The organism is Desulfobacter latus (genome assembly GCF_013389365.1).
Taxonomy (GTDB): domain Bacteria; phylum Desulfobacterota; class Desulfobacteria; order Desulfobacterales; family Desulfobacteraceae; genus Desulfobacter; species Desulfobacter latus.
The window spans coordinates 1-57,671 of sequence record NZ_JACADJ010000017.1 but is presented as its reverse complement, the minus strand read 5'-3'; the positions used below and the strand labels follow the sequence as shown (position 1 = coordinate 57,671).

General features: G+C 47.2%; 45 protein-coding genes and 1 pseudogene (1 of these 46 running past the window's edge). 37 read left to right on the top strand and 9 right to left on the bottom strand.

All coding sequences use genetic code 11. The features are described 5' to 3' along the window. Positions 1–215, bottom strand: the start of a protein-coding gene (gene iscB / locus HXW94_RS07250; protein ID WP_178366226.1) for an RNA-guided endonuclease IscB. The gene continues 1,078 nt to the left of window position 1, outside the view; only the first 215 of its 1,293 coding nucleotides appear in the window; the start codon lies at positions 213–215; the stop codon falls past the left edge of the window. Positions 216–1,020: 805 nt separating this feature from the next. On the opposite strand from iscB (HXW94_RS07250), the gene HXW94_RS19225 reads away from it, so the two are divergent. The 27 genes and pseudogenes from HXW94_RS19225 (at position 1,021) to HXW94_RS07120 (ending at position 31,911) form a co-directional block, all read left to right on the top strand. Continuing rightward, positions 1,021–1,422, top strand: a complete 402-nt coding sequence (locus HXW94_RS19225) for a hypothetical protein (protein ID WP_218576610.1) — start codon at positions 1,021–1,023, stop codon at positions 1,420–1,422. Next, positions 1,419–1,859, top strand: coding sequence for a hypothetical protein (locus HXW94_RS19220; RefSeq protein WP_218576609.1), 441 nt, complete (start codon positions 1,419–1,421; stop codon positions 1,857–1,859). The genes HXW94_RS19225 and HXW94_RS19220 overlap by 4 nt, the downstream gene beginning before the upstream one ends. 299 nt (positions 1,860–2,158) lie before the next feature. Then, complete coding sequence (locus HXW94_RS07240) at positions 2,159–2,899, top strand: PEP-CTERM/exosortase system-associated acyltransferase (RefSeq protein ID WP_178366225.1); 741 nt, start codon at positions 2,159–2,161, stop codon at positions 2,897–2,899. Between the two features lie 389 nt (positions 2,900–3,288). Beyond that, positions 3,289–4,104, top strand: coding sequence for a YdcF family protein (locus tag HXW94_RS07230; RefSeq protein ID WP_178366224.1), 816 nt, complete (start codon positions 3,289–3,291; stop codon positions 4,102–4,104). Between the two features lie 158 nt (positions 4,105–4,262). Then, the gene (locus HXW94_RS07225) at positions 4,263–4,838 is read left to right on the top strand and encodes a hypothetical protein (protein WP_178366223.1); all 576 of its coding nucleotides are present in this window, start codon (positions 4,263–4,265) and stop codon (positions 4,836–4,838) included. A gap of 54 nt (positions 4,839–4,892) precedes the next feature. Then, a pseudogene (locus HXW94_RS20320) lies at positions 4,893–5,273 on the top strand (ATP-binding cassette domain-containing protein); the annotation flags it as partial. A 15-nt stretch (positions 5,274–5,288) separates the two neighbouring features. Beyond that, entirely contained in the window at positions 5,289–5,792 is a 504-nt protein-coding gene (locus tag HXW94_RS20315) for an AAA family ATPase (protein WP_425484215.1), read from the top strand. A 3-nt stretch (positions 5,793–5,795) separates the two neighbouring features. Beyond that, positions 5,796–6,500 (top strand): ABC-2 transporter permease, encoded by a 705-nt coding sequence (locus HXW94_RS07215; protein ID WP_178366221.1) that lies wholly within the window; start codon positions 5,796–5,798, stop codon positions 6,498–6,500. Positions 6,501–6,509: 9 nt separating this feature from the next. Further along, positions 6,510–8,693, top strand: a complete 2,184-nt coding sequence (locus HXW94_RS07210; protein ID WP_178366220.1) for a Gldg family protein — start codon at positions 6,510–6,512, stop codon at positions 8,691–8,693. A 20-nt stretch (positions 8,694–8,713) separates the two neighbouring features. Then, positions 8,714–9,715 carry a DUF4340 domain-containing protein gene (locus HXW94_RS07205; protein WP_178366219.1) on the top strand — a complete coding sequence of 334 codons (1,002 nt, stop codon included), beginning with the start codon at positions 8,714–8,716 and terminating at the stop codon, positions 9,713–9,715. After that, entirely contained in the window at positions 9,712–10,431 is a 720-nt protein-coding gene (locus HXW94_RS07200; protein ID WP_178366218.1) for a 1-acylglycerol-3-phosphate O-acyltransferase, read from the top strand. Before HXW94_RS07205 ends, HXW94_RS07200 begins: the two co-directional genes overlap by 4 nt. A gap of 402 nt (positions 10,432–10,833) precedes the next feature. Next, on the top strand, positions 10,834–11,061 hold the full coding sequence (locus HXW94_RS07195) for a division/cell wall cluster transcriptional repressor MraZ (protein WP_246293781.1): 228 nt from the start codon (positions 10,834–10,836) through the stop codon (positions 11,059–11,061). 12 nt (positions 11,062–11,073) lie between these two features. Continuing rightward, on the top strand, positions 11,074–12,012 hold the full coding sequence (gene rsmH / locus HXW94_RS07190) for a 16S rRNA (cytosine(1402)-N(4))-methyltransferase RsmH (protein WP_178366217.1): 939 nt from the start codon (positions 11,074–11,076) through the stop codon (positions 12,010–12,012). A 42-nt stretch (positions 12,013–12,054) separates the two neighbouring features. Beyond that, positions 12,055–12,357, top strand: coding sequence for an FtsB/FtsL family cell division protein (locus tag HXW94_RS07185; protein WP_178366216.1), 303 nt, complete (start codon positions 12,055–12,057; stop codon positions 12,355–12,357). Between the two features lie 2 nt (positions 12,358–12,359). Next, the gene (locus HXW94_RS07180; RefSeq protein ID WP_178366215.1) at positions 12,360–14,096 is read left to right on the top strand and encodes a peptidoglycan D,D-transpeptidase FtsI family protein; all 1,737 of its coding nucleotides are present in this window, start codon (positions 12,360–12,362) and stop codon (positions 14,094–14,096) included. Continuing rightward, complete coding sequence (locus HXW94_RS07175) at positions 14,083–17,085, top strand: UDP-N-acetylmuramoyl-L-alanyl-D-glutamate--2,6-diaminopimelate ligase (protein ID WP_178366214.1); 3,003 nt, start codon at positions 14,083–14,085, stop codon at positions 17,083–17,085. The genes HXW94_RS07180 and HXW94_RS07175 overlap by 14 nt, the downstream gene beginning before the upstream one ends. A 4-nt stretch (positions 17,086–17,089) precedes the next feature. Then, entirely contained in the window at positions 17,090–18,169 is a 1,080-nt protein-coding gene (mraY, locus tag HXW94_RS07170; RefSeq protein ID WP_178366213.1) for a phospho-N-acetylmuramoyl-pentapeptide-transferase, read from the top strand. Between the two features lie 6 nt (positions 18,170–18,175). After that, positions 18,176–19,546, top strand: a complete 1,371-nt coding sequence (gene murD, locus HXW94_RS07165; RefSeq protein ID WP_178366212.1) for a UDP-N-acetylmuramoyl-L-alanine--D-glutamate ligase — start codon at positions 18,176–18,178, stop codon at positions 19,544–19,546. Continuing rightward, complete coding sequence (gene ftsW / locus HXW94_RS07160) at positions 19,539–20,690, top strand: putative lipid II flippase FtsW (RefSeq protein WP_178366211.1); 1,152 nt, start codon at positions 19,539–19,541, stop codon at positions 20,688–20,690. Before murD ends, ftsW begins: the two co-directional genes overlap by 8 nt. After that, a complete protein-coding gene (murG, locus tag HXW94_RS07155) occupies positions 20,677–21,813 on the top strand; it encodes an undecaprenyldiphospho-muramoylpentapeptide beta-N-acetylglucosaminyltransferase (protein ID WP_178366210.1) in 1,137 nt (378 codons plus the stop codon). The genes ftsW and murG overlap by 14 nt, the downstream gene beginning before the upstream one ends. Continuing rightward, positions 21,800–23,167 (top strand): UDP-N-acetylmuramate--L-alanine ligase, encoded by a 1,368-nt coding sequence (gene murC, locus HXW94_RS07150; protein ID WP_178366209.1) that lies wholly within the window; start codon positions 21,800–21,802, stop codon positions 23,165–23,167. Before murG ends, murC begins: the two co-directional genes overlap by 14 nt. 3 nt (positions 23,168–23,170) lie before the next feature. Then, complete coding sequence (gene murB / locus HXW94_RS07145) at positions 23,171–24,109, top strand: UDP-N-acetylmuramate dehydrogenase (protein WP_178366208.1); 939 nt, start codon at positions 23,171–23,173, stop codon at positions 24,107–24,109. Next, positions 24,102–25,016 carry a cell division protein FtsQ/DivIB gene (locus HXW94_RS07140; protein WP_343054560.1) on the top strand — a complete coding sequence of 305 codons (915 nt, stop codon included), beginning with the start codon at positions 24,102–24,104 and terminating at the stop codon, positions 25,014–25,016. The genes murB and HXW94_RS07140 overlap by 8 nt, the downstream gene beginning before the upstream one ends. Before the next feature lies 1 nt (position 25,017). After that, on the top strand, positions 25,018–26,244 hold the full coding sequence (ftsA, locus tag HXW94_RS07135; RefSeq protein WP_178366206.1) for a cell division protein FtsA: 1,227 nt from the start codon (positions 25,018–25,020) through the stop codon (positions 26,242–26,244). A gap of 19 nt (positions 26,245–26,263) precedes the next feature. Next, entirely contained in the window at positions 26,264–27,574 is a 1,311-nt protein-coding gene (gene ftsZ / locus HXW94_RS07130) for a cell division protein FtsZ (protein WP_178366205.1), read from the top strand. A gap of 409 nt (positions 27,575–27,983) precedes the next feature. Then, the gene (locus HXW94_RS07125; RefSeq protein ID WP_178366204.1) at positions 27,984–29,975 is read left to right on the top strand and encodes a methyl-accepting chemotaxis protein; all 1,992 of its coding nucleotides are present in this window, start codon (positions 27,984–27,986) and stop codon (positions 29,973–29,975) included. A 232-nt stretch (positions 29,976–30,207) separates the two neighbouring features. After that, positions 30,208–31,911, top strand: coding sequence for a DEAD/DEAH box helicase (locus HXW94_RS07120; protein ID WP_178366203.1), 1,704 nt, complete (start codon positions 30,208–30,210; stop codon positions 31,909–31,911). A gap of 27 nt (positions 31,912–31,938) precedes the next feature. On the opposite strand, the gene HXW94_RS07115 is transcribed toward HXW94_RS07120, so the two are convergent. Then, on the bottom strand, positions 31,939–32,142 hold the full coding sequence (locus HXW94_RS07115; protein ID WP_343054561.1) for a P-loop NTPase: 204 nt from the start codon (positions 32,140–32,142) through the stop codon (positions 31,939–31,941). A 122-nt stretch (positions 32,143–32,264) separates the two neighbouring features. On the opposite strand from HXW94_RS07115, the gene HXW94_RS07110 reads away from it, so the two are divergent. Beyond that, complete coding sequence (locus HXW94_RS07110; protein WP_178366202.1) at positions 32,265–34,991, top strand: cache domain-containing protein; 2,727 nt, start codon at positions 32,265–32,267, stop codon at positions 34,989–34,991. Positions 34,992–35,045: 54 nt separating this feature from the next. Here HXW94_RS07110 and HXW94_RS07105 read toward each other — a convergent pair whose 3' ends face one another. Genes HXW94_RS07105 through HXW94_RS07090 form a run of 4 tightly spaced genes read right to left on the bottom strand, consistent with a single transcriptional unit; the run spans position 35,046 to position 38,716 of the window. Further along, on the bottom strand, positions 35,046–36,197 hold the full coding sequence (locus HXW94_RS07105) for an alpha-hydroxy-acid oxidizing protein (protein WP_178366201.1): 1,152 nt from the start codon (positions 36,195–36,197) through the stop codon (positions 35,046–35,048). A gap of 54 nt (positions 36,198–36,251) precedes the next feature. Continuing rightward, positions 36,252–36,998 (bottom strand): AAA family ATPase, encoded by a 747-nt coding sequence (locus tag HXW94_RS07100; protein WP_178366200.1) that lies wholly within the window; start codon positions 36,996–36,998, stop codon positions 36,252–36,254. A gap of 15 nt (positions 36,999–37,013) precedes the next feature. Continuing rightward, positions 37,014–38,558 (bottom strand): CHAD domain-containing protein, encoded by a 1,545-nt coding sequence (locus HXW94_RS07095; RefSeq protein ID WP_178366199.1) that lies wholly within the window; start codon positions 38,556–38,558, stop codon positions 37,014–37,016. Next, the gene (locus tag HXW94_RS07090; protein ID WP_178366198.1) at positions 38,555–38,716 is read right to left on the bottom strand and encodes a CopG family transcriptional regulator; all 162 of its coding nucleotides are present in this window, start codon (positions 38,714–38,716) and stop codon (positions 38,555–38,557) included. The genes HXW94_RS07095 and HXW94_RS07090 overlap by 4 nt, the downstream gene beginning before the upstream one ends. A gap of 79 nt (positions 38,717–38,795) precedes the next feature. Between HXW94_RS07090 and HXW94_RS07085 the strand changes: the two genes are divergently transcribed. After that, entirely contained in the window at positions 38,796–39,767 is a 972-nt protein-coding gene (locus HXW94_RS07085; protein WP_246293780.1) for a Ppx/GppA phosphatase family protein, read from the top strand. 198 nt (positions 39,768–39,965) lie between these two features. Here HXW94_RS07085 and HXW94_RS07080 read toward each other — a convergent pair whose 3' ends face one another. Next, positions 39,966–40,277 (bottom strand): IscA/HesB family protein, encoded by a 312-nt coding sequence (locus HXW94_RS07080; RefSeq protein WP_178366197.1) that lies wholly within the window; start codon positions 40,275–40,277, stop codon positions 39,966–39,968. A 114-nt stretch (positions 40,278–40,391) separates the two neighbouring features. Continuing rightward, the gene (locus HXW94_RS07075) at positions 40,392–40,532 is read right to left on the bottom strand and encodes a type II toxin-antitoxin system Phd/YefM family antitoxin (RefSeq protein ID WP_425484214.1); all 141 of its coding nucleotides are present in this window, start codon (positions 40,530–40,532) and stop codon (positions 40,392–40,394) included. A 302-nt stretch (positions 40,533–40,834) separates the two neighbouring features. Here HXW94_RS07075 and HXW94_RS07070 point away from each other — a divergent pair, with 302 nt between their 5' ends. The 3 genes from HXW94_RS07070 (at position 40,835) to iscB (HXW94_RS07060) (ending at position 44,835) form a co-directional block, all read left to right on the top strand. Next, positions 40,835–42,598, top strand: coding sequence for an aldehyde ferredoxin oxidoreductase family protein (locus HXW94_RS07070; RefSeq protein WP_178366196.1), 1,764 nt, complete (start codon positions 40,835–40,837; stop codon positions 42,596–42,598). A 216-nt stretch (positions 42,599–42,814) separates the two neighbouring features. Continuing rightward, positions 42,815–43,267, top strand: coding sequence for an RRXRR domain-containing protein (locus HXW94_RS07065; protein WP_218576607.1), 453 nt, complete (start codon positions 42,815–42,817; stop codon positions 43,265–43,267). A 275-nt stretch (positions 43,268–43,542) separates the two neighbouring features. Continuing rightward, a complete protein-coding gene (gene iscB / locus HXW94_RS07060; RefSeq protein ID WP_178366195.1) occupies positions 43,543–44,835 on the top strand; it encodes an RNA-guided endonuclease IscB in 1,293 nt (430 codons plus the stop codon). 228 nt (positions 44,836–45,063) lie between these two features. Here the strand turns inward: iscB (HXW94_RS07060) and HXW94_RS07055 are convergent, their stop codons facing one another. Further along, positions 45,064–45,984 (bottom strand): phosphorothioated DNA-binding restriction endonuclease, encoded by a 921-nt coding sequence (locus HXW94_RS07055; protein ID WP_178366194.1) that lies wholly within the window; start codon positions 45,982–45,984, stop codon positions 45,064–45,066. Between the two features lie 167 nt (positions 45,985–46,151). On the opposite strand from HXW94_RS07055, the gene HXW94_RS07050 reads away from it, so the two are divergent. The 5 genes from HXW94_RS07050 to HXW94_RS07030 all read left to right on the top strand — a co-directional run bounded on the left by HXW94_RS07050 (position 46,152) and on the right by HXW94_RS07030 (position 57,511). Next, positions 46,152–46,322: a hypothetical protein gene (locus HXW94_RS07050; protein ID WP_178366193.1), complete on the top strand. Its 171-nt coding sequence runs from the start codon at positions 46,152–46,154 to the stop codon at positions 46,320–46,322. Between the two features lie 77 nt (positions 46,323–46,399). Continuing rightward, the gene (locus tag HXW94_RS07045; RefSeq protein ID WP_178366192.1) at positions 46,400–50,575 is read left to right on the top strand and encodes an ATP-binding protein; all 4,176 of its coding nucleotides are present in this window, start codon (positions 46,400–46,402) and stop codon (positions 50,573–50,575) included. Beyond that, positions 50,568–51,413: a DUF4007 family protein gene (locus tag HXW94_RS07040; RefSeq protein WP_178366191.1), complete on the top strand. Its 846-nt coding sequence runs from the start codon at positions 50,568–50,570 to the stop codon at positions 51,411–51,413. Before HXW94_RS07045 ends, HXW94_RS07040 begins: the two co-directional genes overlap by 8 nt. A gap of 66 nt (positions 51,414–51,479) precedes the next feature. After that, positions 51,480–55,778, top strand: a complete 4,299-nt coding sequence (locus HXW94_RS07035; RefSeq protein ID WP_178366190.1) for a rhoptry family protein — start codon at positions 51,480–51,482, stop codon at positions 55,776–55,778. A gap of 2 nt (positions 55,779–55,780) precedes the next feature. Next, entirely contained in the window at positions 55,781–57,511 is a 1,731-nt protein-coding gene (locus HXW94_RS07030; protein WP_178366189.1) for a DNA phosphorothioation-associated putative methyltransferase, read from the top strand. Positions 57,512–57,671: the final 160 nt, after the last annotated feature.

Genomic DNA, 57,671 nt, shown 5'->3' with positions numbered 1-57,671 from the left:
TCTTTAATCACGGCAATTCCGGTCTCTCTACTGCCCGGATCAATCTTGATCCGCAATGGGTTTGATGCCACGTCCAAAACGGTCTCTTTCAAAATGATTGTGAAGGGGAACTGTCTGAAAACTGCGGCTTTCCCTTCTTTTAAAAGCAGTCTTGCTTTTGCCGGATGTACCGGATTCTGAGGCTTTTTGTTTGTATCCAGAACAAATACACTCAATTTTAAAATCCTCTTGTTTCCAAGGTAATGTTTGCCGCGTCAATGTTATGACCGGGTTTGTCGCAAGCAGCACCGGCTTAACCCCTTAAACCTGTTTAACCACTTACCGTAGAACCTGGAGCTGGCGAGCACCCCAGGGTACCTGTTTCCGATCTAACGTAGTGCTCGAAGCACTTAGACTGGTCAACTTTGGGGCTTTTTCAAGCCCCTCGGTCTTTAGCCGAGGGGTAGTTGACTATATCCTCAGGGAAAAGCGCTTGACAAATAATGCTAAAAATTACACGATAGCCCAGTAATTTTCGACAGAATTATCATAAAAAAAAAGAATAATACAGGTTAAACTGGATATTTGCCATAAGAAATTGGATACCACATATAGTATTTTTGTGTACCATCTATCCACAACATACAGGCACTTTAGATGTAAAAAGTGCTTATATCAAATATCCAGAGGTTAAACAGTGCTGACGCATGACTTTTTATGTCGATTATTGAAATATCATTAAATATCAATAGCTTATGATCTTTAAGGCCGGTATAAAGCAGTCCTTGTTCAACATGACAGACCCCTGGAGTCATTTAAGAAGACATTCAGGCTGAACGGCTTTGCTATGCAACTTCCGGAAAACATATCCCTTGAGCCGATCAACCAGACCGGATATAATTTCACAATGACAGACAGGCAAACCCGTTGAGACAAATAAGTATTTTTCATAAAAAAATCATAATATAATCAAAATTCATAGACCATAACCGTTTCTCATGGCAATATGGATTCAGTTGCAAACATAAGAATTCATAATTTATGACTATTTACAATCAAAATTCACAAAATATAACTATTTTTCATGATTTGCCTTCCAAAGGGAATAGTTTTTCCGGATATTCTGCGCTGATTTCAGCACATGATCTGAAAGTGACTGCTCCAGATCGTCTTTGTGCCATAGGTGTAAAGCATAAAAAAATTGATATAGGACGCTGGCGTATTTTTACGCCGCGCCATAAGCCGGAGGATACACTTTTTGGCCATTTAATCTTTGCTTTGAAGTATGAAGGGATTGATCTGGCAATCCTCAATGCCTTATTTCAAGCGGTTGAGGCCGAAGAAATTCAAAAAATGATTTGTTCGGAACCAACGGGGAGCTACAGCCGTCGATTGTGGTTCTTGTGGGAGTGGTTACGTGAGGAACAACTGGATAAGGATTGATCTTTCCAGTATCAGCAGTTATTTTGGAGAAGCTCGAAGAATATAAAAAAATATTGGAGCATTTTTCAAAACCGAGGCTTGATTTGATCGAATGGAGACCTACTGAAAAGAATAATGTTGAGGTGCTGAACGAAACCATAGATTTGTATCGCTATTTTGATGCAACAAAACAGGCTGAATTTTTCTTTGAATGCGTTGAGGAAACAGTGAATAAAACATTGCCTGAGGAGGTTGAATATATAAAAAAATACGACCTTCTCAACAATTTCATCAAAAACTATATCGATATGCCGGATAAACTTGTGGATTTGCTTATACGTTTTCTTGTCCAAAATGGTGGCGCGCTTTCAAAACGTTCACGGAACAAAGAATTTGAAAAATTGACTGACCTTGAAATTCGGGCAATCGAACATAAATATGCCGAAATTTTTACCTGAATCCGGTCCGGGCAAAAATGGTTGAACATCCCGGAGACTGGTTATGGAGCGGCTATTGTGCAACAGCATTTGGAAATCAGCCGCCTGACTGGTTGACAACGGATTGGAGACTGGGGCAGTTTTCAACAAAAAGGCCGGTTGCACAAGAAAGTGATGCTGTTTTGCCGCCACCGAGTGATTATATTCTAGACCCTCAGGGAAAAGCGCTTGACAAACAATACTAAAAATTACACGATACTTCAGTCATTTTCGATAGCACTATCATATCATAAAAAAATAATACAGGTTAAAATAAACTGATGATCCGTAAAAGTTTGACCTACGACAGATTCCGGTTCGGCCAGGTCATAGATGATGATGTATTAAAAGATACGTTCCGGATGAGGTATGAAGTCTATGTGGATGAGTTCGGGTTTGAAGATGAAGCTGACCACCCGAACGGACTGGAAACAGATGCGTATGAAGAGGACTCCATTCATTTTGCCTGCCTGAACGAAACCGATTCCGTGGTCGGCACCATACGGCTGGTGCTTCATTCAGACAAAGGGTTTCCCATTGAACATGCCACAACATTAAATTTTCCAGGAGAAAAACCTGAGCCGGATAAAACCGGCGAGATTTCCAGACTTACGGTGGCCAAAGACCTCAGGCGCCGTAAAGAGGACGGCATGTATGGCGTGGAGTCTTATTTAAAGAAAAAAGAAGGCGGCATATTACCTGACGATGGGACCATTCCAAAAGAAATGCAGGGCAGGAAAAATCCGATCATTGTTCTAGGGCTTTATCAGGTCATGTTCCATGAAAGTTTACGGCAGGGGCTGACCCATTGGTACATGATCACTGAAAAAAAAATATTCTATACCTTGAGAAAATATGGATTTTTATTCCACCAAATCGGGGAACCTGTACAATATCATGGTGAACGGATTCCCTATTTTGCAGATATTCATGCGCTGCTGGTCAATCTGAAGCAGACCGATGCAGGCATGTATGACCTTATGCTTACCGGGCTGGAAGAAGCGTATCGGCCGGATATTTGATGTAATTTATGGCGGGTAATAAACAGGTAAACCACGGAAGGACACGGATTTGTTACAACAAAATCATATTAGAGTTAAAAGCGGTTAAGGAACGGGACCGAAATAATTTAACCTGGGAGCGCGGGCGTCTCGCCTGCATCATTACTGCGGGCGGGACGCCCGCGCTCCCGGGTATAGCAAAATGGGTAAGTTATTTAAGACCCATTCCTAAGAGTATCGCGCCCGACCATAAAGCACAGGTTATCAACGACCTGAAAGCAACAAACAACAAACTTAAAATTAGGGTTATTGATCAACTTTGGCAGTCACCCAAAAATACAGATTGAGCGCCTTGCGCGCTAATTTTCAGTGCGTTCCGTGTCTTCCGTGGTTATATACAGGAGATATTAATGACAAACTCGTTGTTTTTCTGGCTGTCCAAGCTGATCTGGATGGTCATCCGTCCGGATTTTCTTTTGGTTGCGTTTGCCGTAATAGGAATGCTGTTCTGGTTTTCAGGGGCAGTGGAAACGGCAAAATGGATACTTGCGTGTGTGGTTCTGGTGATGATCATCATCACGGTTTTCCCTGTAGGAAGGCTTCTTCTAGCGCCCCTGGAACACAGATTCCCCACAAACCCGGCCCTGCCGGAAAAGGTGGACGGGATTATCATGCTTGGCGGGGCGGAAAGCAATCGCCTGACCCAGATGTGGCGTCAACCTGAAATAAACAGTGCCGCTGACCGGTATATAGCATTTGCCCGTCTTGTCAGCGCATATCCGGATGCGGTGCATCTTTTTACCGGGGGCTCCGGAAGCCCCATGCACCAGGAATGGAAAGATGCAAATACGGCCCGGCAGGTTTTTATGGATATGGGGCTGGATACCGCAAACATGATATTCGAGGATCAATCTCGAAATACCTATGAAAACGGATTGTTTGCAAAGCGCCTGGTTCACCCCGAACCCGGGCAGGCCTGGGTACTTGTAACCACAGCCGCACACATTCCCCGGTCCGTCGGCGTATTCAACCGGCTCGGCTGGCCGGTAATTCCCTATCCCGTAGATCATGTTACCCGCCCTGACAGAAAGATCGCGTTAGGCCTTAACTTTTCCGGGAACCTGGGAAGACTGGTCATGGCAGCAACTGAATGGACCGGTCTGGCAGCCTATTATATCACCGGCAAAACCAACACCCTGTTTCCTTCCGATAGATCCGAGCGGTAAGTTCGGTATTCCAATAATCTCTATTACATTTTGATTATCCAGGTATTAACCATTGATCCGTTTAATAGTTTAAGCTAATATGCGGGCTCAAAATAAACTTGCATTACTTTTTTGGATTGTTGTTCTGCAATAATACAGCGTCCTGAAAAGGAGAATACATGGTAAAATCAAATCCCCCCTTTACCGAACTGTCCATGTTTGACTTAAGGGGAAAACAATCGGTCAGGGCAACATTCAAGCTTTCCCAGAAAGCCATTGATGCCATCGGCCTTGTGGCCGTCCACATGGGCATCAAGCAAAAGTCCTTGTTTGACCACATCATTGAAGACCATGCGTCTTTAGATCAATTGGCCCAAACCATCCAAATACGCCGGTTCAAACAGCTGGACAGAAAACAGAAAACCTTTGTACTCAGCCGTAGAACCATTGAGGCATTGACGGCCATTTCCAAAACCTATAATATGCCCCGGGATGCGCTGGTTGAGTATTCCATCAAAAAACTGGAATCCGTTATCCAGTCTGAAAAAATCAGGCACAAAGAACGAAAAAGCCTGGCCGGAAATCTGGAAAACCATTTCAACGATGTTCTCTCACTTTATCGGGACTCGGCAATGACCTTAGGCGAAGAAGACCCTTTTTGCCGGCATCTTGAAAAATTGATAGACCATATGAAACGAACTGCAGAGGACGTGGATACGTTCCTTGAAAAAAGCAAAGTACTTGAAGATTTTTAGGAGAAGCGCGTGATTGATGTTCAAAACCTGACCAAGTATTACGGTGATTTTTGTGCGGTTGACAACATCAGCCTTACCATTGAACCCGGACGGATACTTGGCCTTCTCGGCCCCAACGGGGCAGGCAAGACAACCACACTGAGGATGCTCACAGGATTCTATACCCCCACATCCGGCACCATCAGGGTCAATGACCTTAAAATGCCGGAAGACACCCTGAAAATAAAATCCATGATCGGATATCTGCCCGAATCCGCGCCGTTGTACCACAATATGCTGGTATATGATTACCTGGATTATGTGGCACGGCTCAAAGGGATGGATGATCCCGGACGCAGGCTGTCCCGGTTCAAAGAACTAAGCCGGCTGTGCGGGCTGTCCGGTATCATGGCCAAGCCCATCGGCAATCTGTCCAAGGGCCTTCGCCAGCGCGTCGGGTTGGCCCATGCCATGATGTCCGACCCGGATATCCTGATCCTTGACGAACCCACCTCGGGCCTTGATCCCAACCAGATCGCAGAGATCCGTGATATCATCAAAGGCATCGGCAGGGAAAAGACCATTATCTTTTCCACCCATATCCTTTCCGAAGCCGAAGCCACCTGTGACCGGATCGCCATCATTAATAAGGGCAAAAAAGTAGCGGATGCCGGCACCGAGCAATTAAAACAAAATGCCCGGCACCGCAGCGTGGTCCGGCTGACGGTACAGAATGCCGAGATAACAGCGGCCCTTGACCATCTAAAAGCCTTTGATGCAAACCTTGACATCACTGTGACAGACACCCCGGCAAGTGAAGGCATAAGTTTTGAACTGTGCTGCAAAGATGATAAAGACATCCGGCGGGACCTTTACCTGTCCATTAAAGAAACCGACTGGATTATCACTGAACTTGCAAGACAGTCTTTAGCCCTTGAAGAAATATTCCACGAACTGACACGGGAGGGCGCGTAACACATGACACCGATCAAAACCATCGCCTTAAAGGAATTTAAGGACTATTTCATTTCCCCCATTGCATATATTGTTATTTCTCTTTTTCTCATTGTGACCGGGTGGTTTTTCTTTTCCACCTTTTTCATTTACGGACGTGCCGACCTAAGGGATTTTTTTGCACTTCTGCCTATTACTTTCTCCTTTTTTATTCCGGCCGTGACCATGCGCATGTTTGCCGAAGAAAAAAATGTGGGCTCCTATGAGAGCCTTTTGACCATGCCGGTCTCCTTTACCCATATAGCCCTGGGTAAGTTTTTTGCGGCAAGCGCCTTTGCCGCAGCCATGCTGCTGCCCACCCTCTCCTACCCGCTATTCATCTCCTTTATCGGAAATGTGGACTTGGGGCCTGTGGCCGGCGGATATATCGGGGCGGTGCTTCTCGGCGGCGCATACTGCAGCATCGGGCTGTTTGCCTCGGCATTGACGCGCAATCAGATCATCGCATTCATTATCGGGTGCGCCATATGTTTTACCCTGACCATTATTGACCGGATGCTGTTCTTTGTTCCTGAACGCCTTGTGCCGGTTGTGGAATACCTTGGCGCCAATGCCCATTTTACAAATATTTCCAAGGGCATTATTGATTCACGGGACCTGATTTATTTTGCATCCGTGATCTTTATTTTCATTTTTTCAACCGACATTGCCATGAAAGAAAAAAATTAAGGAGTCACCATGGGTAAGCCTATCCTTAAAGAATATTATCTGAAATTTATCCTGTATGCGGTGGTTATCGTTCTGTTGAATGTGGCGGGATTAAGCCTGTTTTTCAGGTTTGATCTGACGGCCAACCGAATCTATTCCCTGTCCGATGCCAGTAAACAGGCCGTATCCACCCTGTCTGAACCATTGAACATCAAAGTGTTTTTCTCAAAAAATATGCCCGCCCCCCACAATAATACGGAACGGTATTTACGGGACCTGCTCACGGAGTACGCCGCCCAGGCCGGCCGGTACTTCAACTTCACCTTTTATAATGTATCCCAGGAAACCGACATGGGGGACCAGGCAAACCGGAACCGTGACATGGCCCGGGATTACGGCATCTCACCGGTCCAGATCCGGGTGATGGAAAACGACGAGCTGACATTTAAAAACGCTTACATGGGCCTGGTGATCCTCCATGGGGACCTCATAGAAAAAATCCCGGCCATTACTGCCACGGACGGTCTTGAATATCAGCTGACCAGCGCCATCCGCAAGCTGAATAATAAGGTATCGGCGCTTTTGCGCCAGACCGATAAAATCAATATCACCATGTATATGTCTTCGGGACTTCATGCCATAGCGCCTTTAATCGGGTTGGACGCGCTCCCGGATCTTGGTGATGAGGTGGCTGCGGCTGTGGAACAGTTAAACAGCAAAAACCTGGGGATTTTCCAGTTTGAACGCAAGGATCTTTCAGATCCGGATGAACTTGAAAAAGTCGCAGAAAAGTATGATCTCATGGCCATGAACTGGCCTGATGTACCTGAAAGAAATATCCAGGCAGGCGCCGGTACGGCCGGCCTTGTGGTGGCATATAAAGGCAAAACCCGGACATTGCCCCTGATCACGGCCGTGGAACTCCCCATCATCGGCACCACCTATCAAATGGCGGATCCCCAGGGGCTTGGGGAACAGATCACGGCGATCATGGAAAAGCTTATCGGCATCAACAAGGATATCGGGTATCTGTCCGATCATGGCAGCCCCACCCTGGGGCCGGACCGCATGGCCATGATGCAGGGCCGGGCCGGCAACGGCCTGGCTGTTTTTGAACAGCTTGTGGGATCAAGATACAATATCAAACAGATCCCCCTTAAAGAGGAACCCATCCCCGAAGGACTCAACTGCCTGGTGATTGCCAAGCCCACCGAACATTTTTCCGATTATGCGCTGTTCCAGATTGACCAGGCCCTGATGAAGGGCACCAACATTGCTGTGTTTGCCGATGCATTTGAGCAGCAGCAAGGCCGGGGCGGCATGATGGGCATGCCCGCATTCACCCCCATCGACACCGGCCTGGAAAAACTGTTAGCCCACTATGGCGTAGAAATCCAAAAAGCCTATGTGCTGGACAAAAATGGGTATAAACAGCAAAGGCCCCGGTCCCAGAGCGGCGGAGAGCAGATCATCTACTTTGCGCCGGTACTCAAGGACGACGCCATTAACAACGATCCGGTCTTTATGAAAAATATCAAAGGCCTTGTGGCCATGCAAATCTCCCCGGTCAAGCGTGTCAAAGGCGCCCAGGATGAGACCAGGGTCCGCACCGTGCGCCTTTTATCCTCATCTGACCAAGCATGGCTCATGGAAGACAACATTAACCTGAATCCCATGTTTTTACGTCCGCCCACCGCAGATAACGATCTTTCCACCTATGATCTGGCATATCTTCTCGAAGGACAATTTACATCCTATTTTAAAGGAAAACCCGTCCCGGAAAAAGAAGCCGGAGAGAGCGACCTAAAAGACGAAGACAACGTGGAAGGCCCGCAACCATCTGAGGCGCCGGCTAAAAACATCCAAGGACTTAAAGCCGGAAACCGCGTAATTGAGACGTCAGCGCCTGCAAAAATATTTGTACTCGGATGCGCCCAGATGCTGCATGACAACATGCTGGACGACCAGGGCCGCAGCCCCAACGCCACCTTCCTGCTCAACGCCATAGACCATCTCAACGGCGATGACGGCACCGCACGCTTAAGAAGCAAACAACAGACCCTGAACCCCGTTTCCGACACCACGCCTTTGGCAAAAAGCATCATCAAGGGATTCAATATTATAGGACTCTCCGTCCTGGTTTTCCTGTTCGGCCTGGGTGTCTGGTTTTTTAGAAGCATGAAAAAGAAAAAAATTGCACATATGTTCGGTTGATTTAGAATTAAGGAAAAATCATGAAAAAAGAATATATTATCCTGATCATATTGATCATCGGCTTAAGCGCCTATCTCGGCCTTAAAAAAGACGACCAGGTCCATTATGAACTGCCGACAATTCCCCAGGTGGATACCACCCGCATTGACCGGATGGAAATTTCAAAGGCAGACCGCCTTGTGGTCCTTAATAAAGGAGAAAAAGGCTGGACCGTTACCGAGAACGAATTTCCAGCAACCCCGGATGACATAAAGCGGATACTTGGCACCCTAAAAAAGATAGAACTATCCGCCCTTGTATCCGAGGCAAAGGACCTTGTAAGATATGAACTGGATGATATCCATGCTGTAAAGGTCAAGGCCCTGGCCGGCAAAGAGGTGGTCCGCAGCCTTGTCATCGGTAAAACAGCCCCCAGCTACAACCATACATTTATCTATCTGGATAACAAGGATCAGACCGTATACCAGGCCAACGGCAATTTCAAAAGTCAGTTTGACAAAGCAGCGGCTGATTTCAGAGATAAAAAAGTGCTGGGGTTTGACCCGGCCGGCATAAAAAAGATCACTCTGGAGAAGCAGGGAAAAGCCGTCACCGTGGTAAAAACCCCGGCACCTGAAAAACCGGATCCGGGAAAAGACGAGGGCAAAAAGGATGTAACCGCGGAAAAAACGGCCCCCAAAGAAACCGTCTGGAAAGATGAAGCAGGGGATGTGGCAGATCAAAAAACGATATCGGATCTGCTGTCGTCTTTGTCAGACCTTGAATGTCAGGCTTTTATAGATGATGACAAGGCTGCCCGCTTAAAGAAAACAGCGCCCTCATGTAAAATTTCACTTGAAAACGATAAAACGTTTGTTTTAAATCTGTTCAACAAAAATGACGATCAGGATGTGGAAGGGTCGTGTTCATATACACCCTATGCCTTCACCTTGACCAGCTATAAAGCCGAGGATATTGTTTCGTACACGGATAAACTTCTGGGCATTGAACAACAGGACGACACTGAACCTGATAAAGAGTGAACACGTTTTTCAACATAGCGTATCAACCCTATAAGTGGATCATTGTATTTCCGGCCATGGTTTTAACCACCTTGGTCATGGGATTGAGTTGCATCTTTGTGGGGGCTGTTTTCAGCCCGGACAAAGCAGATACACTGGCTGTGGCCTGGGCCAAGATATTCTGTGCGATTGCGCCCATACGGGTCAGAATCCAGGGCAGGCGGAATTACGATCCATTATCCGCTTATGTGGTGGTGGCCAATCATAAAAGCATGGTGGACATCCCTGTGCTACACGGGTTTATAGGCCTCACCATCAAATGGGTGATGAAAATGGAGCTTAAAAAGATCCCGGTTTTCGGCACAGCCTGTACGTTTCTTGGTTGTATTTATGTAAACAGATCCAATAGTCAGGCGGCTGTGGAATCCATAAAAGCGGCAAAAAAGAGCTTATCAGATAAGGCCAGCGTGCTTTTTTTCGCCGAAGGGACAAGATCCAGAGGCGGCCTTCTGCCCTTTAAAAAAGGCGCGTTTGTCTTTGCCATGAATTCAGGGCTGCCTGTGCTGCCGGTAACCATTAAAAATTCAGAACAGATTCTCCCCTCTGATACACTTGATCTCATGCCGGGTACGGTGGATCTTATCATCCACCCCCCGGTGCATATTCCAAATTGCAGCAAGGCGGAACTGGATAAAAAAATCAATCAGATTCACCGAACCATAGCCGGTGCCCTTTAGTCTGATTTCTACCGTTGAGAACCCTGTTTACCGGAATTCGCCGGCGCCCTTCCCTCGCACCACCACCCCCCCTCACAATCCGCCCACAGCCCTAGAACAAACATTCGATATCCCCCACATGGATTATTTCAGGCGCTGCATAATAGAAAATCCCAAGTTCATACAGGCAAACTTTTATTAATAAGCAAACATTTAAAATATCGCATCAATCACTTTAACAATCTGATATTAATACAAATAAATCATGAACAACTCGTTCTGCCAAGGTACTGGATATGCATTAAAAGCGCATTAAACTAAAAAATACCCTTTTTTTTAACTTGACTTATCTTATATTTTTCGTGAAAGTGGCAGCATTGTGGGTGTGAAGTGGATGTAGCGTCTTGGAAAAAGGCCACTCAAATGTTTCGATCCAGTTCTTGTCATACTATTGATGACAAAGGAAGGCTCATTATCCCGGCACGATTCAGGAAAGTGCTCAAGGCGGAAAATGATTACGGGATCGTGGTCTCAACCAAAGATGGCTGCATCTTTGCTTTTACTTTCAGCGAATGGAAAGCCATTGGGGATCGTAAATCATGGAACAGGAGCTTAAACGGGAGGACGTCAAAGAAGAAATTGCTTCCATAGGATTATAATAATATGGATTTTGAACATACCTCCGTCATGCCGAATCAGGTGCTTGCGTATCAGAATCTTAAATCCGGAGATATATGTGTGGACTGCACCCTCGGCGGATGCGGACATGCAATGGCAACGCTTAGGGCCATAGGTTCCAACGGGTTGCTCATCGGTATTGACCAGGACATGGACGCCATTACCAATGCCCGAAAGGTATTTGACCCTTTTGGGGATAATGTCCGGTTATACCATAACAACTTTAGTGATCTTCCCGGGATTCTCAAAGATGCCGGTATTAACGGAGTGAACAGTATTGTTCTCGACCTGGGCTTTTCACTCAACCAGCTGACCCAAAGCAAACGGGGATTTAGTTTTAAGAAAGAGGAACCGTTGGATATGCGGATGGATATCCGCAATTCATTAACCGCATACCAGGTGGTGAATACCTATTCGGAAAAACAATTGGCTGATATTTTTTTCACATATGGGGAAGAACGCTTTTCAAGACGGATGGCACGGGCAATTATTGAAAAAAGGGCTTGCAGTCCCATTACCACCAGCCTTGAACTGGCCAAAGTTATCCAAGGCGCCGTACCCGGCCGTGCAAAGGCAAAACAAAAAATTCATCCGGCTACCCGGGTGTTCCAGGCCCTGCGCATTGCCGTCAACCGGGAGCTTGAACGTTTAGAAACATTCATGCAGGCGGTGCCCGCCATGCTGGTTAAGGGCGGACGTATCAGCATCATCTCCTTTCACTCCCTGGAAGACCGTATTGTTAAACAGCAGGTGCGCGCCTTTGAAAACGGATGCACATGCCCAAGACAATTTCCCAAATGTATATGCGGATTTGTAAAACAAATGGAATCCGTTACCGGAAAACCGGTGACTGCGGATGCGGAGGAGCTTAAAGCAAACCCCATGGCAAGAAGTGCCAAGCTGCGGGTGGCGCAAAAAATATGATAGACATGAACTGACGACCTCAAGCTTAAACCACAATAAAAAATGAAATTAGAAACACCAACTATCCAGACCCACAAAGAGCTGCGGTGGTTTCTTTTAATCATCGTGCTGGCTGCCGAACTCATTTGCAATACCTGGATCAGAAGCGAATCCAGCCAGGCCATGATCATGATTGCCAAAACTGAAAGCCAAATCCGGGACATGGCAGATTACCGTCAGGCGTTAAGCGTGGAACTTGAACGTCTTAAATCCGAAGCACGGATTACCCGCATTGCCCGCACCCGGTTAGGCCTGAGACCGGATATATTTAATCAAACCATTTATCTGCCCAAAGGAACGAACTAATAATGGCGGCAACCCCTTGTGAAAAAATCGGTTCACGGATTCTTTGCATCCGTTTTTTTCTGCTGTTGTGTCTGGTGGGCATTATCATCCGTTCCTTTGATATTCAGATTCTCCAGGGTGAAGCGCTTAAAAAAAAAGCTGAAAATACCTATGTCAGAAGAATCACCATCCAGGGAGACCGTGGACTGATTCTTGACCGTCACTCGAACAAACTGGGTGCCAGCATTGAGGCGCCCAACATTACCGCAGACCCCACCCAGGTCAAAAATGCCCGGCAAGCGGCAGATCAACTGGTAAAAATCCTTGGCGGCAACCGGACTGAAATAGAGAAAAAACTGTCCCGGGAACGCCGGTTTGCGCTTCTGGCAAGCAGGGTGGCGCCGGCCAAGGCAGACGCCGTTAAAAAGCTGAACATTGTCGGTATCTACACCCCGGATAACTCCAAACGGTTTTACCCCAACCGGCGCCTGGCCGCCCAGGTCATTGGTTTCACAGGCAAAGATGATCAGGGCCTTGAGGGACTGGAATTTTCATATAATAAGTTTCTGGAAGGCCGGACCCTGAAGACAAAAGAATACAGGGACGGCCAGGGCACCATCCTTAATACGGGAAAAAACAAGCGTGCCGGACTTAAGGGAGACACCATTGTTTTAACCCTGGATAAAAAAATTCAATTTTTCAGCGAAGAAGCCCTTGAACAGGCCGTAAAAAAATATCGAGGCAAATCGGGCATGGCCCTGGTCATGCAGCCCGCTACCGGTGAACTTCTGGCCGTGGCCCATTACCCGGAATTCAATCCCAATAACTATGGCGATTTCAGCCGGAGCCGATACCGAAACAGGACGGTGACCGACGCATTTGAGCCCGGTTCCATCATGAAGGTGATCACCGTGGCCTCGGCCATTGAACGGGGCATGTCCGCCACAACCATTATCAATTGTGAAAACGGCAATTACCGCGTGGGGAGAAGCGTCATCCATGACACACATCCCCATGAGTACCTGACCCCGGCAGAGATTGTGAAAGTCTCATCCAACATCGGGGCTGCAAAAATCGCCCAGGACATTGGTCCCAAGGCCATGCACTATTATCTGAAGGCCTTTGGATTCGGCACAAAAACCGGAATTAACTGCCCGGCAGAAAGCGCCGGCGTTATTCTGCCCCTGAATCGCTGGACAAGCATTGATGCCGTGGCCATCTCCTTTGGCCAGGGCATGTCGGTAACGGCGCTTCAACTTATCAGCGCGGTTTCCGCCATAGCCAACGGCGGCAAGCTTATGAAGCCTCTGCTGGTTCAGAAGGTGCTTTCCAACTCAGGTAAAATTATCCAGACAAATAACCCCTGCGTGATCCGCCAGGTTATTTCGACCCAAACCGCAGGGATTGTAAAAAAAATGATGGCCGGAGTGGTCCAGGAGGAAGGCACCGGAACCAAGGCCGCCATCCCCGGCTACCGGATATGCGGCAAAACCAGTACAGCCCAGAAAGCCGCCAGAGATAGAAAGGGATACTCCCATTCCCGGTTCACAGCGGCATTTGCAGGTTTTGCCCCCTTTGACAACCCGGCCCTGGCCATTCTGGTGGTGGTGGACGAGCCCAAACAAAATCATTACGGCGGCACTGTGGCAGCACCGGCTTTTAAGGACATCATGGCCCGGTCCTTTAATTATCTGAACATTCCGCCCCAGACAGACATGGTCGCGGCATTACCCCGGGAGGTGCTGCATGCGGCTGACTGAAATCCTGAACACGGCTGAAGTCGTGTTCACGCCGGATCAGGAACAGGCAGGCATCGGCGACACCGCCATATCCGATATTACCTGCGATTCCAGACAGGTGGGACAAGGCGCCTTATTCATCGCCGTGGACGGTTACACCGCAGACGGTCATGATTATATTCACCAGGCCCTTGACAACGGCGCCGCCGCGGTTCTGGCCCAAAAGATCCCCCGGGATTTGCCCCGGAAACAGGCCCTGCAGGTTGTGCTTTCAAAGAACACCCGCAAAGATACCGCCATTGCCGCGGCTAATTTTTTTGGCCATCCGTCAAAAGATCTGGTGCTTGTGGGTATCACCGGAACCAATGGTAAAACCAGCATCACCTGGCTCCTGGAACAGATTTACCAGACCTGCGGGATCACCTGCGGTGTCATCGGCACCATAAATATCAGATATCCGGGCACCACCCTTGACAATCCCGTCACCACCCCGGATGCGGTGTGCCTGCACAAAACCATGCACGATATGAAACTTGCCGGGGCCACCCATGTCATCATGGAAGTCTCCTCCCACAGCCTGGACCAGCACCGGGTGGACGGATGTGATTTTAATGCAGCCGTGTTCACCAACCTTACCCAGGATCATCTGGATTACCATAACGGCTTAGATGACTATTTTGCCTGCAAGCGCACCTTGTTCACCAGGCATTTAGGGCCCTTTGGGGACGGAACCCGGGGAAAAGCGGTTATCAACATTGATAATCAATACGGCATCCGCCTGGCAGACAGCCTGGACCAGCCCGTAATCCGGGTCAGTGCAACCTGTGACGCCGATATCAGGGCTATTGACATCACAGATGACATCCATGGCCTGAAAGGCACCCTGGATGTCAGCGGTGTACAGGCGCCCATACACTCGAAGCTCACAGGCCGCTTCAATCTGGAAAATATATTATGTGCGGCAGGTGCGGCATTCGCCACGGGCATCTGCCCTGAATCCATTGCCCGGGGCATTGCCGGTCTTGAACGCATACCGGGCCGGCTGGAAAAACTTCCTACGGAACTGAACCGGCATATTTTTGTGGATTATGCCCACACCCCGGATGCCCTTGAATCCATCCTGAAAACCCTTGCCGGTCGCGCCCCGGCACGACTGATCACGGTGTTTGGATGCGGTGGGGACAGGGATCGCACCAAACGCGGCCCCATGGGGGTCATTGCCTGCAGATACGCGGACATCGCCGTTGTCACCTCGGATAACCCGAGAACCGAAGACCCGGACGCCATTATTGACGAAATTATAGCGGGTATCCGTGCCCGGGGGGGTAAACAAATTGATCCGTACAAATCAAATGCCTGTGAAAAAGGATATATCCGGATGACCGACAGGGCAAAAGCCCTGGCGCTCGCCGTTCAGATGTCAAAACCCGGGGACATTATCGTGGCTGCCGGTAAGGGCCATGAAACCTACCAGATTACCAATACAGGTACCATTCTCTTTGACGACAAAGAACACTTAACCCGTGCCTGCAACAGCGCATTAACGCCAAGGCCGTGGGGGGTTACCGATCTTTCCAGTGCCCTTGGGTGTCATGCCGTAACCGTCTTGGGGCAAAAAAGCGTCACAGATGCCAAGAGATCGGTTTTTAAAGGCATCAGCACCGATTCAAGAACCATGGCCCCGGATATGGTATTTTTGGCCTTGGCAGGGGACCGTTTTGACGGCCACGGTTTTATTCCGGGTCTGGCAGAAAAAGGCGTTTCTGCTTTTGTTGTCAGCCAGGGCTACTTAGACACCCTTGATTTAAATCAGAAACGCCGGATGGACAAAGGCCGAATCTGCTTCTTTGAAGTGCCGGACACCCGGGTTGCCCTGGGGCACCTGGCCCGGTATCACAGAATGCGCTCGAATGCGCGCATTGCCGCGCTAACCGGCTCGAACGGAAAGACATCCATCCGGAAAATGGCCCAGAATATCTTTTGCCGGCATCATGACACCCTGGCCACCCGGGGCAACTTAAACAATGAGATCGGCCTTCCCCTGACCCTGCTCAGGCTGGCGGATATCCATGAATGGGCCGTGGTGGAGATGGGCATGAGCCACCCGGGTGAAATCGCAAGACTGACGGCCATTGCCCGGCCTGACATCGCCATGGTGACCAACACCCATGGGTCGCACATGGAAGGTGTGGGGTCACTGGAGAATGTAGCCCGGGCCAAAGCTGAAATTTTCAAAGGACTGACCCCCGGCGGCACAGCCATTATTTTTGCCGACGATCCACGGCGTGACATTCTTATCCAGGGGGCAAAAGAAAGCACTGACACAGCCAACATAATGCTTTTCGGTACCCGACCCGACAGCGATGTCCGTTTGTCGGAAATCAGCGTCACCGACCACGGCATTGCCTTTTTCCTTGCCATGGATGGTCCCCCCCGCCACTACACGGTCCCCTCCCCTGCACCTTTCATGGCTTTTAATGCCGCCGCCGCCGCAGCGCTGGCAAAGGCGGCAGGCATTGATAAAACAGATATTACCCGGGGGCTTGACGCCTTTGTCCCGGTCCAAGGCCGAATGCAGATAAGGCATCTTGCCAACGGCCTCCATCTCATTGACGACACCTACAATGCCAATCCCAGATCCGTGGACCAGGCACTGAAAGTCCTGAATCACCTGGCCGGCAGTAACCGGGGCATTGCCGTACTCGGTGACATGCTGGAATTAGGCGATCAGAGCCGGCGGCACCACCGGCAGGTGGGGCACCTGGTGGCAGCGCTGTCACCGGCAAAGCTGTTGCTGTTCGGCACCCAGGTCGCCCAGATCCGTGAGGGCGCTCTGGAAAAAGGCTACCCAAAGGCACGCATCACCATGGGATCCAAAAAGGAATTGGGAGAGACCCTTAAAACGTCAACCAAACACGAAAACTGGATACTGCTCAAAGGCTCCAGGGGAATGGCCATGGAAACACTGATCCCGATACTTGAAGAAATCCCTGCTGAAAAGGCGAATTGATCAAATGTTTTACCAATTTTTATACCCGTTACACGAACACTATACCCTTTTCAATATTTTCCGGTATATCACCTTCCGCACCATATACGGGGGACTGACCGCCTTTATCATCTGCTTTATTCTCGGCCCGTTTGTGATCCGGCAGCTGCAGATCATGCATTTCGGCCAGATCATCCAGACCGACGGGCCACAGTCCCATTTAAAGAAACAGGGCACCCCCACCATGGGCGGCATTATGATCCTGTTTTCCATCTTTGTTTCCACCTTTTTATGGGGAAACTTCACCAACCACTATGTGGGGATATTGCTGCTCGCCACCCTGCTTTTTGGTGCTATCGGATTGATTGACGACTACTTGTCGCTGATGAAAAAAAAGAACATGGGACTCACGGCAAAAACAAAGTTTCTTCTCCAGATTCTTTCGGGCCTGCTCATCGGTTTTCTGATATACAGCAGCCCGGACTTCAATGCCGTACTCACGGTACCGTTTTTTAAAAACGTGGCCATCAATTTAGGTACACTTTATATCCCCTTTGCCTGTCTGGTCATTGTGGGTACCTCCAATGCCGTGAATCTCACGGACGGCCTGGACGGCCTGGCCATCGGCCCGTTGATTGTGGCCGCCATGACCTATATGCTGTTTGCCTATGTGGCCGGTCATGCCCGGTTTGCCGAGTATCTGCATGTCCGGCACATTCCCGCAGCCGGTGAAGTATCCGTCATTTGCGGCATTCTGGCAGGGGCAGGCATGGGGTTTTTATGGTTCAATGCCCATCCGGCCCAGATTTTCATGGGCGATACCGGTTCCATCCCCCTTGGGGCCATCCTCGGCACCATTGCCGTGGTTACCAAGCAGGAGATCATGCTGGTGCTGGTGGGCGGACTTTTTGTCATTGAAGCGGGGTCCGTAATTCTCCAGGTTGCCTATTTTAAAATCACCCACGGCAAGAGAATCTTCAGAATGGCCCCCCTGCACCACCATTTTGAACTAAAAGGCTGGCATGAATCCAAGGTGATTGTCCGGTTCTGGATTATTTCCATTGCTCTGGCGGCCCTGTCCCTGAGTACATTAAAAATAAGATAAGATAAAATGGTCAATATTGGTCAAACATATAAACTGGTTGTGGGCTTAGGCGCCTGTGGACTTTCCATGGCCCGGTTTTTGAAATCCCGGGGGCACGGCGTGGTTGCCACGGACATTGACGGAACAAAGACCAGTGAAGCAGCGGCGTTAAAAAAGCTGGGGATACCGGTAATGATCGGCCGCCATGACCAGGAGATGTTTGACAAGGCGTCCCTTATCATCCCCAGCCCCGGTATTCCCTTAACCATGCCGTTCATCAGGTCAGCCCGGGACAAGGGCGTACCTGTCAAAGGCGAACTGGATATTTTTGCCCAATACAACACCACACCTGTGATCGCAATCACAGCCACCAACGGTAAAACCACCACCACGGAGCTGACCACAGCCATGCTTGAAGCCTCTGGAATATCCTGCTTTACGGGTGGAAACATCGGCACGCCACTGGTGGAATATCTTATGCAGGACAGCTCCAGGGATGTTGTGGTGGCCGAACTTTCATCCTTTCAGCTTGATCTTGCCCAAACCTTCAGGCCCCATACGGCAGCGCTTCTTAACATTGCCGAGGATCACCTGGACCGATATATAGACGTTGACGCCTACGCCGATGCCAAATGGTCAATCTTTAAAAATATGACCGCCGGGGATACGGCTGTGGTTAACGCTCGCATCAAAGATTTTTCAGCACGCACGAAAACCATTGGCGCTGATATTCTTGCATTCTCATCCACAAATCCTGTAACCCGGGGAGCAGACATTCACAAAACGGGAATCGACATCAAAACCCAAGAGACCAGTGACACCCTTGCGGCCGACACGCCGGCCGGGCTTCCCGGTATCCATAACAGGGAGAATGTGGCAGCCGCCGCCCTTGCGGCGTTAAGCTGCGGTGGTACCGTAGCAGGCATCAGACAGGCCGTAAATGAATTTACCGTGTCGGACCATCGCATTGCCTTTGTCCGGGAGATTAACGGCATCCGGTTTTACAACGACTCCAAGGCCACCAACGTGGCTGCCGTGCTTTGTGCCCTGAAATCCGTGGAATCCAATGTCATTCTGATTCTCGGGGGCAAGGAAAAAGGCCTTGATTTTGCGCCTCTGGTGCCCGAAGTGAGCGCCCGGGCCAAGGCCGTTATCGGCATGGGTGAAGCAGCCGGTCATATCATGGAAACATTTGACGGCATCTGTCCTGTATACACCTGCCGGGACATGATCTGCGCCGTTAACAGCGCCGTGTCTCTTGCAGACAAAGGCGATGTGGTGCTATTATCCCCGGCTTGCGCAAGCTTTGATCTTTATGACAATTACCGGGAACGGGGAAAAGATTTTGCCCGCATTGTCAACACGCTTGTTCCGGCTCAGGAGGTATGCCATGGCTAACACCCTGGGCATCGGCGAATACATCCCGGGTCCTCTCCATCCCTTTTTCAGAGAAAAAACCATTCTTTTTCCGGTACTCATTCTTACCGGTATTGGCTTGGTCATGGTGTACTCAGCCTCCTGCGCCATCTCCATGGATGAGCATAACACCCTGTTTTATTACCTGAAACGTCAGTCCATATTCCTGTTGATCAGCCTTGGCATTATGTATATTACCGCCTCGCTGCCTTACAAATTATATAAAAGTATGGCGTATCTCATTCTGGTTGCAGCCATCGGCCTTCTGGTTGCCGTCCTTATCCCGGCCTTCGGCATCAAGGCCAACAATGCCCGGCGCTGGCTTGATTTCGGGCTCTTTGCATTCCAGCCCGCGGAATTTGCCAAGCTTGCCATGATCCTTTTCATGGCCTACTCCCTGTCTAAAAAACAGGAAATAGGAAAGCTGAATGAATTTTCCATCGGTGTTTTGCCCCATGCCATGGTGTTCGGCCTCATGGCCGTACTCATCCTGTGCCAGCCCGATTTCGGTACCATTGTGGTCATGGGCATGATCTGCTGGGGAATGATGTTCATTGCAGGCGTTCCCTTACTGCACCTGCTCAGCCCATTGCCGCTGGTCATTCCTGTCGCATATTTTCTGGTTATCAAAGTCCGTTACCGGCTTGATCGGGTTCTCGGATTCCTGGACCCCTGGAAAGATCCTCTCGACATCGGGTTTCAGCTCACCAACTCCCTTAAGGCCTTTGGATCGGGCGGCCTGTTCGGCAAAGGTGTCGGATTTTCCATGCAGAAGATGCACTTTCTGCCTGAACCCCATACCGATTTTATTTTCTCCATCATTGGCGAGGAACTCGGCCTTATCGGCGTAACGGTAATCCTGGCGCTGTACGGGCTTATCCTCCACACCGGTACCCGCATTGCCCGGCAGGCAGATACCTTTTTCGGGACCGTGACAGCCACGGGCATCACTTTATATTTAGGACTTCAAGTCATCATCAACACAGGCGTAACATTGGGTGTACTGCCCACCAAGGGGTTGACCCTGCCCTTTATTTCCTACGGCGGGACATCACTGCTCATCAATATGGCCGCCATGGGTATTTTAATGAACATCGGAGCGTCGGCACACCATGTCAAAAAATAAACACGTCATTATCGCCGGCGGAAAAACAGGGGGCCATCTGTTCCCGGGCATTGCCGTGGCCCAGGCGCTGATGGAAAAGGACCCTGCCACAAAAATCCTTTTTGTGGGTACCCGCGCCCCTTTTGAAATCCAAACCCTAGCCCGGTACGGATTTGCCCATAAATCGATTATCTCCAAACCCATAAAGGGAAAAAACCTCTTTGCAAAGATTTGGTCAGCCGGCCTAGTGGGTATCAGCCTGATCCAGGCGCTGGGAATCATCATTGCGTTCAGGGCGGATTTCATTCTGGGCGTGGGCGGATTTTCATCCTTTGCCCTGGTGCTGGCCGGGCGTATCCTTTTTAAGGAGACGGCCATCCACGAACAGAATGCCTTTCCCGGCATGACCAACCGCATGTTGTCCAAAATTGCCCGGACCCGGTTTATCTCCTTTAAAGCGACACAGGGCATGCCGGAAAATGACACCACCTTTCTGGTGGGCAACCCGGTACGCCGCCCTTTAAGTACTGCACAGGAAAACAGCATGACAGATGAATGTGTCCTGAACCGGATAAACGCGGATGATTTTCTCATTCTTGTCACCGGCGGCAGCCAGGGGGCCGCCTCCATCAATGCGGCATTCATACAGGCTGTGGCCATGATGAAAGAGACCCACCGGCTCTTTATCATCCATCAGACCGGGGCAACGGCCGAGGCACAGATACAACAATTTTATGCTGCCGGGGATATCCGGCACAAGGCCGCAGCCTTTTTCTACGATATGCCTGCCATCCAGGACCGGGCCGACCTGGTCATCAGCCGGGCCGGCGCCGGAACGGTATCCGAGCTGTGTATCAAGGGGAAACCTGCTATCCTGGTCCCCTACCCCCATGCCGCAGACGACCACCAGACCGCAAACGCAAAAAGCCTGGCCGACCAGGGCGCCTGCATCATGATTGCGGACAAGGACCTCACGGGTGAAACCTTATCGGCAGCCATAGAAAACCTGCGACACAATACAAATAAAAGAACCGGCATGGCAGACACCATGACGTCACTTGCCATGCCCCATGGCGCAGACCTCATTGCCGACCGTATTCTCGGGGCGGATGTTTCAAAAAAGGAAGACAATGTACCAGCATGATTATCACATACACTTTGTAGGCATCGGCGGCATCGGCATGAGCGGTATTGCCGAACTGCTGTTAAACCTTGGCTACACCGTCTCCGGATCTGATCTCAAGCTGTCCCACATCACGGACCGGCTCACGGAAAAAGGCGCGGTGATCTACAAGGGTCATGCCAAGGAAAACATCAAGGGGGTCAATGTGGTCGTCACCTCTTCGGCCATTGCATCCCGGAACCCGGAAGTGATCCGGGCAAAAGAACTGGGCTGCCCCATCATCCCCCGGGCGGAAATGCTGGCCGAACTGATGCGTATCAAATACGCCATTGCCGTGGCAGGGGCCCATGGCAAAACATCCACCACCGCCATGATTTCACAAATCCTTAACACCGCAGGACTTGATCCCACGGTAATCATCGGCGGCCTGCTCCAGGGGCTGGATACCAACGCCCTGCACGGGTCGGGTGAATTCATTGTAGCTGAGGCGGATGAAAGCGACGGGTCGTTTCTTAAATATGCCCCATCCATTGCCGCGGTGACCAACATTGACCTGGAACATCTTGATTTTTACAAGGATATTGAAGAGATAAAAGACAAATTTGTCCAGTTCATCAACTCCGTACCCTTTTACGGCCTTGCCATCCTCTGTCTGGACAATCCCCATATCCAGGATATTCTGCCCCGGATCACGGTGCGGTACAGCACCTACGGTATGACAGCCCAGTCGGAACTGCAGGCACGGCACATCCGGTTTGAAAACGGACAATCCCTGTTCAACGTATTCAACGGCGAACAGGACCTGGGCCAAATTCTTTTAAATATCGGGGGCCGGCACAATATTCTCAATGCCATGGCCGGCATCGCCACGGGCCTGGAGCTTAATATCCCCTTTGACACCATTAAAAAAGCGCTGGAAGAGATCAAGGGCGTCAAACGCCGCCTGGAAATAAAAGGCAAGGCCAAGGGGATTACGGTGATGGATGATTACGGGCATCATCCCACTGAAATTAAGGCGACGTTGACGGCAGTCAGGGAAAGTTATCCGGACCAACGGCTTATTGTGGTATTCCAGCCCCACAGATACACAAGGACAAAGGCGTTGTTCACAGCGTTTACCCGGGCCTTTTACCAGTCCGACGTACTCATGGTGCTGCCCATTTACGCGGCGTCGGAAGACCCCATTGAGGACGTGGATTCGGAAAAACTTGTGGCCGGTATAAAGGCCCATGGCCACAAAGATGCCTGTTTTGCCCCGGATTTCACCCAGGCGTTGTCTATTATCACCCATAAGGCAAAGCCGGGGGATATGGTACTCACACTAGGGGCCGGGGATGTATATACCCTCGGGGAAAAACTGGTGGAGATTTTGTAAACCATGGTGCTAAGCGATAACATAAAAAGCGGGTTTGCTTCTTTTGCCGCGGAAACGCAAACGGCCATGGATCGATATACCAGTTTCAGGGTGGGCGGCCCTGCGGATCTCCTGGCGCTACCGCAAACCGTGGAACAGGTGATCGCCCTTGTCAAAACCGCACAAAAAGTCGAACTGCCGGTTACGATTATCGGCGGCGGCACCAATCTCCTGATATCGGACAAAGGCATCCGCGGGCTTGTGATAATTCTCACCCGGCTGAAACAAAACATTGAGTCAATAACACCGCCTATCAACGCAGACAGCGACTCACCGGCCCGGATCTATTTGACGGCACTCGCCGGACAACCTCTTGGCAGCCTTTGCCGATATACGGCTGACGCAGGTCTGGCCGGTCTGGCATGGGCAGCCGGGATTCCGGGCACCATTGGCGGTGCCGTGATGATGAATGCGGGGGCTTTTGGCAACGACATGAGCCACGTTGTACGCCAACTCGAGGTGTTGGATCTTGTCACCCTGGAAACCGTAGTTTTGCCGGCAAACAGGCTTGAATTTTCCTACCGCAAACTTAGCCTTGAAAACAGCGTCGTACTCAAAGTCCGGCTTGGGCTGACCAGGGCTGACGCCAACACCGTCAGGGATGAATTTTACCGCAACCTTAAAATAAAACAATCCACCCAGCCGGTATCCCAGGCATCTGCCGGGTGTTTTTTCAAAAACCCCCCAGGCGTTAAATCTGCAGGGTTTCTCATTGAACAGGCAGGCATGAAACGCGCCCGGTACAACGGGGCCATGGTATCGGATCGGCACGCCAATTTTATTGTCAACCACGGCAACGCCTGTGCAAGAGATATCCTGAACCTGGCTGACCAGGTAAAAAAACGCGTATACAAAAAATTCGGGATTAACCTTACAGAAGAGGTAAAAACCATTGGTGACTAAAAAAAATACCCCAAACCGGTACAAAAAGTCGAATAAAAAAAGCCGGAAATTGAAGACTTTTCCCGGCGGCAAAGTCCTTTTAGGAAAAAGTGGTTTTATTTTTTTTATCTGTGCAATGAGCCTTGGCTTCACCTACATGCACGATGCGGTTCTCCAGTGTCCTCTATTTGATGTTAAAACCATTATGATTGACGGCCTTGATCGGGTGACCAGAGAGGAAATTCTGGTCCGGACAGGACTTGACAAGCCGGCCAATATGTTTGAATTGCGGCCTGACATGCTCGAAAAAGAGCTGAACACCCATCCATGGATTCGCGTAGCCACGGTGAAACGTCAGCTCTTCTCAACCATTTCCATCAAAATTGAAGAACAGGCCCCTCTGGCTATCGTGACCATTGAAAACCTGGCGGATATCGTCATCAACACCCGGGGGGCGCCCTTCAAAACGTACGAAGCAGCCAAAGATGACCTCACGGCGTTGCCGGTTATATCCGGGGTGGATTTAAGCCTGTCCAACAGCACGTACCTATTTGAAGGCGCGTTGTTCAATGCCGTGATGGAGATTTTAAAAATAAAAAACGTTGGACAAATTAAAAGCATTTTGGGAGATGAAAATACAGGCATACGCATAAATATATTAAACATGAGTCCGGAGACAGGTTTTACAAAAAATTCCGGAGACACAAAATCTGAAAACAAGGCACTTCTTCCGGTTAAACTCGGATTTGACCAATTTGAAAAAAAACTTGCAAGGGCCAGGCAGATTCAGCGCTATGTGAAGAGCAATTACCCAAACCAAACCATATCCGCCATGGATCTTTTCAATCTGAAAAAAGTGTTTGTTACACTTGATCATCAAGTTACAATGGAAGATGCTGCTCAAAATACTACAGCAAAGGGGGTTTAACTTGCAGGGAAACGAAAATTTACTGGTGGGACTTGACATTGGTACCACCAAAATCTGCGCAGTCGTGGGTGAAATGCTTGGTGATGAGATTAACATCATCGGTGTGGGCTCCCACCCCTCCACAGGACTTCGCAAGGGCTCGGTCGTCAACATAGAGTCTACGGTGGATTCCATTAAAAAAGCTGTGGAGGAAGCCGAACTCATGGCAGACTGCAATATATCTTCTGTTTATGTGGGCATTGCAGGCAACCACATCAAAGGGTTCAACAGCCATGGCATCATTGCCATCAAAGGCCGGGAAATTACCGAGATGGATGTGGATCGAGTTATTGACGCGGCCAAGGCGGTTGCCATCCCCCCGGACAGGGAAATTCTGCATGTGATTTCCCAGGAGTTTATTGTAGATGAAATGACATCCATCCAGAACCCCGTAGGCATGACTGCCGTGCGCCTGGAAGCCAAGATTCATATCATCACAGGCGCGATATCTGCAGCACGCAACATTATCAAGTGCTGTCACAAGGCAGGGCTTGAGGTCTGCGACATTGCACTTGAATCCCTGGCCTCGGGCTATGCCGTTCTCACCAATGAAGAAAAGGAACTTGGCTGCATCCTGGCCGATATGGGCGGCGGGACCACAGACCTGGCGCTGTTCAAAGACAACAATCTGAAATTCATTCACGAACTTACCGTGGGCGGTCATAACCTGACCAACGATATTTCCATAGGGCTTCGTACCCCCCTGCCCGAAGCGGAAAAGATCAAGAAAGCACACGGTACCTGCATACCGCAAAACGTCAAGGCCCATGATGTCATTGAGGTGCCGGCGGTGGGGGGCAGGGCGCCCAAGCGTCTGCCCAAGGGCATTCTTGCTGAAATCCTGGAACCCCGGGTGGAGGAAATCTTTTCCCTGCTGAAACAGGAGCTGTTTTCCAACGGACTTGAAAACAGTTTTCCGGCCGGATTTATACTCACCGGCGGCAGCGTTGTCATGGACGGCATTGCGGAAATGGCGGAATCCGTATTCAGCGTCCCCGTTCGTATCGGTGAAGCCGACCGTATCGGCGGACTCAAAGATATCGTCAAAAACCCTGCATACGCCACAGGCGTTGGATTGATCATTTTCGGATCAAAAACAAGCTGCCGTATCCAGGAGGTCAAGTCCGATTCCCATGGACTGCAAACGATTTTAAATAAAATGAAACAATGGTTCAAAAATATTATTTAAATGCTTAAAAGAGGTGGATATGACTTTTTCTTATGTAGAGAACAACGACAACAAGAAGGCTAAAATTAAGGTCATCGGTGTCGGCGGGGCCGGCGGAAACGCGGTCAACAACATGATTGACGCCAAGCTGCAGGGGGTTAAATTTATTGTGGCCAACACCGATGTCCAGGCCCTGGAACATTCCAGGGCAGAAGTGAAAATCCAATTAGGCGCCCAGCTTACCGAAGGGCTTGGGGCCGGTTCAGATCCAAGTGTGGGTCGAGATGCCGCCTTGGAAAGCATGGAGGACCTTCGTGAATCCCTTACAGACAGCCACATGGTCTTTATTACCGCCGGGTTCGGCGGTGGTACCGGCACAGGAGCAGCACCGGTAATTGCAGAAATATGCAAGGATCTTGACATTCTTACCGTAGTGGTTGCATCCAAACCCTTTTCCTTTGAGGGCAAAAAACGGGAAAAAATAGCCTTGGACGGCTTCGCAAAACTGCAGGAAATTACGGATACCGTCATCACTATTCCCAATGACCGCCTGCGCGGCATTGCCGGCAAAGGGGCCCGAATGAAGGACATGTACATCAAAGCCGACGAAATTTTGCACCACTCCGTTAAAGGCATCACGGATTTGATCATGGTGCCCGGCTACATTAACCTGGACTTTGCCGATGTAAAGAGGACCATGAAGAAATCAGGCAAAGCATTAATGGGCATCGGTATTGCCTCTGGGGAAAACCGGGCCACGGAAGCAGCGGAACGGGCCATTTCCCATCCGCTGCTGGAAGATATCTCCGTGTCCGGTGCCAAGGGCGTACTAATGAATATCACATCAACTTCAGATATTACCATCGAGGAAACGACAGAAGCCAGTGACCGCATCGCCCAGGAGGTAGGTGACGAAGCCGCAATCATCTGGGGCCAGAGCTTTGACGAAGAGCTTGGGGATGAAATCCGCATCACCGTCATTGCCACAGGTATCGGTATGGAAGAACCGGCGTTTAGTGAAAATATGCGCAGATTTGACCTCCAAACCGCCCAGGCCTATACACAGCCCCAGCAGACGAATATGGCCAACGGGACATATGGGACCCAGGCCTATGCTCATACCGCACCAGACATGGGACAGTCAACAACACCTGCCGGCAGCCAGAGATCCATTGCCAGAGGGGTTGTAAGGGACGCCACAAAAGAAGATATGGACAACTGGGATGAACCGGTGCGTGTTGTTCGCCACAAACGCGTGGTGGGAGATGACAACCAGGCCCAGGACTACGGCATGAACATTGATAATGACGATCTGGAGATCCCCACTTTTTTAAGACGTAAGGCTGATTAGTTAAAAAAAAACATATCCCGTCAACACCCCCTCGGCTGAAGACCGAGGGGTTTGTGGGCAAACCGCAAGCCCGGTTGGTTAGCCTCAGCCCTGCGTTATTGGTAAGCGGGGCTACGTTACCGCAGAATACATAGGTACTTCGAGATACAGATCCGACCAATCATCCACACGTCCCAAACGTTACGGTCAGTGTTTAAACATCTGCTGATTATAACGGATTTGGGGGAGGAGGCCATTGATTCGGCCTTCTGGTATTTCCTTATTTTTCGGGCTTCTTGAGTATTGAACATGAATTATCTGTCCTGTTTTGGGTTATAATTTAAGTATAAGATATAAATCTTTTAGCAATGAGTTCAAATAGTTAAGCACCCACCAAAAAAAATCGTTATAACCAGAAAAAGGATTTGGTATGAAAAATAAAACTGCAAGTGTTCAAAAAAAATTTATCCTGCCGATTATTATAGTTGCGATTATTATTCTTGTAATCTCTTTTCTTGTTTTCAAATCAATTCAAAAAAATCAAATTAACACATTGCTTGAAACGACTGCAAAAGAGCTGACCCTGAAAAATCAACTATCTCTTGATAAAAAATCAGATGTTTGGCTTACCAATGCTTTACAGATGGCTATTAATGAAACTATTGTTAATGGTTTGGCAGCACAGGACAGGGAGATAATCCATAGTTTTATCGGCAATATCAATAAAACGTTTAAAGATAATACCAGCTTTAAAAATGTTAATGTTCATGTCATTAACAAAGATCTTGTCTCTTTCTTTAAATCCTGGGCGCCTGACAACTATGGGGAGTCACTGATTTACAGTGATGTTTATAAAACGGTTTTACAAACAGACAAACCTGTTGTCTCTATAGAAGAGTCACCCAAAGGGCTCAGGCTCAAAGGCGTTTACCCAGTCAAAAAGGATGAAACCGTTCTTGGGATGATCAATTTTGAAGGTGGGATAAACAGCATGGCTAAGGCATTTAAGGAAGAACACATTGATTTTCTGTATTTTCTGAGTCCGGAATACAAGCAGTTTTTCAAAAAGGATAAGAAAATCAAAGATGGATATATGTTATCCAGCAAATCCTATATTGACAAAAATTTCCTTAACTATGTGATGAGCGAAGAATACGATTTATCTAAAGGGATTCAAGACGGCTATACGTTTGACAACCAGTATTTCACAGCCCCTGTAATTCTTAAAGACTTTAAGGGTCATGAGATCGGCTGTGCGCTTCTTGCTTATCAGGCGGAATTTATCAATAATCTGATCAAAACCAGCGCCCAATTGATTAAATTCTCTAACTATTTTCTCATTGGTACGGTTCTTATCATTCTTTTGATTGTTTATATTTCTCTCAAAATCTACATTATAAAACCGCTTGCAGGGGCAGTGGTTTTTGCACAGAATGTGGCCCAAAAAGATTTGACCCAGAAAATAGACATCAATAGAAAAGATGAGATCGGAAACCTGATCAACTCATTGAATATGATGGCAAAAAATTTACAAATGATGTTTGCTGAGATCATAACAGGGGCGCAAACCCTGACGGCCTCTTCCACAGAACTTTCAGCTATTTCTGAACAGATGTCTGCGCATTCCGGACAAACCAGCGAAAAAGCAAACCATGTATCTGCATCCGCAGAAGAAATGTCCGTCAATATGAATAATGTAGCGGCTGCAACAGAACAGGCTGCGTCCAACATCGATATGGTTGTTGCAGCAGCGGAGGAGATGGCCGCTACAATAAATGAAATCGCGGGCAACACATCAATAAGTAATGAAACAACACACAAGGCGGTTAAGGCAACTGAGGAAGTGGCTCAAAAAGTAGACAAGCTTGGAAAAAGCACCTCTGAGATAAGTCAGGTAACAGAGACCATTGCAGCTATTTCAGAACAGACAAATCTGCTTGCACTGAATGCAACCATCGAAGCAGCCAGGGCAGGTGAGGCGGGAAAAGGGTTTGCTGTTGTCGCAAATGAGATTAAAGCCCTTGCCCAACAGACTGCAGAAGCAACACAGGAAATAAGCGGTAAAATAGGTGCCGTCCAGGCAACAACAACAGAATCCGTTTCTGCAATTAACGCCATTGTCTTAATCATTAATGAAATTAATGAAATTGTCGCCACTGTTGCCGCTGCAGTTGAAGAACAGTCTACCACAACCAAGGAAATTGCAAATAATGTCTCCCAGGCTGCTTTGGGCGTACAGGAAATCAATAAGAACGCGAGTCAGACATCAGCTGTGGCAGCCCAGGTAACAAGTGATATTACCGAGGTCAGTCAGGCCGCCGGAAAAATGAACAACGAAAGCAGGCAGGTAAAAACCAGTGCTGCGGCGTTGTCAAAACTTGCTGAACATTTGAACAAAATGATGGGAGAATTCAAGATATAAACTGGATATTTGATACAAGCACTTTTTACGTCTAAAGCGCCTGTATGTTGTGGGTAAATGGTACACAAAAATACTATATGTGCTATCCAAATTCCTTATGGCAAATATCCAGAGATATAAATAAACAGCTTGCATTTTCTAAAAATTTCGTATATTTAAAGCTGTTTTGTTGTGAATTAATATTGATATACAAAGGCTGGCTGTGCCGGCCTTTTTGCTTTTAAGGAAAATCATGCCCCATAAAAATTTAGAGCAGGCCGGGTTCGGCGAAATGAACTTGAGCCCGGATGTGTTTGCGGCTTTGCAGACCGTTGGTTATGAAACCCCGACACCGATCCAGACCATGACCATTCCCCGTATGATCGAAGGTAAAGACCTGTTAGGTCAAGCCAGGACCGGGACCGGAAAAACAGCGGCGTTTGCACTGCCGCTGCTTTCACGGATCAATCTTAAGAACAGGCGGCCCCAGGTTCTCGTGGTTACGCCGACCCGGGAACTTGCCATCCAGGTGGCTCAGTCCTTCAATGACTATGGCGTAAACATGAAAGGCCTTAACGTTCTGGCGGTATACGGCGGCCAAAGCTACGGTGTTCAGTTAAACCAGTTAAAACGGGGCGTTCATGTGGTTGTGGGCACACCAGGCCGTCTCATGGACCATATGCGGCGTAAAACCGTCTGTCTTGACGATCTTACCGGGCTGGTGCTGGATGAAGCGGACGAAATGCTGCAGATGGGATTTATTGATGATGTTGAATGGATTCTATCCCAAATACCCCAGCCGACCCCAATCGCACTTTTTTCCGCCACCATGCCGGCACCTATTCAAAAAATTGCAGGGAAATATCTTAAAAACCCTGAAAAAATTATTATCCGGCATGATTCAGATGTCACCAGCACCATTCATCAAAAATTCTGGCTGGTAAAACATGTGAAAAAAAGTCATGCCCTGGTCCGGATACTCGAAGCCGCCTCCCATGATGGCGTCATCGTATTTACCAGGACCCGGAATGACACAGTGGGCCTGACAAAAATTCTGGAAGAAAAAGGATTCAAAGCAGAAGCCCTGAACGGAGATATTGCCCAGGCAGCCCGGGAACGGACGGTGAACCGGTTGAAAAACGGGCACATTGATATTCTCGTGGCCACGGATGTGGCGGCAAGGGGACTTGATGTAGACCGGATTTCCCACGTCATTAACTACGATATGCCCGCTAAAATCGAACCCTATATTCACAGAATCGGGAGAACCGGCCGGGCTGGACGCACCGGTGAAGCCATTTTATTTGTCCAGCCTAAAGAAAAATGGATGTTAAAACGCATCGAAAAAGCCACCCGTCGGAAGGTTGAAGAACTGGCTCTCCCCTCCAACAGGGAAATCAATGAAAAACGGGTGGATGATTTTAAAGGTAAAATTGCTCAAACCATCGGCACCGAAGATTTAAGCACTTTTATGGATCTGGTGGAAGCCACCGCAAAGGAACAGGATGTATCGATTGCCCAGGTGGCTGCAGCCCTGGCAAAAATGCATCAGGGCAGCACACCGTTTCTGCTTAAGGAGACGGCTGACAAACCTGCTGTTAAAAAAACAGCTGAAAAGACGGCTAAAAAATCCGAAAAAAAAGCCAAGGCACCCGTTACATCAAAGCAAAATCAGACATCTGCCCGGCTTAACCCCAATAAAATTGCGCCGACTAAAAAAGGGATGGAACGATATCGCATTGAAGTGGGTTACAAGCATGGCCTTAAACCCGGCGATGTTGTCGGCGCCATTTCAAATGAATCCGGTCTGGAAAGCAGTTTTATTGGTGCCATCAATATTGACTATGATTATTCTCTGGTGGATCTGCCCTTTGGCATGCCTAAAAACATCTTTAATCTGCTGAAAAGAACCTGGATCAGATCCCAGAAGATGTCAATTTCAAAATATGCTTGCTAAGGAATGGGTCTTATAATGCCATGACCATTATGACCGGTTCCGGCGGACCACTTCTTCCGCCAGGGTGTGGAATGCCTTGGTCACAGGGGAAGACAGCTTTTCCGCCTGCATGGAACGACCGGCATCGCCCAGGGCAACCAATGCCGGATCCAAAGGAATATTACCCAGGTACTTGATGCCCTGCTCTTCGGCTGTACGCCGGCCGCCGCCTGTGCCGAAAATATGTACTATTGACTGATTTTGTTCATTCAGCTATTAAAATGGCATACCTAGACCATTACGCATAATGTACCCCTGATGCCAAATCATTACCATTTGTTGGTGAAATGTTTTGGTAAATGGAAATAGCTGCCATGATGAAAACTAGAATTTCCAACATTTCACTAATTACAGCACTTACAATCGCATCCGTATTTTCCGGGGTCATTCTGTGGGATATGCATAGCATTTTTACGCAATTCAGCCAAAAAAATAAGGAAGGGCTTCGAACTTTTTATATTGATCAGCAAAAAAAACTTATCAAAAACGAAGTTGAACGGCTGACCAAACGCATATCCGCCACAAAGAACGCTATCATCAAAGCGGCCAAGCAGAATCTTAAAGACCAGGTCCATTCGGCGGAAGATTTTATTGAAAATGTATACATGACCCATAAAGAGGATCAGTATAAAACACATATAAACAACATGATCACATCTTTTAACTGGGCCAACAAGTCGGGCTATTTTTATATTATATCCGGAGACGGTACTTTCAAGCACCACGGCGGGAGGCCGGAACTGGTCGGCAAAAATATTGATTCCCAGAGAAAAAAGTTCCCTGATTTCATAAAATTTCTTGAAGAGGTAAAAGGCAGCGGATCTGCCATGCAAACTTACATGTACTATAAACCGGGCGAGGGGGATAAACCCTACAAAAAGCTCGGGTATGCCGTATACAACACGGCATTTGATATCATTATCGGCACGGGATACTACATGGAGAGTCTGAATGAACAGGGAAAACAGGAAATCCTGGAATTTATTGCCGGGGACAGGTTCGGCTATGAAAATTATGGCTATTTCTGGATATTTTCAACCGATTATAAAACAATTTTTCACATTGACCCCAATATATATCATACGGATCTGAAAACATTCCGCGGCGCAAACAACAAATTGGTTATCAAAGAGTTTGTTGATATCGCATTATCCAAAGGTAGTGGCTTCAGCACCTACTACTGGGAAATTCCCGGACTGACCATAGCGGCTGAAAAAATATCGTATCTGGTATATATCCCTGACTGGGACTGGATTTTAGGCTCTGGATTTTATTTTGAAAATTTCTATGACCTTGTGGGAACGGTGGAGGAAATAAGCAGTTCACTTCTCAAACATGAGATAATAAAAAACAGCCTGATTATCATCTCTCTTTTTGTCCTTACGCTGATGGTGTCTCTTTTTATTTACAACAGAATCCGAAAAATTGAGTCTGAGCAGAAACAATTTCTCAGTGATCTACTGCAGTACAAAACAGTGATAGACAAAAGCGCAATTGTCAGTATTACTGATCTGAACGGAAATATTATTCATGTGAATGACGAAATGTGTGAGGTCACAGGATTTAATAGAGAAGAGTTAATGAATGCGACTCACAGTCAACTCAGCCATCCGGATAACCCGGCCTCAACCTACCAGGAACTGTGGGCGACCATTACAAAGGGAAAAACCTGGCGTGGGATCTTTAAAAATCTCAAAAAAGACAGGGGATATTTTTTTCAGGAATCGACCATTGTGCCGTTTAAAGATAAAGACGGCAAAGTGATTAAATATATTTCAATCAGCCATGATGTCACCGAAGTGTTTGAAAATAAATCCCAGCTTCAAAAATACCTCAATTATGATTCTTTGACCGCATTGAACAACAGAAACAGTCTGCTGATGGAGATAAAAAAAGCCAAATCAGCAGATCTTGCTATCATTGATATAGACGACTTTCATAAAATAAATGAAACATACGGGATGAAGATCGGCGATGAAGTTCTCAAAATATTTGCTTCAAGGCTTTCGAATCATATACATCTGTACCGCTATTTTATCTACAGGCTTCACTCTGATGTATTTGCCGTATTCTCCACCCAAAGTGATAAAAATCTCTTTATCATTGATGTTGAAACAGCACTTAAGGATATTGTTAAAGAGACCTTCATTATCGAGAACAAGGAGTTAATGATCAGTGTCATCACAGGTTATGCGCATGGCTCAGGCAATATTATGGCCCATGCAGATGCGGCATTGCAGTTTGCAAAAGCAAACAATATCGATCATTATGCCTACGATCCTTTAAAAGTGGATAACAGCAAGATATATGAGCAAAATATCCGGGTTGTAAAAATGCTCAACAGTGCCATTGATGAAGACCGGGTCGTGCCGTTTTTCCAACCGATCACAGGTGCCGGCAGACCAAAATTTGAAAGCCTGATGCGTATCAAGGACACGGATGGCGGCATAATTGCCCCGGAACAGTTCCTTGATATCAGCAAACAGACCCGGTTTTATCCGGCATTGACCAAAATCATGGTAAAAAAGACCATAGACACATTTATCGACGATGACAGTAGATTCAGTATCAATATTTCGATGGAGGATATCCAGAACAGCGAGACCATGGCCTTTATTTATGACTATGCGGTTAATAAAAACATCATGTCACGCATGATACTTGAACTTGTGGAGTCGGAAAGCCTGACCTCCTTCGCCGGTGCAACAGAGATTATTTACAAATTTAAAAATGCCGGCGCAAAAATTGCCATTGATGATTTTGGTACAGGATACTCCAACTTTGATTATCTGCTGAAAATCAAAGCAGATTATATCAAAATTGACGGCAGTATCATCAAATTGATCACCAAAGATGAGCGGGCCGTTGATGTTGTTAACTCTATTGTCTCTTATGCAAACAAACTTCAGATGAAAACCATCGCAGAGTTCATCTCCAGTGAGTCGCTTTCAGCTAAAACAAAATCCCTTGGGGTTAATTATCAACAAGGATTTTACCATGGCAAACCCGAGCCAGTCCCTGATAAAACAATTTTATTTTAATCTGTTTTAAGGGCCTGTTTAAACACCATCCATCAGGACGTTCCTGATATTTGCTCAGCACAAAATGGATGAATCAATTTCGGCGATGGTGCTGACCCCGGTCATAAACATGGCTTTTTTCAATATCTTGCGAACGTGTTCCATGTGTATTCCGACGCCCAGGGAACCTGCACCTAGGGCGGCCCGGATCACATCCCTGCCCAGAAGAACGAAATCAGCGCCCAGAGCCAGCATCTTAAGCACATCATAGCCGGTCCTGACCCCACCATCTGCCGTGATGGTGACCTGGCCTTTAAGCTGCTTGGCAATATCCGGAAGCACCTCTGCCACTCCCGGCGTTGCATCAAGCACCCGGCCGCCATGATTTGACACCCCCACCACCTTGACACCGGCATCCGCACAGCTTAAGGCATCCTCCACCGTCATAATCCCTTTGGCAATAAAGGGCAGCGACGTGGCCCGGACCAGTTCTTTGATATCTTTAACGCTTTTACGGAATACCGCCTGCTTATGCCGGGCCATAATGGTAGACCCGCATCCGTCAAGATCCACACCAAGCGCAGGGCATCCCAGTTCTTCGGCCATGATAAAAAGCCGTTTGAGGACATCCTGGGATCTGGGTTTGAAGATGGGAACCGCCGGTACACCTTCTTTTTTTATGGCGCTGAGTGCGGGGTTATCATCCGGGGTATAAAAAAACGTATCCCCCCGCCAGCCTATGGTACCGGCATCTCTACAGCCCCGGATCACAGCCCTGCAAAAATCTTCTTCACTGATGGCATTGTTGTAGCGCTCAGCACCTGCCGTGGAAGCTGCCATGACCGGAAAATCCAACGTTGTGTCTAAAAATGTGCAAGAGGTGTCAGGTTCGGTATGTTCCCCCACCACCCTTAACTTAAGGCGCAGCGTCTCAAGGCATGCAACATTTGCTCGAAAGGAGAAGCCTGCACCGGCACCGCCGAATCCAATGGGTTTGCCATAGGCCTCTTTCTGGCAGATCTTATCAAAATTGCCGTCACAGGCGGGGTAGGCCGCACAAACCCCTTTAAGATTTTTTCTTGCCCTGTCCCGAACCGCTTCAAGGGTTTGGGGAACGGTTTCCTTATCAAGAATAACGCGGTTGTCAGCCCCGCAACTGCTGCACTGTTCAGGCTGTTCCTCCTGGTCCATAGTCGTAGAGCACATGGTGCATTGCCAGATCGTCATATCAAATGATGTCTCCTGTGTCACTAAGTGTTACATCAATTTTTTCCCCAGTCCCTAATGCACAAACAATCTCTGAACCTCCTGCCACAATTGTGCGTAGGCTGCCACCGCCTCTTCCTTTTCGCCATAGGACAGGGCCGGAGCTCTGTGGATGCCCATGCGCTCGATATGTGTGGAAAAAGGTATCCAGGTGTTCAGCACCTGTTTATTCCCGGTCCGAATCGCTTCCATGGTCTCAAGGTGCAAGGACTTACTCTGCTGGACCATGGAAAAAAACGGGAAGATCTTGGATGCCTGATACCCCTGTTCTTTGAAAAATTCGTACAGTTGTTTAAGGGTTCTTTGGGAGAGGGTGGTGGGGATCACCGGTACGACAATACCGTCGGCCACCTTAAAAACATTTTCCGAAAGCAGTGAAATATTGGGGGGGCAGTCCAGGAGAATCATGTCATATTCGCCATCAACCGGCTTCAACGCTTTATTCAGCCTGGAGCGACTCTTTTTCATTCGGGACAGAAAAATATCAAAATCCCTGAAACTTATGTTGGCCGGTAAAAGATCCAGATTATGAAAATCAGTTTCTCTGATGGCATTTGCAAATTTTTTCGTACCTTCAAAAAAAATATTACTTTTCAATTTTTCGGATGGCTTCACCCGAAAATAAAACCCCGAGGCCCCCTGGGGATCAAGGTCGCACAAAAGTGTCCGGTTGCCGCTTAACGCACTGGCATACGCCAGGTTGACCGAGGCTGCGGTTTTTCCCACACCGCCTTTGTTGGAATAACAAGCTATAAGTTTCACGAAAATAATATCTCCTTATGAATCAACCTGGGTATTGGCTTGTTTCGTCGCTGTGTTTTTTAAATCAAACAGGGCATTAAACGCATCCTGTGTCTCCGGACTGTAAAACCGGGACAGATTTTCAATAATCAGCCGGCGTTCTTCCAGCTGTTTGCGATAAAGCATGGCCGTCAACGCCCCGATGCTTTCGGCCAGGGCCTTGGCATTGGGCGCGGTGTCCGGGTAACGGTCAAGGCACTGGGCCAGGGTGGCCTGCTGGACAGACTGGTCATTGAAACTTCCCAGATGCGCCTGCAATCCTTTAAGGGTTTTAAGCAGGGATTTTACCTGTTTGACGTCAAATAAAGGCTGGGCCGATTCAATCAGGTACCGCAATTTTTTGCACTGGATGCGCAGTTCATGAATGGTCTCATCCGGGGTTTTATCGGTTATACTCCCGGCAAGCGTACACACCTTTTTATATCGCTTCAAAACCAGATCTGCTGCAAACGCCTTGGACGGGGCATCGGCCTTGGGGCCTTTGGGCAAGTCTTTGGGATTTTCAAATAATTTTTGAATGGATTTTATTTGTTTTTTGTAGGCCTTGGATTCAAGCATGGTCTTAACTTTTTCAAAGGCCTCATCCCGCTCCTGTTGCAATAGTTCAAAAAGAACCCCAAGACCCGGGTGGGCCTGGGGCGGCACCAGGGCAAAATAATCGTCCTTGGATAAGAGATAAACATCCCGGTCCCGCATCAGGTTGGTATCCTGCATAATATCCCTGAAATCCTGCTTCAACCGGTCGAGGGTTTCAGTGGCCACCACGCCTTTGAACAGGGTGAGTACGGAACGTACTTTGCGCAGACTGACCCGCCACTGGTGAAGAAACTCAGTGTCCAAATCATTGATCAGTCCGGGTTCGTTGCGCCGTGTTACCTGCAAAAATGCCTGAACAATCGTACAGAGGCTTTTCCTGGCAGGGTCATTTTCAGACAAGCGAATAACCGGCTTGGATGTATAATCTGAAACCTTCAGTTTAAGCACCTCTGCCGGAAGCTCAGATTTTTCCATTTTTTTCAAAATATCGCATATCAGCGCATGGCTGTCCTTGTAACCACGCATGGGACGAGTCCGTAGCCAGGACCAGGTATTTCCCCCACGGCTCAAACTGACCGTTTCAACGCGGCAGCAGGTTTTTTGCTCGTCATCCAAAAGACTGAATATATCCCGAACAATGCTCACTTGAGCTTCCGGTATAAACGCCCGCAAAGGCGACAGATCCAATAACAGATCCCTGACAGGCCCCTGGGGAAGATCCCGGGCAAACTGCCATTCGGATTCCGGCGCAGCCTGTGCGATTACATCTCCTGACCAGCAGATCGTGACCAGATCGGATGCCGTCTGGATTAAAAGGGCGTCTGACTTGTGAACCGCCGCATCAAAGGTATCCAGAACGGTCCCCGCTTCGGGCTCACATGCATTGCCTGCCAGGGTCATGTTTGCATCTTTTAGTATGGTATTGATTTTTTTGACATTAATGCCGGCCGACAGCATAAACGTTTGTGAAGCAGGAAGATTCATTGTTTTGATTTTTCCTTGTTCTTTTCAATGTATTCATAGATCAAGTTTTCAATAATGGCCTGAACGCTGGTTTCTTTTTCAATGGCAAGAATTTTAAGCACCTTGAGTACCTTTTTTTCAAGCCTTAGGGACGTATTCACCTTTTTGGGTTTTACCATGTTAGATCCTTGTTAGTCCTTGTTTCACCCCTTGATATAATGACGTCATTAAATTAAGATGTCAACCATTATGGATTCAATGACAAGATACGCCGCCATCGACATCGGTTCAAATGCCGTCCGCCTGCTTTTAGCCATGGTATCGGAAGAAGAGTTCGGACTTCGGGTAAAAAAAATTTCCTGGATGCGTATGCCCATCCGCCTGGGTGAAGATGCCTTTTTACAGGGTGCGATCTCGGATGAACGGGCTTGCAAACTGACAAAAACCATGGGCGGTTTTGCAAACCTTATTAATGCATACCAGCCTGTGGCGCTCAAGGCCTGTGCCACTTCGGCCATGAGAACTGCCCATAACGGCCGGCAGATATGCCGCACAATCAGGGAACAAACCGGTATAAACATTGAAATTATTAACGGCAGACAGGAAGCCCGCTACCTTTTTCAGAATCGCCATAAAATAATGACATCATCAGAAAAAGCAGCATTGTTTATCGATGTGGGGGGCGGGAGTACGGAAATCACGTTGTTCTGTGACGGCAGGGTCCAGGCCAGTCGTTCCTTCAATATAGGCACCATCCGTCTGCTCAACAACCGCGCCCGGCAGCAGGACTGGGATCTTATGAAATCCTGGTTAAAAACAATTACCCGGGGACACAAGTCTGTGGAGGCCATTGGCAGTGGTGGTAACATCAACAAACTGTTTAAGCTGGCCAAGGGTCGTCCCGGGACATGGGTGACGCGAAAAAAAATAAAAAAAATACGAAACGAACTGGCCGATTATGGACTGGAAGAACGGATGAGACGCTTTAACTTGAAACCTGACCGGGCAGACGTTATTATTCCGGGTGCACGGATCTACATTAAAGCCATGTCCTGGGGCCGGTGCAAAAAAGTCCATGTCCCCATGCAGGGACTTGCCGACGGCATGGTCCGCGTGTTGCATGACCAGAGAATACAGGCGCCGTCCATGGAAACACACATGTATGCGCCTGCAATTGAACCTGTACAGACTGAGGATATACTCAGAGAACCGAATTACATCCTGGCCTGAAAAACTTAAACTTTTTAAATTAGCGCCCTTTGGGCGGGCTGGTAGGTGCTGGGTAGTGGGTGCTGGGTGCTGGGTACTGGGTGCTGGGTACTGGAAATTCCTATACTATTTAATTAATTCTTGCTTGAACAAAAACCGTGGTTGGACGAAAAGTCCCCCCTGATGCAAGGCGCATCCGGGGGACTTTTTGTTCCAACATTAGCTACAGCATGTGCCGCTACCGCACCCCTTGCACCCGGCAGGTGGTAATAGGCTGGATTCAAGGCGAAAGCCCGTACCTGAAAAATCAACATCCACAGGACTTGCTTTTTCCATCAGATCCTTATCCATGATGTATTCCACACCATCAAAGGTAAACACGGCATCCGTCTCTTTTTTCTCGTCCAAAGCCATGGCAAGACTTGGCCCTGCACATCCGTCTCCATTGAGAAGAATTCTGATGGGTGTAATTTCTTTGCCCTCAAAATAGAGTTTAACCTGTTCCTGTGCCGTCTTGGTAACATTTATCATATTTAAATCTTCCTTTCATTTTTGTTGAGAGTTGAGCCCGAATGATGATGATAATCCAGCCCAACTCATGGCTTTGATAATAAACTTAATCACAAATATAAATAAAACAATTATTCAAAGGTAAAAAGTCTCCATGAAGCTATTGAAAGCTTCCAGTGACATCACAACTGCATCTTCTGAATCACGGCGTGTAATGATAGTATCATCAGCATCTTCAACCACTTGATTCAATACTGTTTTTAGATTATTTCTTATAGCCTGTTTGATAATTAATTTTCAACTATTGGCAAAGTTATTTAGCTGAATTTTTGGGTGAAAGTTGAAAAAAGATTGATAAAATCAGACTCAGTAACCTTGTTTGGACCTTTGTGGCCCCCTATGTGTTCTACCGACTACGAATAATAACTTGATTAACTTGATCAGAATATTAAGATAGCTCGTAATAGTCGGCATTTTCTGTCAGGATATGTACGGCATATAATACATTGGTGAGAGCTGTCCCGGACAAAAAATATTGCTGTAGCAGATAGGTATTTCAAGGGAAAAAGGAGATGAAAATGAAAGGTTTTTTTAATCAAATTCTTTACGTGGATCTGTCTAATCAGACGGCTGAGATTAAGCCTGGGGATCAGGCGGTTTACGAAAACTTTCTGGGCGGCAAGGGGCTTGCCACCTGGCTGCTGACAGAGCTGAACCCGCCGGGTATTGATCCCCTTTCGCCGGAGAACCGGCTGATCTTTGCTACGGGCGCTGTAACGGGCACCGCCACCTGGGGCAGTTCCAGGTACGGGGTCTTTACAAAATCCCCTTTGACCGGTCTTTATGCCGAATCCTATTCCGGGGGCAAGGTCCCTGAAGCCATTGCCGCCACAGGCTTTGACGCCATTGTCATCCACGGCAGGTCAGATGGCCTGACCCTGATGGAAATCACCCCGGAAGGGGCCTTTTTCCACGACGCCCGTCACCTTGCCGGCAAAGACACCTTTGAGACCGAGGCAGCCGTTAAAGCCGGATTCAGCGACAAATATCCCAAAGGCTGGAAAACCGGACTCAGCGTGATCGGCCCTGCTGCTGAGGCCGGGGTCAAATTTTCCATCATTAAAAACGATGGCTGGCGGTGTGCGGGACGGGCCGGCACCGGCACGGTCATGGGTTCAAAAAATCTGAAGGCCATTGTTTTTACCGGCAACAAAAAACGGGAGGTTTTTGATAAAAAAGGACTGACCCAGCTTGCAAAGAGCATGGCTGCCGAGGCCAAGGATCATCCCGTGGTCCAGGCCTACAAATCCATGGGCACCTCCCAGATGGTAAAGATCATGAACAACGCCGGGGCCTTTCCCACCCGGTACTGGACCAAAGGATATGCCCCCCATTGGGAAAAGATATCATCAGATGCCCTGCACAGCCAATGCGACGTCACCCCCCATGCCTGCGCCAAATGCTATCTTTCCTGCGGCCGGATGACAAAAGTCACCCAGGGGGCCCACAAGGGCCTGGTGCTGGAGGGACCGGAGTACGAAACCTTATACACCTTTGGCGGCCTGTGCATGGTAGAGGAGGTGGAAGAGATTGTCCGGCTCAACCATGTCTGCGACAGTCTGGGGATAGACACCATCACTGCCGGCAATCTGGTATCCTTTGCCATGATGGCCCACGAACAGGGAAAATCCGACTATGCCATTCAATTCGGTGACGCCCGGGCCATCGAAGAACTACTAGTCAAAATTGGGACCAATGAAGCGGGCATCGGCCAAACCCTGGCCAAAGGCATTCGTCACGCCGCCGCAGTTTACGGTCTGGAGGACCAGGCCGTTCATGTCAAAGGCATGGAACCGGCAGGCTACGACCCCAGGGTACTCAAGGGCATGGGCCTGGCCTATGCCGCCTCGGACCGGGGTGCCTGCCATCTGCGGGCGACCTTTTACAAGCCGGAACTGTCAGGCATGATTGATCCCAAACAGACAAAAGGCAAGGCAAAACTCTTTATTGACTTTGAAGACAGGCTCACCCTGTTTGACACCATGATCCTGTGCAAGTTCTACCGGGATCTTTACCCCTGGGAACTGCTCGGAGAGATGGTCACGGCGGCAACAGGCATCAACGGATCACAGGAGAACTTGGCCGGCATTGCCCTGAACGTGGCAGCCAAGGCCCGGGAATTCAACCAGAGGGAAGGCATGACCCCGGAAGACGAGACCCTGGCACCGGCTTTTTTCACGCCGCTTAAAGACTCCGGGGCCGCCATAACCAAGGATGAAATGGATTTTATGTTCAATGACTACCAAAAAATCCGGAACTGGAGTCAACTACCCCTCGGCTGAAGACCGAGGGGCCTGAAAAAGCCCCAAAGTTGACCAGTCTAAGTGCTTCGAACACTACGTTAGATCGGAAACAGGTACCCTGGGGTGCTCGCCGGCTCCAGGTTCTACGGCAAGTGGTTAAACAGGTCTAAGGGGTTAAACCGGTGCTGCTTGCGCCAAACCCGGTCATAACATTGACGCGGCAAACATTACCTTGGAAACAAGAGGATTTTTAAATTGAGTGTATTTGTTCTGGATACAAACAAAAAGCCGCAGAATCCGGTGCATCCGGCAAAGGCAAGAGTGCTTTTGACAGAAGGAAAAACCGCGGTTTTCAGACAGTTCCCCTCAAAGAAACCGCGACTGTTGAAACGAATTCAAAAACAGTCCAAAATGCCGCTCAAGGATGCGGGCGCCGTCAACACGACCCGATGGGACTTGTTCCGTACCTTGAAAAAAACCGGACTGCCGGTTGAAACCGGCTCCGGCGGTCTGACAAAATTCAACCGGACGACCATGGGACTTTACAAAACGCATTGGCTCGATGCGGCCTGTGTCGGGACAAGCACACCTGAAAAGATTTTTCAGAGTGCTAAGGTCCGGTGCCTGGGCTACTATCTTAATTATAAGGAGGACGGCAATTCCTCCCCTGAGCTAAAGACTCAGGGGTTTCCTTGCCGCATTTTATGAAATTTGATACTGAAATAAACCGCGGCTCTTTTGGCAGACGTCAACTACCCCTCGGCTGAAGACCGAGGGGCTTGAAAAGGCCCCAAAGTTGACCAGTCTAAGTGCTTCGAGCACTACGTTAGATCGGAAATAGGTACCCTGGGGTGTTCGCCAGCTCCAGGTTCTACGGCAAGTGGTTAAACAGGTTTAAGGGGTTAAGCCGGTGCTGCTTGCGCCAAACCCGATCATAACATTGACGAGGCAAACATTACCTTGGAAACAAGAGGATTTTTAAATTGAGTGTATTTGTTCTGGATACAAACAAAAAGCCGCAGAATCCGGTACATCCGGCAAAAGCAAGACTGCTTTTGACAGAAGGGAAAGCCGCAGTTTTCAGACAGTTCCCCTTCACAATCATTTTGAAAGAGACCGTTTTGGACGTGGCATCAAACCCGTTGCGGATCAAGATTGATCCGGGCAGTAGAGACACCGGAATTGCCGTGATTAACGACGATACCGGAGAGATTGTTTTTGCCATGGAACTGAGACATCGAGGCCAGCAGATCAAAAATAATCTGGAATCAAGACGAGCCATCAGAAGATCCCGGAGAAACCGGAAAACGCGATACCGGAAGCCGCGCTTTGATAACCGGACCAGGGCGGAAGGATGGTTGCCGCCTTCATTAAAAAGCCGGATTCACAATATCGAAACCTGGGTCAACCGGTTGTGCCGGTTTTGCAATATTCAGGCAATTTCAATGGAATTGGTTCGGTTTGACATGCAGAAAATACAGAATCCCGAAATATCAGGTGTCGCGTATCAGCAGGGGGAACTCATGGGCTATGAGGTACGGGAATACCTTCTGGAGAAGTGGGACAGAACGTGTGCCTACTGCGGAAAAACAGATATCCCATTGGAGATTGAACATATCGTGCCGAGATCGAAAGGCGGTTCAAACAGAGTCAGCAATCTGACACTGGCCTGTACGGCGTGCAACAGGAAGAAGGGGAACAAACCACTCGAACAGTTCCTTTCAAGGAAACCGCGACTGTTGAAACGAATTCAAAAACAGTCCAAAATGCCGCTCAAGGATGCGGGCGCCGTTAATGCGACCCGATGGGACTTGTTCCGTACCTTGAAAAAAACCGGACTGCCGGTTGAAATCGGCTCCGGCGGTCTGACAAAATTCAACCGGACGACTAGGGGACTTCACAAAACGCATTGGCTCGATGCCGCCTGTGTAGGCAAAAGCACACCTGAAAAGATGTTTCAGATCGACAAAACCGTGTTGATTGTAAAGGCAGACGGTCATGGTTCAAGGCAGATGTGCAGGGTAAACAAGTTCGGATTCCCCCGGACAACAGCAAAGTCAACTGAGAAAAAAGTCAAAGGATTTCAGACGGGCGAGATCGTCAAGGCGGTTGTCACTTCCGGCAAAAAGGTTGGAACGTACATCGGGCGCGTCGCTGTCAGAAAAAGCGGTTCGTTTAACATTAAAACAGTGGACAAAACAGTACAGGGCATTAGCTGGAAATATTGCAGGCTGCTTCATGCATCTGACGGTTATTCCTACAATACGACGTGCTGAGGTTTCGTGCCTGGGCTACTAAATTATTATAAGGAGGGCGGCATTCCTCCCCTGACCTAAAGACTCAGGGGTTTCCTTGCCGCATTTTATGAAAAGCACCATCAGGAAGGCCGGAAACTTCCGAAGCAGAAAAGCACTTTTTACATTTCAGCCGCGCATGTTCAGCAAGGTAAAAACTATCTGCAAGTAGAGATGGAGCTGCTGCTTAAAAGGCCGGATTTTTTTTCGCTAAGATATTTCAATCCCGTTGGTGTAAGCATCATAATGTCTTTCATATCCTTGAAAAACTTCTCGCACATGCCATGACAAAAACTTGGGCTCTGGAAAAAATGACGGCCTTTGAGGTTGTGCAATACTTTTTCCATGGAATGCCATAAGCCACTCGTTAAATCCCTTTGTACCATAGGCCCTATCTGAAACCATGATCTTCATATCCTTCGATAAAGTAAAAGCACCTCTGTCGAACAATTTATGATGAAGAGCGCATAATGCAACTCCATTTTCTTCGCGGTCAGGCCCTCCAGCTTGATGCCATTTGATATGCGCTGCCTCAAGTGCAACCAGAGCGTTACCAACCCGAACATTAAATCCACAGACCGCGCATTGATTTTCATAAGCATTTAGAATTCTATCTCTGAAATTCGGATCACGCCGTTTTTTCATGCCGGTATCAGTCTCAAAGTCAAGACCAATCGCCTGCAAAATATCTTCATGAATTGATGATGGGAAATTTTTTTCCAGAATGGATGAGGCAATGGAGGGAATTTCATTTTGGTTTGACATCAAAAAATTATAGATTTCTTGTGAAAAACCGCCATGGACGTCAAACGAGATCAGATCTTTTTTTTTGGCATCCCCTTTGCCCACTTGACTTGCAAAAGCGTTTGTATTGGTTAACTCCCAAAGCCCGTCATGTTGCAATCTCCAGAAAGGATATTCCGGACGATAACTTTTCCGGGTAGGGCCAAACTCAATTAAAAGTTGCTTCAATTTGTCGTTAATTTCAGCAAAACTTGTAAATCGTCCGTTGCCTTGAACGCAATATGAGATGGCAAGAAGAATCAGCAGCGGTTTGTGAGGGGCTCTTTGCCCCCCTTTTTTCCACATGGTAACATTATCAAAAAGGGTTTTGGCGGTGTTGATGTCCATTAAAATAGGCTCTACCCTTCAAAGATAGTATTGAAATAAAATTTTGCATTGAGTAATGAGTAATTCCAAATTTATTTGGCCATGATACTATCCATTTTTCTAAAAGCAATAATTTTATAGAAAAAATACGAGAAGAGGGATGGGTTGACGAAAAAGATCAACTCACCTTGTCTCGAAATAAACAGCTCGATGGCAGCGGAAAATATTCTGCCATGGTGATTCTTCTTGTGGGCGTCGAAATGGCAACCGACAAATCCGGCCTTCAGGATTTTTACCGGGTGGTCCCCCATACCCTTTGGAACGCTCAATTACGGTCATCCTTTGCCCCCCTGGATTGAAAATGCATTCAATGAATTTCAAATCTACGCTGAGCAGGAAATTTACCGGAATTCTCATCTGACGAGGATTTTTGGGGATGCCTTGCCGATTATATCGAAACAACACCCAAGGTTCCCGAAAACGTCTGCTGAAAACCGATTTTGTCTTTATCAAGGACAAAATTCTTGGACTCAAACCTAAAGCAAAGGATTCCAAAAAAACATCCAAGCCCAAACAAATCAATGGAACACCTATTGAAGTCATTTTGACAGGGTTGTGGTACGCATTGGATGAGTTCAAAAAAGAGTGTGATAGCGTTATTTTCGAGGCTTCACCCGAGTTCCCGGAAGAGCTCACCGTTGAAAAGGAATTTCAATGGCTGCTTCCGGAAATCCATTCCTATAGAAATTTGATTCGACTGTATGAGCAACTTCATAAAGAGACTCAAAATGACCATTTCCTGCCGTTTTGCCATATCCCTCATTATGAAGAAATTTTCAGCGTATCCGATCCGGAAGAGGCCAATCGAGTTTTCAAACTCGGGGTAAATAACCTTCAGGTCAAAAATCTTCTGGATGCTCCGGACATTGATCCAAATCATTCCGGGTATTCATGTCTGAAAGACCTTTCCTATGCATTTGGCAATTTTATTCAAAGCTGCCTGGAAAAGGGTTTTTTTCATGCACTCTCCAATGATTGGCTCAATGTGAGCAAAGAATATGAAAATACCGCAAAAAATATGATGGGACATGGTACCGGACAGGGCAGTAAAAGCCCTTTGCTTCCACTGTTTTACAAAGCATTTTTCATTTTGCAAAAACCGGCGCATGGGCATCCTTTTGGATTCTGGAACAATTATATCGACTCCGCGCTTATTACCGGTATTCATCCGGCGTTGATTGAAATGCTTCGTCATCGGGATGTTTTTCTGCTGCAAAGCTTTTCTGCCAAAGCGGAACAATATCTTATGGATCGCAACAAGCAGAAAATCCCCATTAAGACATGGGAGAATATCTGTGCGCTCACGACGATTCAATACCCTCTTTTCGGCCTGATCAGTGGGCAAGACAGGGTATTGAACACCCAGACGCAATCCATGGGAGTGATGCTGCATAAATTTGGTGCCCCTGAAAAACGCGGGGGAATTCTCTCGGCCAAAATGCTGCTTAAATATGAGGCCCCGGAAGATCAAGCCCTTTCCAACAAAGCGCTTTTCAGAAGTAGCCGTGAATCCAGTCTGATTACTCGAATTCTGGAGGAGTACGTTAAGATTCATCCCCATGCCGAAGATGGTATTTCAATTGCCGTCATCAACATTCGTAATATTCAGGCCATTATTGCCGGAATTGACCAGTTTTTAGAAAAGAGATTGAGGCACCGGAACGATTCGGATGCCCCAGCATATTATTTGACGCTGATTTTGTTGACCAAGACAGGGGAAGATCATGTCATTGCCCATTGGCTGGAAGCGTGGCGTCAGCGGTGGAGCGGTGCAGAGAGTGACAACACCCATGGGTATTATAGCCAATGCAGACTCTCCATCTCTCAGCGGTTTGTTTCCGCAGAAAATGAAATCAGAGATTATAACAATATTGTATCAAGGGAAAATTATGAGGTTGATATCACCCTCTTACCCAATTTTATCGAATCGGGAAGCGGTGGAAATGAATTTCTGACCATGGCCCCCTATGAGGTTGATTATAACAACTTAAAATATCCGGTTGTCGAGATGCCCTGTGGGAACAGTGACGACCCTGGGGCACAAAATCGACGCGCTCGCATCATCAGCAATCGTCAGTTTAAGCTTGCGACGGTGCATTCGGAAATGAGTGCCGTACTTAAACAACAAATCGGTGAAAGCCATGTGGTAAGAACCACAGGGAATTTTGAGAAATGGGTCGATCTGATAGATAAGATTCACGGCAAGTCTTCATGGGTCGTCTGTATCGATCCGTTCATTGATGAGCGGTTGATCGCCCAATACAACCATACCGGCATGGCAAAACGGGAAATCATCGGATTTGCTTCCGGTCTGGGTGCCCATGGTGAGCTGAATTACACCGTATCAACGGAAAAAGCGTCGCTTCATACGATCAAAAAAGGCATTGCCAGACAGTTGAATCGTTTGGTCGGCCCCTGGGAACCTGATCACTTGGATATCGGTGCCCACACCATTGTCACCCATGCAAGAACGCTGGCCGGGATGTCTCTGGTAAGGGCCACTGCACCAAAAGATGAATATGTCCGAAACCTTATTGCATGTGCACTGGTTCGGTCCGCATTACCGTCACAGGCAGATCAGAGTGGTTTCCTGTGTGATGAGTTAATATCCTTAGATACCTATCGTCACTGGTTTGATGATGCAGATACCGGTTCTCTCCCGGATCTTCTCAGAATTGTTGCCTGCATAGAAGATGATGGCATCGTACATATTTCGGCGCATCTGATAGAGTGTAAATTCGCCAATCATGCCGATGCTCACCTTGAAAAAGCCCATGATCAACTTCAACTGGGGTTGCGTCATCTCATTCCGACATTTTTACCTTCTCGTTCATCCCATCAAGGCCGCCATGATCAACGCTACTGGTGGGGGCAGCTGCAACGCTTAATTGCCGGTAAAAGTAAAATCGCCCACCATGAGTACGAGCGGGTAATGGCTTCATTAGAAAAAGTACTTGGTGGATACTACACCATTGAGTGGCATGCATCGGCGCTGGTTTTCTGGAAAGATCAAATCGGGGATCAGTTTGTTATTGATGAACAGTGGCCGTTTGATTTCGATGATCAGAATATGGAGATGGAGGTCGTCTCTTGTGGAAAGGATTTGATTCATTCCCTGTGTTGTGATGGTGATAATACCGCTTTGATCCCCATCCCTCGGACATCGATCATCTATCGATATGGGGATGGCGAGGATGAAAAAAAGTCGGATGGGATTGATGAAAAAACTGAACAAGAATTGGACGGTTTCAGCCTTTTGGGCAACGACTCTGAGAACGCTTCAGATACCAGTGAATATGAAACCCCTCCCCCAGAAGATCCTATTGGTATTTTAGAGGACATTGAGGGTAAAGAGACTATCTCCCCACCCGATGAAAATAAGAACAAAATACCATCAAGAGTTTTCCTTGGTCATGCGATAAGTAACATGACCCAAACGGATAAAAAAATTTATTGGGAATTTGGCCATGAACAGTTAAATAACAGACACTTTTTGATTTTTGGTCAATCCGGTGCCGGAAAAACTTATGCAATTCAATCAATTCTTTATGAGCTTAGTTCATTAAATCAAAACTCAGTCATTCTTGATTATACGAATGGCTTTGATGCCAATCAGCTGGAAAACGAAATTGTAGAAACTGTCAAGCCCAAGCAATATTACGTTGCTGACACGCCATTGCCCATTAACCCTTTTAGAAAACAGTATAACTATATCAATGGTCGCCAATCACCTGAAAAGGTAAACAATACAGCGAGTCGAGTCATGAGTGTTTTCGGTTCAGTATATCCGTTGGGAGATCAGCAGAAAAGTGCGCTTTACAAAGCGGTTAAGGAAGGGTTGCAGCATTATGATAAAAATATGGATCTCGAAAAGTTGATCGACATACTGGAAGAGTATTCAACTGAAAAAGGTATTAAAAAAAATGCAGCAACGTCACTGCTGAGTCGAATCGAACCGTTTGTCGATCAAGAACCGTTTAAAGGGGATCTGCCCGACAGTTGGAAAGGCTTTTTTCAAGACATAACGCATCGGCTTCATATCATTCAAATGGCAGGATGTGCACCGGATATTTCACAGTTGATCACGGAATTTTCTTTGGTTGATTTTTACTGGTACTGCCGGAGCAATGGCAGCAAAGATCACCCAAGGGTCATGGTTTTAGATGAAATTCAAAATTTAAATCATAAACTGGAAAGCCCATTGGCCAAATTTTTAACAGAAGGACGAAAGTTCGGTATTTCAAATATTTTAGCTACTCAAACGATCAGGAATCTACAATCGGAAGAGCAGGATCGCCTTTTTCAGGCCGCGCATAAACTATTTTTTAAACCCGCCACTCCGGAAATTGACGAATATGCGAAGCTTCTTGAAAAAACAACCAGTGAAGCTGCTCTGAAGTGGAGAGAACGACTTTCAACATTACAAAAGGGGCAATGCTACTCAGTTGGTCCGGTTTGGAACAAAGGAGCGGACAAATTATATGAGAATAAAGCTTATCGAATTCAAATCACCTCTCTACCGGAACGCATAAAAGGAAACCATTATGACTGATTCGAGTCTGCGACTGCCACACAATTTTCATCAAACATTCATACCCGAAAAGCACTATCTCACGGCCATACTTAGATATGCCGCAGATGATCTTTCCGGATCGTTTACGGAAATGTCTGATGAAACCGGGATTCCCATGGGGAAATCCAGTGGAAAAATGCCTGCGATCTTTAATTATGCGTTAGGTATGGGGCTCATTGAAGATCAAAGTAAAGGCAGAGGCGCTGAGAAAAAACCGTGTCTTACACCATTTGGCAGAACAGTGCTTCTCGAAGATCCCAACTTCAGTGAAGAGCTGACCCAGTGGCTTGCCCACCTCAATCTATGCCGTCGATTTCATGGTGCAGATATCTGGTTTTTGACCTTTGGGCCGGGTCAGGATGCCATCGGGATGCAGTTTTCAAAAGATGAGTTAGACCAATATTTACGGCGTGCCACAGGAAAGCGACCGAAGAAAACCATGGCCGGACCAATGTTTGGAATGTACGATGATCCTGCTTCTTTTAAGACATCCCGTATTCTTTCTGTAGAAAATGAGATGATTAAACGGTTTCCCGCACCGCTGCTTGACGGGTTTTCGGACGGGTATTGCGCGCATTTTCTCTCTCTTTTTGAAAAGCACTTTTCCCGGGAACGTCAAGTCACGGTGACGGACTTTGAATCGGAAACATACTGGGGGCGTATTGGTGGTTGGAATGAATCGCAAATGGAATTTATTTGGGATTTACTCCAGAACAAAAAAGCGGTGGACGTTGATCGGCAGATGAATCCCTGGATCATAACGAGAAAGTCAGACGCAAGTGCGTATTGGCGGACAATATATGATGACCTTGTATAAGGCCCATGGCAGCTCACAATTCCTACCACAACATACAATAAAAGCCTGAATGAACGGAGAACGCATATGACACAGTTATCTGATGTTGTCAGTTTTAATGAAGATCTATTTTTTAATGGTGCTGTTAAAATCGGGTGGTTTGAAAGTGATATTGAAAAAAGCCGGCTGGCAGCGTCTCATTTTGTTTTCCACGGTCCGGAATATCATGGTGTCAGTGATGACGATAGCGTTGCCGATCGAAAATATGCTTTGACGGATACCGCTGGCTTTACCCGTCAAATCATTTCCGCCATTACCACAACAGATGACAAACAAAATCCTTTCGCGCTTGCCATTGCAGGCTATGGAACGGGTAAATCTCATTTGGGCTTGACCCTGTCCATGCTGACCTCCGCGCCACACAGCGAAATATCCGGGAATATTCTTGCCAATATCGAATCCGCCGATCCGGAGATCGGCAAGGCGATTCGAAGTGATCTTTCACAGATTTCCAATCCATTTTTAGTGGTGGCAATCAACGGAATGGATGATTTCGATCTCTCCGGAGAGATTACTCGGCAGATTCTACACCAACTCAAATCCGCAAATTGCGATACTGCCATCATCGAAGAGTTAAGCCCTCGATTTTCCATGGCATCCAATTTTGTCAAACGAAATTTTGAAATTCGACAAAATGAATTTATTGAAAGATTTGGCGAATCCGTTTCCGTCGACTCGATTTGTGATTTACTGGCATCAAGGAATGAAACCACCTACAGTAAGGTAAATGAGATTTTCGAGAACGCCAATGGGTATCCCATCCGAGCCATTGGGCAGGAATCATTGCAGCATCTCATTTCCACTGTAACCGAACACTATTGTGGGGACGCGGGGCCGTTCCAATCAATCCTGATTGTTTTTGATGAATTTGGACGATACCTTGAATTTGCAGCAGAAAAACCACATGTCGCCGGTGATTCAGCACTGCAACAGCTGTTTGAGGGCGTTCAGGAAAACAGCGATACGTGTTTTCTGGTGTGTTTTATCCAATACGAGTTAAAAGCCTATATTTCCAGGGTATCCCATGAAAAAAGAGATACCATCAAGCGATATATCGGTCGATATGATTCTGCAAAAAAATATCTGTTATCGACAAACCTTGAAACGCTTTTTGCGCACCTGATTCAAAAAGAGGATTCACATTTCCTCTCCACTTACCTCACTTCACCAGGCGCGGAAAACGACGCAAAATCTCTTTTTGGTCAGTTGAATAAATGGCTGCCCCATGCTGGATCCCATAGTGTCTGGAACAGCTACGATTTATTTGAAAAGGTCATCTATCAAGGCTGCTGGCCACTCCATCCTGTGGCGACCTGGTTTCTTTGTCGTCTGGCAGATACGGAAAATGAGTTACAGACACGATCCGCCATCAGTTTTTTCAACGATGCCTATCAACAGATGCACGGCATCACGCTTGGACAGAGCGAAACCCCATGGAACATTTCTGCGGCCCAATTGTGTTCCAATTGGGTGATCAATGAGATGCTCTCATCCGAGGAATCCGGAAATAAAAGCGCATTGGCCCATGCCTTTGTTAGCATTGAACAAAAATACAAGCATGATCTATCCGATCCGCAAAAAAATGTCCTGCTCTCGATACTGATTGCCACTAAAATAGGAATCAAAGTCGAGGATCAAAGCGAAGCCGATATTGCGCTCGGTCTGCTTTCCGGGGTCGCTCTCAATGGCGTGAGAAATGATATCGAAAAACTGACATCCGATTTTGGCGTCATTGAGTGGAATGACCGGTTCAAACGGTATGAACTGCTCAGTGATTCGGTGCCGAGAAGTGCGTTCACCGCGTTTTTACGCCGAAAAACCAATCAACTCTCTTCAGATCAGATCGAAGACCTCTTTGCCCTTCATATGAAAAAGTGGGGCGAGATCAATGATATGGATTCCGATTTCGGACCACAGAACAACATCAAGAGTGTTGAATGGCGGTTTCAGCTCACCTGCTCTCACATGGGGAACATTGAATCGGCTATTGATAATGCCGTAACCGCATGGAAAGAAGCGATTGAAACCGATTCATACCGGGGGCAGATGATCTATTGTTATGTATCTCCGGAACGACAGTTGGATGAGGCAGGTGAGGTTGTTTCCAGACTGCTTAAAAAGCGGCTTAAAACAGAAGGGAATAGTGGAAAAATACCGATTTTCATCGCTTTACTTCACGATACCGACGGTGCCTTGAAACAGGCGTTATCTGAATATTGGATATTGACAACGGCGTTAAGTGACGAAGAGAATGAGAAATTTTCACATTTCATTAAAAATCATACCGGGTATCTGTTTGATGAGTTCAAGCGGATTATCGATACATTACTTCGGAAAAAGGCATATGTCTATTCCCAAAAATTCAAAATAGAAAATACGCGCCTTAAAAAAATCACATTTGATCTGTTTGATCAATCCTATCCAAAAATCATTCCATTTCCATTTGATGGGTTTTCAACTGCAAGAGGCAATGCGGCAAAAGATTGCAGGGAAATTACGGCTGCATTGATTCAAGGGCAATTGAATCATGATTGGATCAGCACGAAACCGTCTCAGACAAGAAACCGTGTCAATGCATTGCTGGGCAAAAAACGTCAAGGATGGGGGGGCCTTGGAAATGATGGCCGGATCGCATTGCTACCGGATAATCAAACGGTGCGGTTTATCATTGCGGCAATTGAAAAAGAGGTGAAGTCAAAGGAGATTGTGAACATCGGCGCGATTTTCAACAGTCTGATCAAACCGCCATTCGGATGCAACATTGCCTCTGCCGGTCTTGTCATCGCCTTGTTTTTGGCTCCCAGGCAAGATAATACAGCCATTCTATTACATGATGAAAAAGTTACCGCTTCGGCTTGGCTAACCAAAGTCTTTAAAGGGAATTTTCTAAACACAAAGGTATTGGCTAAAAGCGAAATTCGCTTTATTTCGGAAACTGAAGCAAGCGAATGGCAGCGTTTTCTTGAGGATTGGGATCGGGAGACAACCCACATCGGTCGTGTCGATTTCATGACACGGGCAGAAGAGCTCAATCGGGAAATCCCCAGGCCGAGTCATCTTTATGATAGATGGGATCGCCTGAACTCACAATCAGAAAACTCATCTAAACTGATTAAAGAGTTCAACGATTTATTAGATTACCAGGAAGAAACAATTGCCAAAGCGTGTGAGAAAGAAAATGTACCATCTCTTTCCTGGGCTGCTCGAAAAATTAATAGCTTCTACAAAAACATGCAATCCGATGAATCGTCCTGGACAAGTGAAGAATTTGAAAAGGTAGAACAACTCCGTAGAACAGCAAGAACAGCGTTGGTTCATTTTTTTGACCCATGGCTTCCTCAGCAGAAAATATTCAAATCTCAACAGATTGGAGATTTCAGGCACAAAATGCTTGAGCAAATTGGAAAATCTCTAATTTCCCTTGAGTTGAAGGATCAATATCAAGCATTGAATGTCCATGTCAAAAAAATCATCTCCAATATTGAGGAATTACAAAAGGTTCAATACATTATTGAAGAATCCCAAGCCTTTGTTAAAAGTCACAGTATCAATCCCCAAAGTAAAGTTGCGGAGATGAACGATTGGGTTAAAAAATGTGATGAGTTGCTGAAAATCTTGAAGAAAAGTCAGAAAAAACATGAAGCGAGTGAAATCAGTGACGTTATTCAGCGGGTTTCGAATTTTCAAAAGCGCTGCCGACAACAGATAAGTGACCATAAAGATAGAGCTGCCGAGTTATATAATGCCGAATTCTCATCACTTGAAGATGTGAATCAAGTCGCAACTGAGCTTCAGAACATTCTTTATATTTTTGATGGGCAACAGTCTGATCTTGAAGACTTCGATATCATGCAACGTCAACTGGCCATATTTAAAAATGATATGATGTCATGGGCTGATGAGACGATCAGCAATGATGAATTGACGGAAAAAGTAGAACATCGCATTACGGAAACCGATGAGGAGCTCAATAAAATTGATGAGCCGGTATGGGATACGAATACCGCATATCGAGAAACCTTGAAGCGTATTTTGCAGAAAAGATTTGAGAGAGCCGAAGAGTGGATTGATGGGATTTACACAACTGAAGATAACATTGAAACCATGTCCGCAGACAAGGCCCAGAAGCTGCTGAACAAACTGCAATTTATCCCGGCATATTTCAATGCATCACAGACAGAGAAGATGGCAACATTCAAACAGATGCTGGAAGATCGGCTCGAAGCAATGCAGATTGAAGGTTTGATTGTCAAATTCCGACAGATGCCTGTGGAGATGCAGCGTCAATTTTTTGAATTCATCAAAAATGAGCTTTCTTTGAATTGAAAATGGATTTTACGGAATACAAGAATTATCTGAAACAACTGAAGGCCGGAAAGAGGCTGCCCGATGCGCTGTATATAGAGCTTCAATTTTTTAGGACAGCTGCGCCTTCAATACTTTTTGATTTTTATCAAAATATCCTTAAAACTACACAGCTTGATGCCCGTCACAACGTCATCAAGCTTTTTACATCACAGTTTAAGCTTTCCCTGCTTCAGTATAAAAGTTTCTGGGACACACTCCACCCGGAGCTTGAGATTTCCACACACATCGACCTCAGCACTGGAAAAGTGAGACAGTTTAATTACCGCAATTCATCCAATCCACCGATTTTACACCGGAAAGAAAATCTCATTGATCCTGAGCATCCCGAAATTGAGAAATATCTGGCACTGACCCAAGCCGAAGAGCAAGCAGGACTTTATGCCAATCCCCGAACCATAGGATTCAAAAAGAATTGGGAAACCTTGCTTCATTCAAAAGGATTATCTTACAAAAATCATGAACTCATCCGTGTTGTTGAAGAGAAATCTCAAACAAAATTTATCGATATCCATACCGATAACAATGGGCCTTTTTCTTTGCCGAAATCGTCTCCTATGATTCAGCGCCACAAAACGGCTATATCAAGAAGGAATTTCTCAAAACCGGTCCAGACGCTTTTAGAATATAATTTTTTGAACCCGAATGTAACCTTCTTTGATTACGGTTGCGGACAAGGGGACGATCTTCAAGCACTGAAAAAGATGGGGATGGATGTCCAAGGGTGGGATCCGGTGTTCAATCCTTCCAATGAAAAGAGACCATCCGATATTGTTAATTTAGGGTTTGTGATCAACGTTATTGAGGATCCCATAGAACGTGTGGATGTGTTGCATCAGGCTTTTGATTTAACCAAAAAAGTACTCGTCGTCTCGGTAATGCTCATAAGGGTCAATGGAGAGCCCGGAGGAAAGCCATACAAAGATGGTGTCATTACTCAGAAGGGAACATTTCAAAAATATTTTACTCAAAATGAGTTAGCGCAATACCTTGAGGATGTTCTGAATACGTCTGCCATAGCGGTTGGACCAGGAATTTTCTATGTTTTTAAAGAAATAGAAGCGTATCAAGATTTTCTCTCTCGCCGCAGTAGAAAAGAGATTGATTGGAATGAGCTGAGTCTAAAGCTTTATCCTGATAGTGAAGAACGAAGAAAAGCCAGGCGAGAAACCCTATATCAAGAGAATCAAGATTTATTTGAAGCGTTTTGGAAAACAATGTTGGATATCGGTCGTCTTCCAAAGCAATCTGAATTTTCTCAATATGACGAGATAAAGCGTATTGCCGGATCTTTTAAAGCGGCTAAAAGGCTTTTTATCGATAGATACGGTAAAGAGACGCTGGATCAGGCATTTGAAATCAGAAAAAATGACCTTCTGGTCTATCTGGCACTCTCCAACTTTCAGAAAAAAATCCCTTTTAAAAATCTGTCAATCCAACTGCAGACCGATATCAAGACATTCACCGGCGGTTACCGAAATGGGCTTGAAGAAAGTAAGCGACTACTTTTTGAAATGGGAAAGCCGGGACGCGTCGAAAAATTGTGCCATGAGACATCATTTGGCATTTTCGACCATAAAGCACTTTACTTTCATCGGAGCTTGATTTCCAGACTTCATCCTGTATTGAGAATTATGGTTGGGTGTGCTGAGATGCTATATAGTCGATTTAAAAGTATTAAAAAATATCAATAAGTAATTTATTAAAATCATAAGTAGTGTTTTATAAGTAAAAATCCTGACCCGAAGGGCCAGGATTTGGGTTAAGCCCAGAGGGCATGAACTACTGTCCTCACACAAATTTCGAGACCTGACCTTGGAACGATTGAACAGTAACGTTCAAAAGCGTCTATTT

Coding starts and splice junctions, on each gene's coding strand:
- HXW94_RS07205 (WP_178366219.1), top strand. CDS start 8,714: ATGAAAAAAGAATATATTATCCTGATCATATTGATCATCGGCTTAAGC.
- HXW94_RS07110 (WP_178366202.1), top strand. CDS start 32,265: ATGATGAAAACTAGAATTTCCAACATTTCACTAATTACAGCACTTACA.
- ftsW (WP_178366211.1), top strand. CDS start 19,539: ATGGCTAACACCCTGGGCATCGGCGAATACATCCCGGGTCCTCTCCAT.
- HXW94_RS07240 (WP_178366225.1), top strand. CDS start 2,159: ATGATCCGTAAAAGTTTGACCTACGACAGATTCCGGTTCGGCCAGGTC.
- HXW94_RS07070 (WP_178366196.1), top strand. CDS start 40,835: ATGAAAGGTTTTTTTAATCAAATTCTTTACGTGGATCTGTCTAATCAG.
- HXW94_RS07120 (WP_178366203.1), top strand. CDS start 30,208: ATGCCCCATAAAAATTTAGAGCAGGCCGGGTTCGGCGAAATGAACTTG.
- HXW94_RS07210 (WP_178366220.1), top strand. CDS start 6,510: ATGGGTAAGCCTATCCTTAAAGAATATTATCTGAAATTTATCCTGTAT.
- HXW94_RS07230 (WP_178366224.1), top strand. CDS start 3,289: ATGACAAACTCGTTGTTTTTCTGGCTGTCCAAGCTGATCTGGATGGTC.
- ftsZ (WP_178366205.1), top strand. CDS start 26,264: ATGACTTTTTCTTATGTAGAGAACAACGACAACAAGAAGGCTAAAATT.
- murG (WP_178366210.1), top strand. CDS start 20,677: ATGTCAAAAAATAAACACGTCATTATCGCCGGCGGAAAAACAGGGGGC.
- HXW94_RS07175 (WP_178366214.1), top strand. CDS start 14,083: ATGCGGCTGACTGAAATCCTGAACACGGCTGAAGTCGTGTTCACGCCG.
- murC (WP_178366209.1), top strand. CDS start 21,800: ATGTACCAGCATGATTATCACATACACTTTGTAGGCATCGGCGGCATC.
- HXW94_RS07030 (WP_178366189.1), top strand. CDS start 55,781: ATGGATTTTACGGAATACAAGAATTATCTGAAACAACTGAAGGCCGGA.
- murB (WP_178366208.1), top strand. CDS start 23,171: ATGGTGCTAAGCGATAACATAAAAAGCGGGTTTGCTTCTTTTGCCGCG.
- HXW94_RS20315 (WP_425484215.1), top strand. CDS start 5,289: ATGATGTCCGACCCGGATATCCTGATCCTTGACGAACCCACCTCGGGC.
- HXW94_RS19225 (WP_218576610.1), top strand. CDS start 1,021: ATGACTATTTACAATCAAAATTCACAAAATATAACTATTTTTCATGAT.
- HXW94_RS07040 (WP_178366191.1), top strand. CDS start 50,568: ATGACTGATTCGAGTCTGCGACTGCCACACAATTTTCATCAAACATTC.
- HXW94_RS07225 (WP_178366223.1), top strand. CDS start 4,263: ATGGTAAAATCAAATCCCCCCTTTACCGAACTGTCCATGTTTGACTTA.
- HXW94_RS07125 (WP_178366204.1), top strand. CDS start 27,984: ATGAAAAATAAAACTGCAAGTGTTCAAAAAAAATTTATCCTGCCGATT.
- HXW94_RS07095 (WP_178366199.1), bottom strand. CDS start 38,558: ATGAATCTTCCTGCTTCACAAACGTTTATGCTGTCGGCCGGCATTAAT.
- rsmH (WP_178366217.1), top strand. CDS start 11,074: ATGGATTTTGAACATACCTCCGTCATGCCGAATCAGGTGCTTGCGTAT.
- HXW94_RS07180 (WP_178366215.1), top strand. CDS start 12,360: ATGGCGGCAACCCCTTGTGAAAAAATCGGTTCACGGATTCTTTGCATC.
- HXW94_RS07215 (WP_178366221.1), top strand. CDS start 5,796: ATGACACCGATCAAAACCATCGCCTTAAAGGAATTTAAGGACTATTTC.
- HXW94_RS07090 (WP_178366198.1), bottom strand. CDS start 38,716: ATGGTAAAACCCAAAAAGGTGAATACGTCCCTAAGGCTTGAAAAAAAG.
- murD (WP_178366212.1), top strand. CDS start 18,176: ATGGTCAATATTGGTCAAACATATAAACTGGTTGTGGGCTTAGGCGCC.
- HXW94_RS07195 (WP_246293781.1), top strand. CDS start 10,834: ATGTTTCGATCCAGTTCTTGTCATACTATTGATGACAAAGGAAGGCTC.
- HXW94_RS07080 (WP_178366197.1), bottom strand. CDS start 40,277: ATGATAAATGTTACCAAGACGGCACAGGAACAGGTTAAACTCTATTTT.
- HXW94_RS07105 (WP_178366201.1), bottom strand. CDS start 36,197: ATGACGATCTGGCAATGCACCATGTGCTCTACGACTATGGACCAGGAG.
- HXW94_RS07035 (WP_178366190.1), top strand. CDS start 51,480: ATGACACAGTTATCTGATGTTGTCAGTTTTAATGAAGATCTATTTTTT.
- HXW94_RS07085 (WP_246293780.1), top strand. CDS start 38,796: ATGACAAGATACGCCGCCATCGACATCGGTTCAAATGCCGTCCGCCTG.
- mraY (WP_178366213.1), top strand. CDS start 17,090: ATGTTTTACCAATTTTTATACCCGTTACACGAACACTATACCCTTTTC.
- HXW94_RS07185 (WP_178366216.1), top strand. CDS start 12,055: ATGAAATTAGAAACACCAACTATCCAGACCCACAAAGAGCTGCGGTGG.
- HXW94_RS07055 (WP_178366194.1), bottom strand. CDS start 45,984: ATGGACATCAACACCGCCAAAACCCTTTTTGATAATGTTACCATGTGG.
- HXW94_RS07045 (WP_178366192.1), top strand. CDS start 46,400: ATGCCTTGCCGATTATATCGAAACAACACCCAAGGTTCCCGAAAACGT.